At 71.8% G+C, this 56,262-nt stretch carries 53 protein-coding genes and 1 pseudogene (2 of these 54 only partly in view); 25 read left to right on the forward strand and 29 right to left on the reverse strand.

Annotated elements, in window-relative coordinates:
- The 5 genes in view from AB0B66_RS21655 to AB0B66_RS21675 are tightly spaced (each overlapping or abutting the next) and all read right to left on the reverse strand, a layout consistent with a single transcriptional unit that may run on beyond the window.
- On the reverse strand, positions 1–757 hold the 5' portion of the coding sequence (locus tag AB0B66_RS21655) for an STM4011 family radical SAM protein (protein WP_360532525.1). The gene continues 158 nt to the left of window position 1, outside the view; 757 of the gene's 915 nt are visible here — the first part of the coding sequence; it begins with the start codon at positions 755–757; its stop codon lies beyond the left edge, outside the window.
- Positions 754–2,103, reverse strand: coding sequence for an STM4012 family radical SAM protein (locus tag AB0B66_RS21660; RefSeq protein ID WP_360532528.1), 1,350 nt, complete (start codon positions 2,101–2,103; stop codon positions 754–756). Before AB0B66_RS21660 ends, AB0B66_RS21655 begins: the two co-directional genes overlap by 4 nt.
- Positions 2,100–2,915 carry an STM4013/SEN3800 family hydrolase gene (locus tag AB0B66_RS21665; protein ID WP_360532531.1) on the reverse strand — a complete coding sequence of 272 codons (816 nt, stop codon included), beginning with the start codon at positions 2,913–2,915 and terminating at the stop codon, positions 2,100–2,102. Before AB0B66_RS21665 ends, AB0B66_RS21660 begins: the two co-directional genes overlap by 4 nt.
- Positions 2,912–3,988, reverse strand: coding sequence for an STM4014 family protein (locus AB0B66_RS21670; RefSeq protein ID WP_360532534.1), 1,077 nt, complete (start codon positions 3,986–3,988; stop codon positions 2,912–2,914). The genes AB0B66_RS21665 and AB0B66_RS21670 overlap by 4 nt, the downstream gene beginning before the upstream one ends.
- Complete coding sequence (locus AB0B66_RS21675) at positions 3,988–4,911, reverse strand: STM4015 family protein (RefSeq protein ID WP_360532537.1); 924 nt, start codon at positions 4,909–4,911, stop codon at positions 3,988–3,990. The genes AB0B66_RS21670 and AB0B66_RS21675 overlap by 1 nt, the downstream gene beginning before the upstream one ends.
- A 299-nt stretch (positions 4,912–5,210) precedes the next feature.
- Between AB0B66_RS21675 and AB0B66_RS21680 the strand changes: the two genes are divergently transcribed.
- A complete protein-coding gene (locus tag AB0B66_RS21680) occupies positions 5,211–6,611 on the forward strand; it encodes a glycosyl hydrolase family 18 protein (RefSeq protein WP_360532540.1) in 1,401 nt (466 codons plus the stop codon).
- Positions 6,612–6,734: 123 nt separating this feature from the next.
- On the opposite strand, the gene AB0B66_RS21685 is transcribed toward AB0B66_RS21680, so the two are convergent.
- The 5 genes from AB0B66_RS21685 to AB0B66_RS21705 all read right to left on the reverse strand — a co-directional run bounded on the left by AB0B66_RS21685 (position 6,735) and on the right by AB0B66_RS21705 (position 11,697).
- Positions 6,735–7,580 (reverse strand): NAD(P)-dependent oxidoreductase, encoded by an 846-nt coding sequence (locus AB0B66_RS21685; RefSeq protein WP_360532543.1) that lies wholly within the window; start codon positions 7,578–7,580, stop codon positions 6,735–6,737.
- Between the two features lie 66 nt (positions 7,581–7,646).
- Positions 7,647–8,624, reverse strand: a complete 978-nt coding sequence (locus AB0B66_RS21690; RefSeq protein WP_360532546.1) for a PQQ-binding-like beta-propeller repeat protein — start codon at positions 8,622–8,624, stop codon at positions 7,647–7,649.
- A 100-nt stretch (positions 8,625–8,724) separates the two neighbouring features.
- Positions 8,725–10,122, reverse strand: a complete 1,398-nt coding sequence (locus tag AB0B66_RS21695) for an alkaline phosphatase PhoX (RefSeq protein ID WP_360532549.1) — start codon at positions 10,120–10,122, stop codon at positions 8,725–8,727.
- A 135-nt stretch (positions 10,123–10,257) separates the two neighbouring features.
- Positions 10,258–10,608, reverse strand: coding sequence for a DUF6401 family natural product biosynthesis protein (locus AB0B66_RS21700; protein ID WP_360532552.1), 351 nt, complete (start codon positions 10,606–10,608; stop codon positions 10,258–10,260).
- Positions 10,609–10,773: 165 nt separating this feature from the next.
- Entirely contained in the window at positions 10,774–11,697 is a 924-nt protein-coding gene (locus AB0B66_RS21705) for a hypothetical protein (RefSeq protein ID WP_360532555.1), read from the reverse strand.
- Positions 11,698–11,965: 268 nt separating this feature from the next.
- On the opposite strand from AB0B66_RS21705, the gene AB0B66_RS21710 reads away from it, so the two are divergent.
- Entirely contained in the window at positions 11,966–13,003 is a 1,038-nt protein-coding gene (locus AB0B66_RS21710; protein ID WP_360532558.1) for an arabinan endo-1,5-alpha-L-arabinosidase, read from the forward strand.
- 58 nt (positions 13,004–13,061) lie between these two features.
- Entirely contained in the window at positions 13,062–13,394 is a 333-nt protein-coding gene (locus AB0B66_RS21715; protein ID WP_360532561.1) for a YkvA family protein, read from the forward strand.
- Positions 13,395–13,406: 12 nt separating this feature from the next.
- On the opposite strand, the gene AB0B66_RS21720 is transcribed toward AB0B66_RS21715, so the two are convergent.
- Complete coding sequence (locus AB0B66_RS21720) at positions 13,407–13,835, reverse strand: ATP-binding protein (protein ID WP_360532564.1); 429 nt, start codon at positions 13,833–13,835, stop codon at positions 13,407–13,409.
- A 372-nt stretch (positions 13,836–14,207) separates the two neighbouring features.
- Between AB0B66_RS21720 and AB0B66_RS21725 the strand changes: the two genes are divergently transcribed.
- Genes AB0B66_RS21725 through AB0B66_RS21755 form a run of 7 tightly spaced genes read left to right on the forward strand, consistent with a single transcriptional unit; the run spans position 14,208 to position 20,103 of the window.
- Positions 14,208–15,065, forward strand: coding sequence for an STAS domain-containing protein (locus AB0B66_RS21725; RefSeq protein WP_360532567.1), 858 nt, complete (start codon positions 14,208–14,210; stop codon positions 15,063–15,065).
- A complete protein-coding gene (locus AB0B66_RS21730; protein ID WP_360532570.1) occupies positions 15,065–15,475 on the forward strand; it encodes an STAS domain-containing protein in 411 nt (136 codons plus the stop codon). Before AB0B66_RS21725 ends, AB0B66_RS21730 begins: the two co-directional genes overlap by 1 nt.
- Positions 15,472–15,888 carry an ATP-binding protein gene (locus AB0B66_RS21735; protein WP_360532573.1) on the forward strand — a complete coding sequence of 139 codons (417 nt, stop codon included), beginning with the start codon at positions 15,472–15,474 and terminating at the stop codon, positions 15,886–15,888. The genes AB0B66_RS21730 and AB0B66_RS21735 overlap by 4 nt, the downstream gene beginning before the upstream one ends.
- Positions 15,876–16,889 carry an ATP-binding SpoIIE family protein phosphatase gene (locus AB0B66_RS21740; RefSeq protein ID WP_360532576.1) on the forward strand — a complete coding sequence of 338 codons (1,014 nt, stop codon included), beginning with the start codon at positions 15,876–15,878 and terminating at the stop codon, positions 16,887–16,889. Before AB0B66_RS21735 ends, AB0B66_RS21740 begins: the two co-directional genes overlap by 13 nt.
- On the forward strand, positions 16,886–18,214 hold the full coding sequence (locus AB0B66_RS21745) for a sensor histidine kinase (RefSeq protein WP_360532579.1): 1,329 nt from the start codon (positions 16,886–16,888) through the stop codon (positions 18,212–18,214). The genes AB0B66_RS21740 and AB0B66_RS21745 overlap by 4 nt, the downstream gene beginning before the upstream one ends.
- Positions 18,211–19,755 (forward strand): fused response regulator/phosphatase, encoded by a 1,545-nt coding sequence (locus AB0B66_RS21750; protein WP_360532582.1) that lies wholly within the window; start codon positions 18,211–18,213, stop codon positions 19,753–19,755. Before AB0B66_RS21745 ends, AB0B66_RS21750 begins: the two co-directional genes overlap by 4 nt.
- A gap of 12 nt (positions 19,756–19,767) precedes the next feature.
- Positions 19,768–20,103, forward strand: a complete 336-nt coding sequence (locus AB0B66_RS21755) for an STAS domain-containing protein (RefSeq protein WP_360532585.1) — start codon at positions 19,768–19,770, stop codon at positions 20,101–20,103.
- A 7-nt stretch (positions 20,104–20,110) separates the two neighbouring features.
- On the opposite strand, the gene AB0B66_RS21760 is transcribed toward AB0B66_RS21755, so the two are convergent.
- Complete coding sequence (locus AB0B66_RS21760) at positions 20,111–21,277, reverse strand: hypothetical protein (protein ID WP_360532588.1); 1,167 nt, start codon at positions 21,275–21,277, stop codon at positions 20,111–20,113.
- Between the two features lie 123 nt (positions 21,278–21,400).
- Here AB0B66_RS21760 and AB0B66_RS21765 point away from each other — a divergent pair, with 123 nt between their 5' ends.
- The 5 genes and pseudogenes from AB0B66_RS21765 to AB0B66_RS21785 all read left to right on the forward strand — a co-directional run bounded on the left by AB0B66_RS21765 (position 21,401) and on the right by AB0B66_RS21785 (position 24,955).
- Positions 21,401–21,925 (forward strand): GNAT family N-acetyltransferase, encoded by a 525-nt coding sequence (locus tag AB0B66_RS21765; protein WP_360532591.1) that lies wholly within the window; start codon positions 21,401–21,403, stop codon positions 21,923–21,925.
- A 13-nt stretch (positions 21,926–21,938) separates the two neighbouring features.
- Positions 21,939–22,067, forward strand: a pseudogene (locus AB0B66_RS21770) (RICIN domain-containing protein); the annotation flags it as partial.
- Between the two features lie 200 nt (positions 22,068–22,267).
- Entirely contained in the window at positions 22,268–23,578 is a 1,311-nt protein-coding gene (gene hisD, locus AB0B66_RS21775) for a histidinol dehydrogenase (protein ID WP_360532594.1), read from the forward strand.
- Positions 23,575–24,351: an SDR family NAD(P)-dependent oxidoreductase gene (locus AB0B66_RS21780; protein ID WP_360532597.1), complete on the forward strand. Its 777-nt coding sequence runs from the start codon at positions 23,575–23,577 to the stop codon at positions 24,349–24,351. The genes hisD and AB0B66_RS21780 overlap by 4 nt, the downstream gene beginning before the upstream one ends.
- Before the next feature lie 94 nt (positions 24,352–24,445).
- Positions 24,446–24,955 carry a hypothetical protein gene (locus AB0B66_RS21785; RefSeq protein WP_360532600.1) on the forward strand — a complete coding sequence of 170 codons (510 nt, stop codon included), beginning with the start codon at positions 24,446–24,448 and terminating at the stop codon, positions 24,953–24,955.
- A 10-nt stretch (positions 24,956–24,965) separates the two neighbouring features.
- Here the strand turns inward: AB0B66_RS21785 and AB0B66_RS21790 are convergent, their stop codons facing one another.
- Positions 24,966–25,688, reverse strand: a complete 723-nt coding sequence (locus AB0B66_RS21790) for a TetR/AcrR family transcriptional regulator (protein WP_360532603.1) — start codon at positions 25,686–25,688, stop codon at positions 24,966–24,968.
- Between the two features lie 103 nt (positions 25,689–25,791).
- Here AB0B66_RS21790 and AB0B66_RS21795 point away from each other — a divergent pair, with 103 nt between their 5' ends.
- The 3 genes from AB0B66_RS21795 (at position 25,792) to AB0B66_RS21805 (ending at position 28,000) form a co-directional block, all read left to right on the forward strand.
- The gene (locus AB0B66_RS21795; RefSeq protein WP_360532606.1) at positions 25,792–27,267 is read left to right on the forward strand and encodes an MFS transporter; all 1,476 of its coding nucleotides are present in this window, start codon (positions 25,792–25,794) and stop codon (positions 27,265–27,267) included.
- Positions 27,268–27,401: 134 nt separating this feature from the next.
- Positions 27,402–27,767, forward strand: a complete 366-nt coding sequence (locus AB0B66_RS21800) for a hypothetical protein (RefSeq protein ID WP_360532609.1) — start codon at positions 27,402–27,404, stop codon at positions 27,765–27,767.
- A gap of 56 nt (positions 27,768–27,823) precedes the next feature.
- On the forward strand, positions 27,824–28,000 hold the full coding sequence (locus AB0B66_RS21805) for a hypothetical protein (protein ID WP_360532612.1): 177 nt from the start codon (positions 27,824–27,826) through the stop codon (positions 27,998–28,000).
- A 58-nt stretch (positions 28,001–28,058) separates the two neighbouring features.
- Here AB0B66_RS21805 and AB0B66_RS21810 read toward each other — a convergent pair whose 3' ends face one another.
- Entirely contained in the window at positions 28,059–29,147 is a 1,089-nt protein-coding gene (locus tag AB0B66_RS21810; RefSeq protein WP_360532615.1) for a hypothetical protein, read from the reverse strand.
- Positions 29,148–29,326: 179 nt separating this feature from the next.
- Between AB0B66_RS21810 and AB0B66_RS21815 the strand changes: the two genes are divergently transcribed.
- Positions 29,327–31,342: a cellulose binding domain-containing protein gene (locus AB0B66_RS21815; protein ID WP_360532618.1), complete on the forward strand. Its 2,016-nt coding sequence runs from the start codon at positions 29,327–29,329 to the stop codon at positions 31,340–31,342.
- Between the two features lie 109 nt (positions 31,343–31,451).
- Positions 31,452–32,009 (forward strand): YdeI/OmpD-associated family protein, encoded by a 558-nt coding sequence (locus AB0B66_RS21820; RefSeq protein ID WP_360532621.1) that lies wholly within the window; start codon positions 31,452–31,454, stop codon positions 32,007–32,009.
- 11 nt (positions 32,010–32,020) lie between these two features.
- On the opposite strand, the gene AB0B66_RS21825 is transcribed toward AB0B66_RS21820, so the two are convergent.
- The gene (locus AB0B66_RS21825; RefSeq protein WP_360532624.1) at positions 32,021–33,088 is read right to left on the reverse strand and encodes a DUF2855 family protein; all 1,068 of its coding nucleotides are present in this window, start codon (positions 33,086–33,088) and stop codon (positions 32,021–32,023) included.
- 104 nt (positions 33,089–33,192) lie between these two features.
- Here AB0B66_RS21825 and AB0B66_RS21830 point away from each other — a divergent pair, with 104 nt between their 5' ends.
- A complete protein-coding gene (locus AB0B66_RS21830) occupies positions 33,193–33,702 on the forward strand; it encodes a GNAT family N-acetyltransferase (RefSeq protein ID WP_360532627.1) in 510 nt (169 codons plus the stop codon).
- 6 nt (positions 33,703–33,708) lie between these two features.
- Here AB0B66_RS21830 and AB0B66_RS21835 read toward each other — a convergent pair whose 3' ends face one another.
- Positions 33,709–34,737 (reverse strand): LacI family DNA-binding transcriptional regulator, encoded by a 1,029-nt coding sequence (locus tag AB0B66_RS21835; RefSeq protein ID WP_360532630.1) that lies wholly within the window; start codon positions 34,735–34,737, stop codon positions 33,709–33,711.
- A gap of 273 nt (positions 34,738–35,010) precedes the next feature.
- Here AB0B66_RS21835 and AB0B66_RS21840 point away from each other — a divergent pair, with 273 nt between their 5' ends.
- A complete protein-coding gene (locus AB0B66_RS21840; RefSeq protein WP_360532633.1) occupies positions 35,011–37,755 on the forward strand; it encodes a beta-L-arabinofuranosidase domain-containing protein in 2,745 nt (914 codons plus the stop codon).
- 212 nt (positions 37,756–37,967) lie between these two features.
- Here the strand turns inward: AB0B66_RS21840 and AB0B66_RS21845 are convergent, their stop codons facing one another.
- From AB0B66_RS21845 to AB0B66_RS21885, 9 genes are all read right to left on the reverse strand, one after another.
- A complete protein-coding gene (locus AB0B66_RS21845; protein ID WP_360532636.1) occupies positions 37,968–38,984 on the reverse strand; it encodes a LacI family DNA-binding transcriptional regulator in 1,017 nt (338 codons plus the stop codon).
- Between the two features lie 124 nt (positions 38,985–39,108).
- Positions 39,109–40,611 (reverse strand): L-arabinose isomerase, encoded by a 1,503-nt coding sequence (gene araA, locus AB0B66_RS21850; protein ID WP_360532639.1) that lies wholly within the window; start codon positions 40,609–40,611, stop codon positions 39,109–39,111.
- A 29-nt stretch (positions 40,612–40,640) separates the two neighbouring features.
- Positions 40,641–41,630, reverse strand: coding sequence for a galactofuranose ABC transporter, permease protein YjfF (yjfF, locus tag AB0B66_RS21855; RefSeq protein ID WP_360532642.1), 990 nt, complete (start codon positions 41,628–41,630; stop codon positions 40,641–40,643).
- Positions 41,627–42,697, reverse strand: a complete 1,071-nt coding sequence (locus AB0B66_RS21860; protein WP_360532645.1) for an ABC transporter permease — start codon at positions 42,695–42,697, stop codon at positions 41,627–41,629. The genes yjfF and AB0B66_RS21860 overlap by 4 nt, the downstream gene beginning before the upstream one ends.
- Positions 42,698–42,764: 67 nt before the next feature.
- Positions 42,765–44,306 carry a sugar ABC transporter ATP-binding protein gene (locus AB0B66_RS21865; protein WP_360532648.1) on the reverse strand — a complete coding sequence of 514 codons (1,542 nt, stop codon included), beginning with the start codon at positions 44,304–44,306 and terminating at the stop codon, positions 42,765–42,767.
- Between the two features lie 171 nt (positions 44,307–44,477).
- The gene (locus AB0B66_RS21870) at positions 44,478–45,479 is read right to left on the reverse strand and encodes an ABC transporter substrate-binding protein (protein WP_360532651.1); all 1,002 of its coding nucleotides are present in this window, start codon (positions 45,477–45,479) and stop codon (positions 44,478–44,480) included.
- A gap of 130 nt (positions 45,480–45,609) precedes the next feature.
- Positions 45,610–46,287, reverse strand: coding sequence for an L-ribulose-5-phosphate 4-epimerase (locus tag AB0B66_RS21875; protein ID WP_360532654.1), 678 nt, complete (start codon positions 46,285–46,287; stop codon positions 45,610–45,612).
- On the reverse strand, positions 46,284–47,951 hold the full coding sequence (gene araB / locus AB0B66_RS21880; protein ID WP_360532657.1) for a ribulokinase: 1,668 nt from the start codon (positions 47,949–47,951) through the stop codon (positions 46,284–46,286). The genes AB0B66_RS21875 and araB overlap by 4 nt, the downstream gene beginning before the upstream one ends.
- A gap of 420 nt (positions 47,952–48,371) precedes the next feature.
- Positions 48,372–49,655 carry an Ig-like domain-containing protein gene (locus tag AB0B66_RS21885; RefSeq protein WP_360532660.1) on the reverse strand — a complete coding sequence of 428 codons (1,284 nt, stop codon included), beginning with the start codon at positions 49,653–49,655 and terminating at the stop codon, positions 48,372–48,374.
- A gap of 320 nt (positions 49,656–49,975) precedes the next feature.
- On the opposite strand from AB0B66_RS21885, the gene AB0B66_RS21890 reads away from it, so the two are divergent.
- Entirely contained in the window at positions 49,976–50,536 is a 561-nt protein-coding gene (locus tag AB0B66_RS21890; RefSeq protein ID WP_360532662.1) for an RICIN domain-containing protein, read from the forward strand.
- A 28-nt stretch (positions 50,537–50,564) separates the two neighbouring features.
- On the opposite strand, the gene AB0B66_RS21895 is transcribed toward AB0B66_RS21890, so the two are convergent.
- The 3 genes from AB0B66_RS21895 to AB0B66_RS21905 form a co-directional block, all read right to left on the reverse strand.
- On the reverse strand, positions 50,565–52,901 hold the full coding sequence (locus AB0B66_RS21895) for a tetratricopeptide repeat protein (RefSeq protein ID WP_360532665.1): 2,337 nt from the start codon (positions 52,899–52,901) through the stop codon (positions 50,565–50,567).
- Positions 52,902–53,028: 127 nt separating this feature from the next.
- Entirely contained in the window at positions 53,029–53,844 is an 816-nt protein-coding gene (locus tag AB0B66_RS21900) for an NAD(P)H-binding protein (RefSeq protein WP_360532668.1), read from the reverse strand.
- Positions 53,845–53,938: 94 nt separating this feature from the next.
- Entirely contained in the window at positions 53,939–54,835 is an 897-nt protein-coding gene (locus AB0B66_RS21905) for an RNA polymerase sigma-70 factor (protein ID WP_360532671.1), read from the reverse strand.
- Positions 54,836–55,018: 183 nt separating this feature from the next.
- On the opposite strand from AB0B66_RS21905, the gene AB0B66_RS21910 reads away from it, so the two are divergent.
- The gene (locus AB0B66_RS21910) at positions 55,019–55,405 is read left to right on the forward strand and encodes a DoxX family protein (protein ID WP_360532674.1); all 387 of its coding nucleotides are present in this window, start codon (positions 55,019–55,021) and stop codon (positions 55,403–55,405) included.
- A gap of 42 nt (positions 55,406–55,447) precedes the next feature.
- On the opposite strand, the gene AB0B66_RS21915 is transcribed toward AB0B66_RS21910, so the two are convergent.
- Positions 55,448–55,819 (reverse strand): hypothetical protein, encoded by a 372-nt coding sequence (locus tag AB0B66_RS21915; RefSeq protein ID WP_360532677.1) that lies wholly within the window; start codon positions 55,817–55,819, stop codon positions 55,448–55,450.
- A 105-nt stretch (positions 55,820–55,924) separates the two neighbouring features.
- Here AB0B66_RS21915 and AB0B66_RS21920 point away from each other — a divergent pair, with 105 nt between their 5' ends.
- Positions 55,925–56,262, forward strand: the 5' portion of a protein-coding gene (locus tag AB0B66_RS21920; RefSeq protein WP_360532680.1) for a hypothetical protein. 628 nt of this gene lie beyond the right edge of the window; the window shows 338 of its 966 coding nt (coding positions 1–338); its start codon is at positions 55,925–55,927; its stop codon lies beyond the right edge, outside the window.

The following is a 56,262-nucleotide window of genomic DNA, read 5'->3' on the forward strand; positions in this document are numbered from 1 at the left end:
CGCAGGTGGCCTTACCGCAGGCGCGGGGGCGCAGCGCGGCGCGGTAGCTGCCGTCGTAGAGGTTGCCCAGCGGCTCGGGCAGGAAGTGGCAGCGCCGCACGGTGCCGTCGCCGAGCACCGACAGCGACGTCTCGCCCGCGCCGCACTCGTGCCCGGCCGAGGCGTGCGGGCGCACGCTGTATCCGAACAGCGGGTCGATCGCCGTCCACGCCGCCTCGGCGTCCGGGGCGTAGGCGTGCCCGTCCGCCGCGTTGATCCACAGGTAGGTCGACTCCGGCAGCTCGGCCCGCATCGCGACCGCCTCCGCGTGGTGTTCCGGCAGGCCCACCATGCCGACGGAGTGCCGGATCCCGTGCCCGCGCAGCGTCGCGCACGCGGCCAGGAACCGCTCCCGGCGCACCTGCCCCGGGTGGTAGGTCGCCCACAGCGCGAGCCGCGCCGGATCGGCCTCGGCGACCCAGCCCAGCCGCCCGGCCAGGTTCGTCTGGATGGCGACCTTCTCGACGTGCGGCAGGTGCGACAACCGCACCAGCGCGTCGCGGTACCAGGACCGGGTCAGCCCCTCACCCCACGGCGTGAACAGCACCGACAGCGTGTCCCCGCCGGGATTGGCGGCGACCCAGTCGGCGAAGCGGGTCAGCGCGGCCCGGTCCTCGGCCAGCTGCGCGCGACTGTCGCGCCGCTTCGCGAACGGGCAGTACGGGCAGTCGAAGTTGCAGCTCGCGAGCGGCCCCCGGTAGAGCAGCAGCAGGTTCACCGCAGCACCGCCCGTGCCATCGCCGCCCGCACCGGCCCCGACACCAGCCACGGCCCGATCGCGTCGCCGTGCGCCAGGCCCTCGTCGGTCAGCACCAGGCGGTCTCCGTCGCCGATCGCCCAGCCGCGTTCGACCAGCTCCGCCAGATGAGGAAAGTCATCATCCGCCTTGGACCCGAACCGGTGCGCGTAGCCCGCGAGGTCGACGCCCTCGGCGCGCAGCAGCGACTTCACCAGCCAGCGCAGCCGCTGCTCGCCGCCGTCGAGCGCGAACCCGAACTCGGCGTGAGCGAAGTCCCCGGCGGGCCGGGACAGGTAGTCGTCGATGATGGCGCGCACCTCGCGCACGCTGACCGCGTAGTCGAACGAGTAGTGCAGGTCGGCGGTGTAGGAACGCGCGCCGCAGCCGATGCCGACCATGCCGTCGTCCTGGCAGCAGTAGTCCGCCCCGTCGGGGTCGGGCACGTCGGCGCGGCGGAACTGGCGCATGGAAAGCTGCCGGTAGCCCGCCTCCCGCAGCAGGTCACGACCGCGCCGGTAGAGGTCGAGGCGCTGGCTGTCCCAGTGCGCATCGCGTTCCGGCACGGCGGGGCCGGTCGGCAGCGGCCCGCCGCTCCGGCGGCCCAGGCCGGTCAGCGGGCGTACGTACAGCGGGTAGAGGTAGATCTCCTCGGGGTGCCAGGCCAGGGCCTTGCGTAGCGAGTAGGTCCAGGTGTCGCGGGTCTGGCCGGGGATGCCGTAGATGAGGTCGACGTTGAGCAGCGGGAACGCCGCGTCCCGCAGTGCGGTCAGGGCGAGGTCGACGTCGGCCCGGCGCTGCGGTCGCCCGGCGGCGTGCGCCTCGGCGTCGAGGAAGCTCTGCACGCCCATGCTGACCCGGTGTGTGCCGTGCGCGGCCAGCACCGCCAGCCGGTCGGGTGTCGCCGTCGCGGGCGAGGTCTCCACGGACAGCTGTGCCGCGGCCGGGTCGAGGCCGAGCACACCGTTGGTGATCGCGAACAGTTCGGCCAGCTCGTCGGCGGTCAGATGGGTCGGGGTGCCGCCGCCGATCGCGGCACGGGCATACCGGGCCGGGCCGAGCGCCGCCGCGACCTGCTCGGCCTGCACCCGCAGCTGCCGCAGGTACGCGCCGACCTGCTCGGCGGGCGGCGACGCGCGGGTGAACAGGTTGCAGAAGCCGCACCGCATCTCGCAGAAGGGGATGTGCAGGTACAGGAACAGGTTGTCGCGGTCCTGGCCGGCCCACACATCGCGCAGGTGCGGACGGGGACGCAGCGGTCGGTATGCCGTCTTGTGCGGGTACGCGTACAGGTAACCCTGGTAGGGCGAGCCGTCGAGCACCGTCACCACTCCCCCGGCACCAGCGTGAACTCGGCGTACGGCACCGTCCACACCACGTCGTGCCCGACCCGGTGCCCCTGGTGGCCGTCCTCGCCGTACGCGGTCCCGTGGTCGGCGCACAGGACCACGAAGCAGGGCCGCCCGCGCGAGGTGAGCAGCGCGAACAGGCGCGGCAGCGCGGTGTCGACATACCGCAGGGCGGCCGCGTGGCTGTCCCGCCCATCCTCGGCCGCCCCGGCCAGGTAGTGCCGGTTGGGCTGGTGCAGCGCGGAGATGTTGAGGAAGGTGAACAGCGGCCGGTCCGCGGGCACGGCCGCGCTGCTCACGGCGAGCTGGTCGAGCTGGTGGAGCAGCGAGTCCGGTTCGGTCACCCCGAACTCGGGCCGCCAGTGGTCCTCGGCGAACAGCCCCGGCAGCACGCTGCCCAGCGGCGACCGCCGGTTGAAGAAGCCCACTCCGCCCAGGCACAGCGTGTGGTATCCGGCCTGGCCCAGCCCGGTGACCAGATCCGGGGCGTCGAACACCCAGGTGCCGTCGGCGGTGGTCTCGCTGCCGGGGAACCGGGCCGCGAACAGCCGCCCGTGCCGTCCCGGCGTCACCGGCGTCGGCAGGAAGCCCGCGAAGAACGCGTGGTGCGCCGCGTACGTGAAGCTCGCCGGGGTGTGCCGCGCCTCCCAGCGCCCGCCGGGCAGTGCCCGGAGAACGTTCGGGGTGCGCCCGGCCGCGGCCTCCTCCGCAGCAACGTCGTACCGCAACGTGTCGAGCGTGACCAGCGCGATGTCATGCGTCCCCACCAGGGACGCCAGGTTCACGCTCACGCCGCCGCGCCGGCTCGCTCGCCCGCCAGCAGCGCGGCGACCTCGGCGTCGTAGGTGTCGCGGCCGTCGACCAGGAGGCCGGGGAGCAGGTCGCCGAACGCGTTGACCTCGGCGACCGCGTGCGAGCGCCAACCGGCCGCGAACATCAGGTCGACGCCGGTGTGCAGGCTGCCGGGGAAACAGGCGGCGACGGCACGGCAGGTGGCCAGGCCTTCGGCGTAGTGCCTGCCGGCGGCGGCCCGCAGCGCGCAGAGGTCGCCGCGTACGCCGCCGAGGTGCAGGTTCGTCATCGGGGAGCGGCTGCCGCGGACCACGACGTGCGACGGCTCGCCGCCGACGGTGACCACGCGCAGGTCGACGACGCGGCCGTCGAGCCCGGCCTTGGGCAGCCAGCGCTGCACCTGCAGGCCGTCGGGGGCGAGCCGGTCCACGATCGCGGCGACGTCGCGCTCGTCGCGGTAGTGGCGCACCCGCAGCGAGTTGAACAGCCGCCCGCCGGACAGCTCGACCGAGGTCGTGGCCAGGATCCGGCCGCCGCTGCCGAGCTGCAGCGCGATGACGCCGGAGGCCGACGAGCCGTGGCACGGCTTGACGAACACCCGCCGCCAGCCGTTCTCGTCCAGCCAGGACCGCAGCTGCGCCCAGCCGGACGGCGACCCGGGCAGGGCCGGTGGCACCGGGATGCCGGCCGCGAGCAGCCGGGCGTGGCAGGCCGCCTTGTCGAACATGGTCAGGATCTCGGCGGGGTCGGACAGCAGGCGGGCGTCGGACTCGCGGGCGGCGTCGGCGATGCGGGCCAGGCCGCGGGCGAGTCCGGCGTACCAGGCGCGGCCGCCCACGATCTCGCCGTGCGCGGCCGGGCTCGCGGCCCCCCGCAGCAGCCGGTCCACCTCGGCGTCCTCGCCCGGCGACTCGATGCGCACGGCGGTGCCGGGGGCCAGCCGCAGCGGGGCTCCGCTGAGCACGTCGTGCCAGGCGAGCAGGTCGGGTTCGGGCAGCCCGGCCCGCACGGCGGCCGCGGCGAACAGGCCGACGCGGCGGTGCCCGGGGTTGCCGACGATGGTGAGGCGCACTACTCGGACACCGCGATGTAGCGGTCGTCGCGGCCGGCGTCGCTGCCTTCGGACACGTCCAGGGTGACCCCGGCCTCGCCGAGTTCGGCGGTCAGGCGTTCGAGCACCGCCGCGCCGATGAAGTGGTGGTGCAGGTCGAGTTTGTCCAGGTGGGTGAGCGGCTGCCCGGCCAGCAGGGCGGCCGCGCCGGTGTCGCTGAGCATGCCCAGCGACAGGTCCAGCTTGCGCAGGCGGGCGACGACCGGTGCCCCGGCCAGCGCCACCGCGACCAGGTCGGCGATCTCGGCGTCGCGCAGGGCGAGCGAGGTCAGCGCGGGCAGCCGGGAGCCGGCCAGGATCGGGGCCAGGTCGCCGACGTCGGCGTCGCCGCCGTAGTTGTCGGTGCCGAGCCACAGCTCCAGGTGGGTCAGCGCGGGCAGGTCGCACTCGGCGACGGCGCGCACCACGTCGGCGCCCAGGCCGCCGGACTCGATGGTGAACTCGCGCAGCCCGGTGTGCCGCACGGGCTTGAGGCCCAGGCCGGTCGCCCCGCGCACGGTCAGCACCTCGAGTTTCGGCAGCGCCTCCAGCAGCGGCGTGATGTCGGCCTGCTGGATCCAGGAGATCTCGCACTCGTCGAACGTGATCTCGCCGAGGAACAGCGACCGCAGCCGGGTGAACCGCGGCAGCGTCGCGGCGAGCAGGCCGATCGGCGGGGCGGTGTCGTACGCGCCGCCCCAGTTGCCGATGACCAGCGCGGTGACCTGGTTGGCCCAGTCCTCCGCGGCGAGGGCTTCGAGCCGCTCCAGGAACTGCCCGGTGTTGTCGTAGTCCGGGTCCTCCAGCCGCCACGCGCTGCCGGCCCGGGAAGCCTTGCCCAGGTCGGCGGGGTATTCCGCGACGGGCAGTCCGGCGAACGTCGTGATGTGGGAGCCGATCGTCATGCGCTGCCTCCGCCGGGCCGCATCAGGTCTGGGACGACGGACACTAACACCCGCCGCCGACGCTTCCGCCGAGCGTGGCACACCATTCATTGCATTAGATAGTTAAGTTTACTAAACTCCAGGCGTTCCACTCGGAGCGAGCCGCTTCCTCGTCCGAACCCGCACCAGATCGGGCCGTCGCGTGCCCCCGGCCGTCGCCTGCCATCAGGCCGCGCCGGGGAGGGGTGCACCTGCCTGTCCGGTCAGTCGATGTGCCGTGACGCGACGCAGCCACGGCACCGGACACCGAAGGGATCCCCATGTCCGACACCCCCAAGACCTGGCGGGGCCGCTGGGCCGCCGCCGCTGCCGCCCTGGCCGTCGCGGCCGCCGGCGTCGCCGTCGCGCTGGCCCCGGCCACGACGGCCCAGGCGGTCGTGCTGCCCAACGGCTTCAAGAGCGTGGGCTACATGCCCTCGTGGGCCGGCAACGTCAACACCGTGCAGTACGGCAAGCTGACGCACATCAACTACGCGTTCATCCTGCCCAACTCCAACGGCAGCCTGCAGGGCCTGGACAACCCGTCCAAGCTGTCCTCGCTGGTCTCGCTGGGCCACGCGAACAACGTCAAGGTCTCCATCGCGGTCGGCGGCTGGAACGACGGCAACGACCAGGCCTTCGAGGACCTGGCCGCCAACGCCACGGCGCGCACCGCGTTCGTCAACAACCTGGTGAACCTCGTCAACCAGTACAACCTCGACGGCGTCGACATCGACTGGGAGTACCCGGACACCACCGCCGAGAGCAACAACTTCACCGCGCTGATGAACCAGCTCAGCACCGCGATGCACTCGCGCGGCAAGCTGCTCACCGCCGCCGTGGTGTCCGAGGGCAGCACCGCCAACTTCGTGCAGCCCGCGGTCTTCAGCGCGGTCGACTGGCTGAACATCATGGCGTACGACGGCGGCAGCCCGCACGCCAACTACAACTGGTCGATCAACGCGGTCAACTCGTGGAAGTCCCGCGGCCTGCCCGCGAGCAAGGCCGTGCTGGGTGTGCCGTTCTACAGCCGCCCGACGTACTACACGTACAGCCAGCTCGTGGCGATGGACCCGGCCAACGCCAACCGCGACTGCACCACGGTGAGCGGCGTGCAGCAGTGCTACAACGGCCTGCCCACCATCCGCAGCAAGACCACGTGGGCCAAGGCCAACGCCGGCGGCATCATGAACTGGGAGCTGTCTCAGGACACCACCGGCTCGACGTCACTGGTCAGCGCCATCTACGAGGTCGCCATCGGCGGCACCACCCCGCCGTCGTCGCCGCCCCCGGGCGGCCGCACCGGCCGCATCGTCGGTCAGGCCTCCGGCAAGTGCGTCGACGTCGCCGCCGCCAGCACCGCCAACGGCGCCGCCATCCAGCTCTACACCTGCAACGGCACCAACGCCCAGACCTGGACCATCGGCACCGACGGCACCGTCCGCGCCCTCGGCAAGTGCATGGACATCACCAGCGGCTCCACCGCCAACGGCGCCCTCATCCAGCTCTGGGACTGCAACGGCTCGGGAGCCCAGGTCTGGCAACCCCAGTCCAACGGCAACCTCCGCAACCCCCAGTCCGCCAAGTGCCTCGACGCCAAGGACCTAGGCACCGCCGACGGCACCCGCCTCCAAATCTGGACCTGCGCCACCTCCGGCAACCAAATCTGGACCCTCCCCTGACGCGTTGATCATGAACTTATGGCCGTGTTCGACGGCGTGTCTCTGCCATAACTTCATGATCATCTGAAAAGGGATGGGGCCCGCACCGAACGTGGTGCGGGCCCTACCCCTGGGGTGAGGGGATCAGCGCCAGCCGTGGATCGGGTCGTAGCCGAGGATGCGGCGGGCCTTGTCGATGGAGAGCAGGGTCTCGTTGCCGGAGACCGGGCGCTGCCAGGGCAGGTCGGGGAAGACCTCGGCGGCCAGGTCCACGGTCTCGCGGTGCATCACGGTGTCGGCGTTGGCGATGATGAACACCTCCAGGCCCGGCTGGGTGTACTCCAAGGCTCGGCGCACCGCCTGCGCGCCGTCGCGGCAGTCGATGTACGACCACAGGTTCCACATCCGCGCCCGCGGATCGTCCTGCCACGACGCGAAGTTCGCGTAGTCACCGGGCTCCATCACGTTCGAGAAGCGCAGCCCGATCATCTTCAGTTCCGGGTCCCACCGGCAGAACTGCGCCGCCATCTGCTCGTCGAGGTGCTTGGCCAGCGAGTACGCCGTCTCCGGCCGCCCCGCGTACTCCTCGTCCACCGGCAGGTACGGCGGCGGGGTGTCGAACGGCAGCCCGAGCACCGTCTCACTGGACGCCCACACCACGTTGCGCACGCCGGCCGCCCGCGCCGCCGCGAACACGTTGTAGCTGACCGTGATGTTGTTGGCGAACGTCGCCGCGTTACCGGTCACCCCCGGCCCGGGGATGGCCGCCAGGTGCACCACCGCGTCCACCTTCGCGTACCGGCTGTCGATCGCGCTGAACGCCTCCACCGCCTGGCCGTAGTCGGTGAAATCGATCCGGGTGTACGGGCACAGCTGCTCGCGCGGCGGAGCCACGTCGAGGTTCACCACCTCGTACCCGTTGTCGAGCAGGTCGCGCACCACCGCCCGGCCCAGCTTGCCGCTGCCGCCCGTCACTGCCACCAATGCCATCGTCCACACCTCTCCCGAAGATCCGCTGACAACGTATCCCGACCCGCCCAGCGGCGTCCCCCGGTGTCACGGACGCAGGTCCACCGCCAGCACCTCGCTCTTGCCGAGCACCAGCACCCGGTCCCGGTCGACCCCGTGCAGCCCGCCGATCCGCTTGTCGACCGTGGCCCAGCCGACGACCCCGCCGTCGTGGCCGACCAGGATCAGCCGACCCAGGTGGCCCGCGAGAACGTAGCCCGATTCGACGGCAGCCACGCCGACGCACCGGCCATAGTGCGGCACGCGGGCCCACGGCTGCGCCACGCCCGGCTCCAGCGCGACCACGTGATCGCCGGTGTCGCACCACAGCAGGCCACCGGCCACGGCCACGGCTCGGACACCAGCGGGCACTCCGGGTTGGCGCAGCACTTCGCCCGTGACCGGGCACAGCACCCACAGCACGCCTGACGTGCCCCGCACCAGCACTCTGCCGACGTCGAGCCGGATGAGGACCGGGCCTATGTCCACCTCCAGGACCGGCTCAGGCAGCCGCCAGGTCTGCTGATCGCGCCCGGTCCGCGAGTCGACGGCCCGGATCAGGCCGGTACCCCGTTCGGCCAGCAGAACGCGGTCACCGAGAGCGAGCGGTTCCTCGACCGCCGCCGGGCCGCCACCGCGCCACAACAGCGCCCCGCTGTCCAGGTCATACCCGGCCAGCGGGGTGTACCCGCGCCAGCCGCCGACCACCGCGACTCCCCCGGCCACCACGAGATGCCCGGTGTGCGTGGGCAGTTCGGCGTGCCACCGCAGCTCCCCCGCGATCGGTTCGTGGCACGACAGCCGCTGTCCCCAGTGCGAGACGGCGAGGCAGTGTCCGCCGGTCACCGTCAGCCCCTGAGGCCACTTGCCGAGCGGCACGTCCCACCGCACCCCGCCGTCGCGCACGTCGAGCCCGACGAGCCGGGAGGCGCGCTCGTTCACCACCAGCCGCCCGCTGCCCACCGCGGAGCGGGTCAGGTAGGCGCGCTGGTGCACGCTGTGCCGCCATACCGTCTCGAAGATCACCCGAGCAGGCAACCAGAGTGGGTCCGGCCCGGCAACCAGGAAAGTGAGCGCCCGCCCCGGCGGCACATCCGGAGCGGGCGCGGCACTGGATACGGGAAGGTCAGTGACCGTGCCCGTGGCCCTTGCCCCACGGGCCGGTGATCGCGACGACCAGCCCGTCGGCCTGGATGCCGGCGAACAGGATGCGGCCGTCCTGGCTGAACGTCGGGCCGGTGAACTCGCTGTCGCTGATCTCGTTGCGGGCCAGCGGGTAGGTGACGCCCTTGTCGCTGACGCCGACCAGGTGCGACAGGCCCTCGCCGTCCTCGGCGAGGATGATGCCGCCGTACGGCGAGACGGTGATGTTGTCCGGGCCGTCGTAGTGGCCCTCCGCCTTCGGGTCCGGGTTCACCCCGAAGACGGTCTTGAGCTCGATCGTCTCGCGCTTCGGGTCGTAGAACCAGACCTGGCCGTCGTGCTCGTGCACGCTGCCGTCGGTGATCCGGGCGTAGCTGGAGACGAAGTACACGCCGCCGTCGCCGTACCACTGGCCTTCGAGCTTGCGGGCGCGGGTGACCTGGTCGTTGGTGAACTGCTTGCGCACCGAGACCGTGGCGGCCAGCCGGTCGGGCACGTCCACCCAGCTCACCTTGTACTTCGTGCCGGGCTCGGTGGCCGCGGACAGGTCGGTGATGTGCAGCCCGTCGAGGGTGGCCTTCAGCGCCTGCAGGCGGCCGGCGGTGTCGCCGCCCTCGCTGAGGGCGAGCTTGCGCAGCGCGCCGTCGCGGCCCTTGAAGCCCTTCGGCGGCACCCAGCGGAAGTAGAGCCCGTTCGGGCCGCTGGCGTCCTCGGTCAGGTAGATCTCGTCGGTCTTCGGGTCGACGGCGACGGCCTCGTGCGAGTACCGGCCGAGGAACTTCAGCGGCACCGGGTCGAGGTTGGCCTCGGCGTCGAACGGGTCAACCTCGAACACCCAGCCGTGGTCCTGCTGGAACTGCCCGCCCTTGCGCTGCTCGGTCTCCTCGCAGGTCAGCCAGGTGCCCCAGGGGGTGATGCCGCCGGCGCAGTTGTTGTGCGTGCCGGCCAGGCTGACGTACTGGCGGACCCGGTTGCCGTGGTGGTCGACCTCGATGTTGGTGGTGCCGCCGCCCGCGCCCGGGTCGAAGGTGAAGCCGGGCCGGGCCGGCACCCGGAACGGCTCGTCGCCGCCGATCTCGTGGTTGTTGACCAGGGTGAAGCCGCGGCGGGTGCCGAAGCAGGCGGTGCCGTCGGGGTCGCTCGGGGTGGGCTCGCCGGTCGCCAGGAGGGTCTTGCCGGCCTCGGCGACGATCCGGTAGGAGAAGCCCTTCGGCAGGGAGAGGATGCCGGCCGGGTCGGGGATCAGCGGGCCGTAGCCGGCGACGGTCGGGTGGGCGTACGCGGGTCCGGCGATCGCCTGCACGCTGCCGGCGAACGCGATGCCGAGGCCGCCGAGGGTGGCGGTGCGCAGCAGGTTGCGGCGGGAGAGAGGGGTGTGCACGGATAGCTGCCTTTCGATGGGCCTTCATGTCTACCCGTGACATGCAAGCCCTCGACCGGGAACAGCCCGCGCGCACCGCGCCAAGATCAGGAGAACAGCAGGCAAACAATGCCTACGCGACCGCCTTTTACCTGCTCAGCCTGCGGTTACGTCCCTGCCCAGCACCGCCGCGGCGATCTCGCACACCGCCACCAGCCGCCAGGTGATCTGGTCGGCGCGCCGCCAGTCGAGGCTGGTGACGTCGGGCAGGTTCCAGCCCAGCGCGGTCGCCTTGTCGGTGAGCCCGTCGGCGTAGCAGGCCAGCTCCAGCAGGGGCGGCCGGCGCTCGGGGTCGAGCGCGTCGCCGACGCTCGCCGTCGCCTGGTCGAGGATGGCGAGCACGCCCGGGTCGGCCGCGGCGGCGGCGCGGCCGGCGTCGCCGACGACGCGGGCGTAACGCGCCAGCACCTGGCGGGCTTGCTCGGGGCTGGTGGGACCACTGTCCATGCCGCGAGATTAGGGCAGCATCGGGGTCTTGAATGCGGCCTGACGTCCGTTATGACCGAACAGAGGACAACGCTGCCCGACCGGCTCCACCCGCCGGAGGGACAGCCAGGTCGACACCCGCCGATGGGCGCGACCGTGATGGCCGCGCCCGTCGGCGGTCGGCGGTCAGCCCCGCCGGGGCGTCGGACGCTGCGGGGAGTTCGGCAGCGGCTGCGTCTGGTCGCTGTCGAAGCCCGGCACCAGCGGCTCCGGGTACTCGTCCGGCTCGGCCGGGGCCTGGTACAGGTTCGGGTCGGCCGGGCTCTGCGCGGCCGGGCTCGGGGCGGGCGAGCCGGCCCGCTGCGACGGGTACACCGTGCCGGCGGACCGGTCGGCGAGCACCTGGGTCGCGTCGGCCTGCCCGGCGGCGTAGGCGCGGGCGTGCTCGGCGACCCGGGTCGACTCCTGCCCGGCCCGGTCGAGCCAGGTGTCCCAGCGCGCCTGCATCGGGCGGACCAGGCCGCCGCCGACGCCCACGATCAGGATGCCGGCGACGGTCGCCAGCACCGCGATCAAGATCGGCATGGTCACCGTGGTGGCGACGCCGATCTGGTTGAGCGCCGCGATCACGCCCAGGCCGATGATGAACGCCCACGCGGTCGTGGCCAGGAAGCGGCCGTACGACAGCCCGCCCAGCGCGCCCGTCACCAGGTCCCGGACCCAGGAGGCGATGGCCGCGGCCACCACCACGATGACGATCGCGACGAACGCCTTGGGCAGCCACGACACCACGGCGTTGATCAGGTCGGAGACCGGGTTCGGCCCCCAGATCCCGAACGCGAGCTGCAGCGTGAACAGCAGCACCGCGTAGTACGCCAGCCGCGCGACCAGGTCGGACGGGTCGACGCCGCCGCGGGCCAGCGCCGCGGTCACCCCGCCGCGGGCCGCGAGCTGGTCGAACCGGACCCGTTCGAGGCCCTTGTCGGCGAGCAAACGGATGCCTCGCGCGACGAGCCAGCCGACGAGCAGGATCGCGGCGAAGGCCAGCGCCTTGGGCAGGAACAGCGCGACCGAGCGCAGCGCGTCGGTCAGCACCTCTCCGAAGTCCATGGGCTTCTTCCTTTCCAGCGGAGACGAGGGGTGTCAGCCGGCCCATGCCCCGCCGACGGCACGGGGAAACGGCGAACCGGGCACGGGTGGCCCGATCGGGTGATCCGGGATCGATCGACATCAACGGATACCGGGGTTAGCATCCTTGCGGGAGCGACCGCACGTCCCCGTCACCGCCGGCAGGGCAGGCCGGTGGCAGCGCCGCGTGCCGAACCCCGATCGTCGCGTACGCGGACCGTCCCGTCCCGTTTCGCGATCGGAGTCAGCCATGCCCCACCCGCCCTCCCGGCTCGCCGCCCTCGGCCTGGCCGTAGCCGTGCTCGCCACCACCGCCGCCGTCCAGGCCGCCGCCCGCGCCGTCGCCGTGCCCGCCGCGGCGCTGCCCGCCGCCGCGCCGACCGTCCCGCCGCCGTCCTACCCGAACCCGGGCCGGGTCACCGGCTCCACCGGCGCCCACGACCCGGCCGTGGTACGCACCCCCAACGGCACTTACCTGCTCGCCACCACCGGCGACCACCTGCCGCTCAAGACCTCGACCGACCGCGTCAACTGGCGCGACGCCGGCGTCGTGTGGCCCGGCGGCGCACCCTGGACGACCGCGTACACCGGGGGCGGCGCGAACCTGTGGGCCCCCGACCTGTCCTACCGCGACGGCCGCTTCCTGCTCTACTACTCGGCCTCCACGTTCGGCTCGCGGCGCTCCGCGATCTTCCTGGCCACCAGCCCCACCGGCGCGGCCGGCAGCTGGACCCACCAGGGGCTGGTCATCGAGAGCAGCGGCGCGGTGAACTACAACGCCATCGACCCGAATCTGTTCGTCGACGCCGCTGGGCAGTGGTGGCTCGCCTTCGGCTCGTTCTGGACGGGCGTCAAGTCCGTGCGGCTCGACCCGGCCACGGGCAGGCGGTCCACCACCGACACCGCGGTGCGTGCGCTGGCCCAGCGGCAGACCGCGTCCGGCGCGGTCGAAGCGCCGTTCGTGTACCGCCACGGCGGCTTCTACTACCTGTTCACGTCGTTCGACCTGTGCTGCCGCGGCGCGGCCAGCACCTACCGCGTCATGGTCGGCCGGTCCGCGTCGCCCGCCGGGCCGTTCACCGACCGCAACGGCACCGCCCTGACCTCCGGCGGCGGCACACAGGTCCTGGCCGGACACGGTTCGATCCACGGGCCGGGCCACCCGGCCGTGCTCGCCGACAACGGCCAGGACGTGCTGTTCTACCACTACTACACGGACAGCGGCGCGGCACGGCTCGGCATCAACCTGCTGGGCTGGGACAGCGCGGGCTGGCCGTTCGTCTACTGACCGAACCCGTGAGCCCGGCGGCTGGATTAAGCACCCGGCGGCAGGGTAGAACTCGTGCGTGTCTCGGGATACCTGGATCATCATCGGCATCGCCGTCGCGATCGTCGGCATCATCACGCTGATCGGCGCGATCAAACTGGGCAGGCGCCTGTTCGTCACCAAGCGGATGCTCGGTGAGCTGGGCACGGGCGGCAAGGTCGCCTTCTGGGGCGCCCTGATCTACACGATCCTGCCCGTCGACCTGCTCCCCGACCCGATCTACCTCGACGACATGGGGGTGCTCGCGCTGGCCCTCATGTACCTCACCAACCTGCTGCGCAAGCGCAACGGCGGCAAGCTGCTGCCGGGACCGCGTACCAAACCGTCCAGCAAGCACGACACCCCGCGATAGGGGGTCACACCTTCACGGTGTGGCGGCCGGGTTCCTGAACACCAGCCGCCACACCGTATGACCGGGCCGGGTGTAGTAGGAGAACTCGTCGCAGACCTCGCCCGTGATGTACAGCCCCCAGCCGCCGGCAGCCGTAGGCCGCGCGGCCGGCTGCTCCGGGGCGGTCCGGCGGAACGTGCCGCCGTCGGTCAGCTCGATGACGACCGTGCCGCCGTCGGCCCACACCCGCACCACGCCGCCGCCGGCGGTGTGGCGCAACGTGTTGGTGACCAGTTCGCTCACCGCGAGCTTCAGCCCGGGCACCCGCCCGGCGGCCAGCCCGGACGCGTGGGCGTGCGCACCGGCGAACTCGCGGACCGCCGCGAGGTCGTCGGCGGTGGTGAACGAGATCGCGGCCGCCCCCGACGGCGGCTGGGCGAACGGTCTGACTACCTGGCGCAAGACTCCTCCGCGGCCCGGGATGATGAGCGATGTGCGTGCCCGTGCGGGCGGCCTTCCCTCCGAACGCGGTCCTGGGACGCTGACGCAAAGAGTGCCACAGCCTGACCTGGCGTGGCATTCCCGCGCTTGTCTCCTCGGTGGCGGCCCCCACCGACCACCTGGCCACTGACTGCCCCGCCGGGCGGCGGCCGAAACCACGGATCGAGATCGGCTCCGGCCCACGACCTATCGGTGAACTCGTATGGTTGGGCCGAGCCCGTTCGGGTACATGGCCGTGGCACACGGTCACCGGTGGCCGCGTGCCACGGCTTCGCGGAGCGACTTGGCTCACCCCGCGCGGCCGACCTGACTGGTGAACGGTGAAGGATGACCATGGCGCTGAAAGCAGAGCAGAGCGAGCGACTCGGCAAGTTGCTCTCGGAGCGGTCGGAGCAGATCTCCCGGCGCTGGGCGGAGGTCGCGGCGGCGCCGCTGAAGGGCCGCCTGACGGTCTCCGAGTCGGGCCGCCAGACGACCGAACTGCAGACGCAACTGCGCAAGTCGCTCAGCGAAGGCGCGAACGACCTCGACAGCGCGAAGGCCGCGGAACTGCGGGCGGTGCTCACCGAGCTGTCGCGCAACCGCGCACGCCAAGGGTTCACCGCCACCGAGACCGCCACCAGCGTCTTCGCCCTCAAGACCGCGCTCTACGAGATCGGCGAGATCGAGAAGAGCGGCGAGACCGCCCTGCGTGACTACGTGGCCTGGTCGGCGCTGATCGACGAGCTGGGCCTGTTCACCTTCGAGGCCTTCTCCCGAGCCCGCGAGCACATCATCACCGAGCAGAGCGAGCAGCTGCTGGAGTTGTCCACGCCGGTCGTGAAACTCTGGGAGGGCGTGGTCGCCGTCCCGCTGGTCGGCACTCTGGACTCCGCGCGCGCCCAGGTCGTCATGGAGCGGCTGCTGCAGGCGCTGGTCGACACCGGCTCGCCGTACGCGATCATCGACATCACCGGCGTGCCCGCGGTGGACACCCAGGTCGCGCAGCACATCCTCAAGACGGTCATGGCGGCCAGACTGATGGGCGCGGAGTGCGTCATCTCCGGCATCCGCCCGCAGATCGCGCAGACCATCGTGGCGCTGGGCATCGAGTTCGGCGACATCGCCACCAAGGCCACTCTCGCCGACGCGCTCCGCCACGCCGTCCGGCGCGGCGGCGCCGAGCTGCGAGCCGCCAAGCGGGAGGCGTGATGGAGCGGGTGCCGATCCTCAAAATCGGCTCGGTGCTGCTGGTCTCCATCCAGGTCGACATGCAGGACCAGATGGCCCTGCAGCTGCAGGAGGACCTCGGCCAGCGCATCGTCGACACCGGCTGCAAGGGCGTCATCATCGACATCACCGGCCTGGACATCGTCGACTCGTTCGTCGGGCGCACCCTGTCGACGATCGCGTCGATCTCCCGGGTGCTCGACGCCGAGACGATCGTCGTCGGCATGCGCCCGGCCGTCGCGATCACGCTGGTCGAGCTCGGCCTGTCGCTGGACGGCATCCGCACCGCGCTCAACGTGGAGCGGGGCCTGGAACTGCTGGCCGCCAACGCCGAGCCGGACCTGATCGACGACCTGGACCTCCTCGACGAGCCCGAGACGACCTCGCCGTGACGGGCGGTGCAGGCGCCGAACTCCAGGTGCAGGCCATCGGCAACGACGAGGACGTCGTCCGGGTGCGCCAGCTGGTCCGCACCGCGGCGGTCGCTGCGAAGCTGTCGCTGGTCGACCAGACGAAAGTCGTCACCGCGGCCAGCGAGCTGGCGCGCAACACCCTCGTGTACGGCGGAGGCGGCAAGGCCGAGGTCTGTACCGTCGACAACGGCAAGCGACGCGGAGTGCGGGTCGTGTTCAGCGACTCCGGCCCGGGTATCGCCGACATCGACCTCGCGCTGACCGACGGCTACACCAGCGGCGGCGGCCTCGGCCTGGGTCTGAGCGGTGCGCGCCGGCTCGTCGACGAGTTCGAGCTGGAGACCGCGGTCGGCGCGGGGACCACCGTGGCGGTGGTCAAGTGGGCGCGCTGAGCTCGCTGACCCCGACCTCATCCTGGTTCCGGCTGGACGACGCGAGCGCCGTGGGCGCGGTCCGGCGCTTCGCCGTCGAGCTCGCCGGCTCCGTGGACCTCGGCGAGCGCAAGTCCGCCGACATCGCGATCATCGCCACCGAGCTCGCCTCCAATCTGGTCAAGCACGCCGAGGACGGGACGCTGCTGGTGCGCCCGGTCCGGCACGACGACACCGTCGGCGTCGAGATCGTCAGCATCGACTCGGCGCCTGGCATGGCCGACCTGGCCGCCATGTACGAGGACGGCCGCTCCACGACCGGCACCCTCGGCATCGGCCTGGGCGCCGTGTCCCGGCTCGCGGACCGGATGGAGGGCTACTCCGCGCCGGGACGGGGCTCGGTCCTCACCGCCCAGCTCTGGCGCGAGGCGGTCCCGCCGCCCGCCTGGGCCGACGGGCTGACCCGGCCGCTGACCGGCGAGACCGTCAGCGGCGACTGCCACGCCGTGCGGACCATCGGCGACCGGCGGCAGGTGATGGTGTGCGACGGGCTCGGCCACGGCCCGCTCGCCGCCGCCGCCGCGCAGACCGCCTTCAACCTGTTCCACACCGCGCCCGACGGTCCGCCCGCGACCGTCGTCGAACGCCTGCACCGGGGCATGTCCCACACGCGCGGGGCCGCCCTGACCGTCGCGGAGATCGACCCGGACGCCGGACTCGTGCGCACCTGCGGCATGGGCAACGTCGCGGCGACCGTCCTCACCGCAGGCACCCGGCGCGGCATGGTGTCGATGCCCGGCATCGCGGGCCACGGCAAGGCCGTCATCCGGGAGTTCGAGCACCCGTTCGGGCCGGACTCGCTGCTGGTCATGCACTCCGACGGGGTCAGCGACAAGTGGCGCCTGGACGCCGACCCGGGGCTCGTCGTCCGATCGCCGCTGCTGATCGCCGCCACGGTGCTGCGCGACGCGGGCGTGCGCCGCGACGACGCCTGTGTGCTGGCGGCCAGGATCCGATCATGACCGACACCCTCCTGCTCCAGTTGGTGCTACGCCGCGAGCAGGATGTGTTCGCCGTCAGGCAGCGCGGGCGCGAGGCCGCGGCGGCGCTGGGGCTCGAACACCAGGACCAGATCCGGCTGGCCACCGCGCTCAGCGACGTCGGCCGCCAGCTGCTGTCCGGGGGCACCGGTGTGGAGGTCGCCTTCCGGATCCACGGCCGGCCCGAGCACCTGCGCGTCGACCTCACGGTCCCCGGCCGGGTGGACCGGCAGGCGCTGCGACCGGTCGGCCGCCTGGTCGATGTTTTGGAAGTCGCCGAAGGTGGGCAGGAGACAGTAGTCATGCTGTCACGCCGCCTGCCCGACCCGGGCCAGCTCACCGCCGAACAGGTCGAGCAGGCCCGGCGTAAGCTCGCCGCCTCCGCCGTCGCCAGCCCGCTCGACGAGCTGGCCTCCCAGAACGAGCATCTGCTGGCGGCGCTGGAGGAGGCCCGCGAGCAGCGGGACCGGCTCAAGGCGCTCAACGACGAGCTGGAAGAGACCAACCGCGGCGTGATGGCGCTCTACCTCCAGCTCAGCTCGGAGCTGGAGGAGACCAACCGCGGCGTGGTGGCGCTGTACGCCGAGCTGGACGAGAAGTCCGGGCAGCTGCGTGCCGCCAGCGAGGCCAAGACGCGCTTCCTGGCCAACGTCAGCCACGAGCTGCGCGCCCCGGTCACGGCGGTCATCGGGCTGATCCGGATGCTGTCCGATCCGGAATCCGACCCGTTGACCGCTGCGCAGGCGGAGCAGATGTCGCTGATGCGGGGCTCGGCCTCGGACCTGCTGTCGCTGGTTAACGACCTGCTCGACCTGGCCAAGGCCGAGTCCGGGCACCTGGAACCGGTGTGGGGTCCCGTCGACCTCAGCCGGCTGTTCAAGCAGCTGCGCGGCACCGTCAAGGCGGTCCTGACCAGTCCCGATGTCGCACTGGAGGTGGAGGCGCCCGGCGACGGCGCGTGGATCGAGTCCGACGAGGCGCTGCTGTCGCAGGTGCTGCGCAACCTGCTGCACAACGCGGTGAAGTTCACCGAGCACGGCTCGGTGACCATGCGGGCCGCCTCCGCCGGCGGCCACTGGACCATCACCGTCGCCGACACCGGCATCGGCATCCCCGCCGCCCAGCACGAGCGCATCTTCGAGGAGTTCGTGCAGCTGCCCGGTCGGCACAAGATGCACGGCACGGGACTCGGGCTGCCGTACGCCCGCCGGCTCACCGGCATCCTCGGCGGTGAGATGCACCTGGACAGCGAACCCGGCAAGGGAAGCACCTTCACCGTCACCCTTCCGGTCGCGAGGACCTCATGAGCAACCCGGCCGAGACCACCATCCTGGTGGTCGACGACCGCGCCCCCAAGCGCTACCTGCTGAAGAACTGGCTCACCCGGGCCGGCTTCGCGGTCACCGAGGCCGTCGACGGCCAGGATGCCCTCGACAAGCTCCAGCAGCGTCCCTTCGACATGGTCGTGCTCGACGTCAAACTGCCCGACATGAGCGGGCTCGACGTCTGCCGGCGGATCAAAGCGGACCCGGCCACCACCAGCACACCTGTCGTGCACGTCTCCGCGCACGCGGTCGACGCCGCCGACCGGACCCTGGGACTGGTCGGCGGCGCCGACGCCTACCTCGTCGAACCGATCGACCCGCACGAACTGGTCGCCACGGTGCAGGCCGTGCTGCGCTACTACCGGGCACGCCGCAAGGCCGAACAGCTCGCCGACGGCCTGGCCGGGCTCGCCGAGACGACGCTCGCCGTCACCATGGCCCGTGACTTTCCCGAACTGCTCAGCCGTGCCGCGGCCGGGGCCGTAGGGCTGTTCGGCACGGCCGCGGCGGTCGCCACCGAGACCGACGCGGGCTGGACCCTGGCACTGGCCACCGTGTCCGGCGACGTCACCGTCGCCGGTTGGGAACCTCCCGGCGAGGACGTGCCGGTCGGCTCGCACCGGCTCACCGGTGACGCCACACGGTGGCAGCTGCCCGCCGGCTGGCCCGACCCCGGCGAGGTCACCGTCACCACCGCCCGGTTCCGCGCCGCCCGGCCGTCGCTCTACCTGTTCACCGGCGTGTGCGCCGACGAGGACCAGACCCAGTTGCTGACCCAGCTGACCCAGGCGCTGGGCGCGGCGGCCGAGGCCCAGCGGGCACAGGACCAGGACCACCGGATCGCGGTCACCCTGCAGCGCAGCCTGCTCCCCCGCCGCCTGCCCGCCGTGCCCGGCATCAGCCTCGCCGTGCGCTACGAGCCGGCCAGCCCGCAGGCCGAGATCGGCGGGGACTTCTACGAGCTGTCGACGCTCGGAGACGAGCTGCTCATCGCCATCGGCGACGTCGTCGGGCACTCCCTGCACGCCGCGACGGTGATGGCCGAGATCCGCCACGCCCTGCGCGCGTACGCCGTCGAGGGCCACTACCCCGGCCGCATCGTCGCCCTGATCGACGAGCTGATGGTCCGGCTGCTGCCCGGTGAGATGGCGACCCTGTGCCTGCTGTTGCTCGATCCCCGGACCGGCCGGGCCCGGCTGGCCAACGCCGGTCACCTGCCGCCGCTGCTCATCGCCGACGGCCGGGTCACCGAGGTCTGGCACCGCGCCCCGCTGCTGGGCATCAACCATGCCCGACCCGACGACCTGGAGTTCGTCCTCCCCGAGGGCGGCACGCTGCTGCTGTACACCGACGGCCTCATCGAGCGACGGGACATCACGATCCGGGACGGCATCGCCGACCTCAGCCGGCTGGCCGCGCCCGTGGACGCCGATCTCGACCGCTACTGCGACCGGCTGCTCCGGCAGCTGACCAACCCTCCGCACGCCGACGACGTCGCCGTTGTCGCCGTCCGGCGTCTGTGATTGGCTGCCCCCATGGATCGTGCAAGCAACACGCCGCAGGCCACACACGAGGTGGAGGCCCTGCCGGACCGGGTCCGGATGGTGCTGGCCGGCGAGTTCGACCTGGCGAACGAGCAGGCCCTGACGAGCTGGCTCGTCGACACGATCGAGGCGAACCCCGGACGCCCGCTGGAGGTCGACATGCACGACGTCGGCTTCATCGACTCCAGCGGCATCAGGGTGCTGCTGCACGCCCACGCCACGGCGCAGCGGCACGGCGGGTCCTTCCGGATCACCCGCGCGTCCGGCACGGTCCGTGACGTGCTGGAGATCGTCGCCGTCTACGAGCACCTGACCGGCGGCGATTGACCCGGCCTCAGGCCGCGTACGCGGTCAGCGCCGGGTGGCTGTCGGGCAGCCCGTACCAGCGCAGCAGTTCGGTGACCTCGTCGGGCTCGGCGACCAGCGCGTCCGGGTGGCGGACCAGGTGGTCGACAAGCCAGCGCTGGGCGGCGGTGAGGTCGGCGTACCGCAGCGGACTGCTCCGCCCGTCGTCCCCGAACGCCAGGTAGAAGGCCTCGCCGAGGCGTTGCACCCACGGCCCGTGTGCTCGCCGGGTCGCCTCCGACCGGACCAGTGCCGCCCGCGCCTGCGCCGCTCCCGGATCGCCGAGGTGTTCCAGCAGCCGCACCGACCACTCGGCCCGCGCCAGCCCCCACGGCGCGAGCACCGGCTCGTCCGGGCCGAGCCCGCCGCCCGCCCGCGCGCGCAACTCCGCCCGCGGCTCCTCGGGCACGGTCGCGCCCGCAGTGAGCGTCCACGCGACCGCGGCGGCCCAGCGGACCTCCGAGTCCTCGTCGTGCACCAGGCTCGCGATCACCGCCGACTCGGCCACCGGACCGCGCGCGGCCAGCCCGGCCGCGAGCAGCGCGGTCACCCGCAGATCACGGCGCCAACCGCGCTGCCCGGCCACGGCCAGCAGCGGCGCCACGGTGTCGCCCGCCGCTTCCGGAAACCAGGCCAGCAGATAGGCCGCCGCCTCGATGACGTCGCCGTCGCTGTCGTCCAGCAATCGCAGGATGCGGGGCAGCTCGGCCCGGACCGCGTCGTACACCCGCAGTTCGTCGACCTCTCCCGGGGCCGCCGGCGGGTCACCGGCCGCGTGGCCGCTCCACTCGCTGTAGAGCAGGTGCCAGGACTCGTCGACCGCGTCCGGCGAGGGCCGCAGCCGCTCGATCGGGAAACCCGTCAGCAGGTATGAGTGGTCGGAACCGATCGCCATCGCGGTGAGCAGGTCGACGATCGCGGCCCGGTCGAAGGTGAGCGGGTCGGCGGCCAGGTCGGCCAGGAACGGCACCGTGTAGACGTCGGCCTGGTAGCGCCTGCCCTCGTGCAGCAGGCTGCTCCACAGTTCGTCTCGGGCGTCGCCGCGTGCCTCCGGGTCCTCGGCGCGCAGCGCGGTGAGGAAGGCGGGGATCTCCTCGGCCGTGCCGAAGGCGTGCGTCAGCCCGCCCCAGCCGACGGTGTCGAGCTTTTCCAGCATCCTTCGATGATGCCCACTATCCCCGACATGAATCGGCCAATTTGTGCGACCGAAGGCCTCGACGTAGGCGGCGATCATCCCTCCGGGACCGGGCGGCGGCCGCAAGTTTGCGATCATGGAAGCATGACCGTCAGCACCAGGCTCGTGACCATCGACGACGCGACCGCCGTAAGCGCGCTCTACCAGGCGAACATGGAGTTCCTCCTGCCGTTCGAACCGGTGCGGCCCGAGGGCTGGTTCGGCCCCGAGGGCCAGCGCGAGGTGCTCGCGAGCGCGCTCGACCGCCACGCGCGCGGCGAATGCGTGCCGCACGTGATCCTGCTCGACGGCCGCGTCGTCGGACGGATCACGCTCAACGACATCGTCCGGGGCCCGTTCCTGAACAGCCACCTCGGTTATTGGGTGAGCCAGGACGTCAACGGCCGGGGTGTCGCCTCGGCGGCGGTGGCGCGTTTGATCGAGGTGGCGTTCCAGGAGCAGGGCCTGCACCGCATCCAGGCGGGCACCCTGCGGCACAACCTCGCCTCGCAGAAGGTGCTGGAGCGCAACGGTTTCGTCCGCTTCGGCCTGGCCGAGAAGTACATCCAGATCGCCGGCTTGTGGCAGGACCACATCCTGTTCCAGCGGCTGGCCCACGACCGGCCCTGAACATCCAGCCGTTTCGATCGTCAACCCGAACTCCGGCAAGTGCCTGGACGCGGTCGAGCTCGGCACCGCCAACGGGACCCGGCTGCAGATCTGGGACTGCGGCAACCCGCTCGGCGGCAACCAGCAGTGGCGCCTGAGCTGACCGCCTGGCAGTGAGACCCCCGCCCTCCCGGGATGCCGAAACCGGGAGGGCGGGCCCCCGTTCGCGCCCTGGTGGAAACAGCGTTTCCATAATGCGCCATCGCGGGTGGCGGGACAAGCGGGACAACGGTCGATTGACGCCCTCACGCGGCCGCCACAGACTCGCCTTGCCATGCCGACCGTCCGTGCGGGAGCGCCACCATGCCGGTCCACCTCAAACACGCCGTGAAGTCGCCGGCCAGCACGGTCGACCCCGAGGTCGCCACGACCGTCGCCGCCGTCATCGCCGACGTGCGCGCCCGCGGCGACGACGCGGTACGCGAATACTCCCGCCGCTTCGACGGCTGGGAACCCGAGCGGTTTCGGCTCGACACCGAGCAGCTCGACGCGATCGTGCGCACGGTGCCCGACCACGTCCTCGACGACATCCGCACCGTGCAGGGCAACGTACGCGCGTTCGCCGAACACCAGCGCGCGTCGCTGCGCGACTTCGAGGTCGAGACCTCCCCCGGCGTGCTGCTCGGCCAGCGCAGCATCCCGGTGTCCGCGGCCGGGGCGTACATTCCCGGCGGCCGGTATCCGCTGGTCGCGTCGGCGCACATGACGATCGTGACCGCGAAGGTCGCCGGTGTGGACCGGGTCGCCGCGTGCACGCCGCCGATCCGCGGGCAGGTGCCGGCGGCCACCGTCGCCGCGATGCACCTGGCCGGCGCGGACGAGATCTACCTGCTCGGCGGGGTGCAGGCGGTGGCCGCGCTGGCGCTGGGCACAGACGCCATCGGCCGCGTGGACCTGCTCGCCGGACCCGGCAACGCGTACGTCGCCGAGGCCAAGCGGCAGCTGTTCGGCGAGGTCGGCATCGACCTGCTGGCCGGGCCGACCGAGATCCTGATCGTCGCCGACGACGCCGCCGACTCGTTCGTCGTCGCGGTGGACCTGCTCAGCCAGGCCGAACACGGCCCCGACTCGCCCGCGGTGCTCATCACGACCTCGGACGCGCTCGCCCGCGAGGTGATCGGGCACGTCGAGCGCATCCTGGTGGACATGCCGACGCGTGACTTCGCGGGTCCGGCCTGGCGCGACCACGGGCAGGTGATCGTCGTCGGCGACCTCGCCGAGGCGTACGCGCTGGCCGACGACTTCGCCAGCGAGCACGTGCAGGTCCTGACCCGGCGGCCCCGCGAGGCGCTGGACCGGATGCGCCACTACGGCGCGCTGTTCCTCGGCGAGGGCACCTGCGTCTCGTACGGCGACAAGGTCATCGGCACCAACCACACACTGCCCACCCGGGGCGGCGCCCGCTACACCGGCGGGCTGTGGGTCGGCCGCTACCTCAAGACGGTGACCTATCAGGAGGTCGTCGATCCGGCCGCGAGCGCCGAACTCGGCCGCCTGTGCGGCCGGGCCAGCCGCGTCGAGCTGTTCGAGGGCCACGCGCGCTCCGGCGACGTGCGTGCCGCGAAGTACGCCGGCGACCCGCTGCCGTGGTCACCCGCACAGGCCGCCGCGTGAGCGCCGACCGCGTCGCCGGGCGCACGGCGCTGGTGACCGGGGCGGGCAACGGACTCGGCCGGGCGATCGCGCACGCGTTGTCGGCCGCCGGGGCGCGGGTCGTGCTGACCGGGCGCACCCGGGCCACTCTCGACGCCGTCGCGGCGGAGCTGGCCGGGACCGCCGCCGGGGTGCGGGTCGCGGTCTGCGACACGTCGTCGCCGGACTCCGTCGCGGCGCTGCGTGCCGCACTGTCCGACGAGGACGTGTCCATCCTGGTCAACAACGCCGGTGTCGCCGGTCCGGTGGACGCGCTCGTCGACGTCGAGCCGGCCGACTGGGACGAGGTCTTCGCCGTCAACGTGCGCGGGGTCTACCTGATGTGCCGGGCGTTCCTGCCCGCGATGACCGCCGCCGGGCGGGGCGACGTCATCAACGTCGCTTCGGTGAGCGGCAAACGGCCGCTGGCGCGGCGCACGCCGTACACGGCGTCGAAGATGGCGGTGCTGGGGCTCACGGTGACCCTGGCGCACGAGGTCGGCACGCTCGGCGTCGCCGTCAACAGCCTGTCCCCGGGGCCGGTCGCGGGCCCGCGCATGACCCGCAACTTCCGCCTCGAAGCACAGCGCACCGGCGTCACCGAAGCCGAGGCCGAGCAGGCGTTCGTCTCGCGGGCCGCGCTGCAGCGCATGGTCACCGAGGAGGAGGTCGGCGCGGCGGCCGTCGCCATGCTGCGCATGCCGGGCCTGACCGGCGCGGACATCGACCTGTCGGCAGGCATGATCGCGCGCTGAGCCCCGCCGCCGCTCGCCGGGGGTCGCCGGGTGCCGATACAGTCCCATCGCCGCCGGACGAGCGCTCGTCGTCGCGCGGTGAAAGGAGCCGTCGATGACCGACCCGACGACCGAGGGATACACCGTCACCAGCGCCGAGATCAACGGCATGGTGCGCAACCTCTGCGCGTACGCGCTGAGCGAGCCCGACCCGCTGCAGCGTTATGCCGACCTCACCCACCAGCAGGTCCTGTTCGAGGGCATCGTCGCGGCGCTCCAGCGCGAACGCGGCCGCGCCCTGGCCGACCTCGCCGTCTCCGGAGTGCCGCTCGACGAGGTCGCCAAAAAGACCAACCTGGCGACCGTGCCGAAGGTGCGCAAGCTGATCAGCCTGGCCGGCGAGACCGAACGGGTCCGGGCCGCCGCGGCCGCGGCCAAGCCGGCCAAGTCCAAGCAGCCGAAGAGCACTCCCGCGCCCGATCCGGTCGCGCCACCGGCACCGCCGGTCGCCGTGGAGGGCAAGCGCATCATGACGGCGGAGGAATGGGCGGCCCTGGGCCTGGCCACCGAGGGACCGGCCACCCGCGCCCGGCCCAAGAAGCGCCGACGGGCCGCCGCGGCGTGATCCCGCCGGTTCAGTCCGCCCTGGGCAGGTAACGGTCCAGCCCGCTGATCAGCAGCTCCAGCCCGAACGCGAACCGCACCTCCCCGTCGCCCTGTACGAGCACGTCGGCGTGCTCGTACAGGAACGGGAAGCGAGCCGGGGGCAGGGTGCGGTAATAGTCGTGGACCTGGCCGAAGAAGTCGGCGACGAACTCCTCGACCGGCTTGCCGCTGGCCCGCTGCCGGGCCTGGTAGAGCGAGCCCTCGTACGCGTCGGCGCTGATGTACAACGCGATCCGGTCCACCGCCCAGGCCGCCTGCTGGGGCGGCACGCCGCCGCTGATCAGCACGCCGAGCATGGCCTCGGCGACCCGCACCGAGTTCGGGCCGGTCGGCACGTTGGCGAGGCTGACCCGGGCGATGTCGCTGTGCGCGCCGAGCACCCGGTAGGACTCGCGGGCGATCTCGCGGATCTGCTCGCGCCAGCGCGCCGGGTCCGGCTCGGGCAACCGGATCTCGCCCAGCACCCGGTCGTACGCCAGCTCCAGCAGCTCCTCCTTGTTCGCCACGTGGGCGTACAGCGAGGCGGCTCCGGTGTTCAGCTCCTCGGCCACCCGCCGCATGCTCACCGCGTCCAGGCCCTCCCGGTCGAGCAGGCTGAGCGCCGCGTCCACGATCGCGTCCCGGCTGAGCGGCTTGCGGGCGGGCGCGCTGCGGCGCGAGGCACGCCAGGGCGGGGCCGGGATCTCGGACATGGCGCACATCGTACTTGACGCGAACGCCGTTCGCTCTGTAGAACGGTGTTCGTTAAGCGAACACCGTTCGAAACGCCGTTCGATATCGCCTGGAGGCGACCTCATGACCACCGTCCTCGACGACACCGCCCCTCCCGATACCCGGCCCGCGGCGTACCGCTGGCGCTGGGCTGCCCTGTTCGTCATCCTCGCCGCCGAGGTGATGGACCTGCTCGACGCGCTGGTGACCACCATCGCGGGCCCCTCGATCCAGGCCGAACTGGGCGGCTCCGAGAGCCTGATCCAGTGGCTCGGCGCCGGCTACACCCTGGCCATGGCGGTGGGCCTGATCACCGGCGGCCGCCTCGGCGACCTCTACGGCCGCAAGCGCATGTTCATGATCGGCGCGGCGGGCTTCGTCGCCGCGTCGGCGCTGTGCGCGGTGGCCACCACCCCCGAGCTGCTGATCGGGGCCCGCGTGCTGCAGGGCCTGCTCGGCGCGGTGCTGCTCCCGCAGGGGCTCGGCCTGATCAAGGAGATGTTCCCGCCCAAGGAGGTCGGCGCCGCCTTCGGCGCGTTCGGGCCGGTCATGGGCCTGTCCGCGGTCGGCGGCCCGATCCTGGCGGGCTGGCTGGTCGACGCCGACCTGCTCGGCACCGGCTGGCGCATGATCTTCCTGATCAACCTGCCGCTCGGCCTGCTCGCCCTGCTCGGCGCGGCCAAGTTCCTGCCGGAGTCCCGCTCCGAGCACGCGTCCCGGCTCGACCTGACCGGTGTCGCGCTCGTCAGCGCGGGAGCGCTGCTGCTGCTGTACCCCCTCGTGCAGGGCCGCGAGCTCGGCTGGCCCGCCTGGACCTTCGCCATGATGGCCGCCAGCCTACCGGTCTTCGCCCTGTTCGGCCGCCAGCAGATCGCCCGCCGCCGCGGTGGCGGCGACCCGCTGGTCGAGCCGTCCCTGTTCCGCCGCCGCGCCTTCACCGGCGGACTGGTCGCCGGGTTGGCCTTCTTCTCCGGCATGATCGGCTTCGGACTGGCCTTCAGCCTCTACGTCCAGCTCGGCCTCGGCTACAGCCCACTCAAGGCCGGCCTCGCCTCGGTGCCGCAGTCGCTGGGCATCATGGTCGGCTTCGGCATCGCCGGCGGCGCTGGCCTGACCCGCAAGCTCGGCCGCCGCCTGCTGCACCTGGGCCTGGGCGTGATGGCCGCCGCCACCGCCGGCTTCGTGATCACCCTCGACCAGGCCGGGGTCGGCCTGACCCCGTGGCAGCTCGCACCCGCGCTCGGTGTCTTCGGCCTGGGCATGGGCCTGGTCATGGCCCCGTTCTTCGACATCATCCTGGCGGGGGTGCAGCCGCACGAGACCGGCTCCGCGTCGGGCACCCTCACCGCGGTGCAGCAGCTCGGCAGCGCGGTCGGCATCGCCCTGCTCGGCACGCTGTTCTTCAACCACATCAAACTCGGCCCGCTCGGCCCCGACCCGGCCTCCTTCGCCGACGCGATGCGCCTGGTCCTCTGGGTCGTCGCCGCACTGCTCGCCGTGACCTTCCTCGCCGCCTTCCTGCTGCCCCGCCAGGCCCGCGACGACGCCTCGGCCCACTGACCCCCCCACCTGGGCCGCAACTCTTGAAGAGTTGCGGCCTCAGGCGGCTCAGGAAGGCGCGACTCTTCAACAGTTGCGACCGCAGGTTGAGAGATGCGACCGCAGGCGGGGGCGATCTGGCCCACGATGGAGGCATGACCGATGAGCCCGACACGACCGTCGACGAGCCGGTCGCACCCCGCCCCGTGCGGCGCGAGTCCTCTGGCAGGTTCGCATTGGCGCTGTTCGGGGCGTTCCTGGCTGGGTCCTGCCTGACCGGGTGCGTCGGCGCGGCCCTGGTCGCGGCCGCTCACCACGTACGGCATGAGCGGATGGAGGACCGCTGGCACCATGACCGCGACCGGTGGCACGAGCGCCCCGAGTGGTGGGACCGGGACCGCCAGTTCCCGCCGCCACCCGCTCCGGTCCCGCCGGTAGTGCCGACCAGGCCGCCCGCCGCGCCACCCGCCACCCCGGCTCCGCCGCCCGCCGCGCCGACGCCGACCCCGTCCCGGACCTGAACCGGAGCTAGATCGGGTAGTGCGCTACCTGGCATCGATATGAGACAGTGCCGGGCATGCAGAACATCACCTCCAAGGCGCTCATCGCGCTGTCGATCGTGTACGGCGCCACCATCGCGATTCTCGCGATCTCCGGCGCGGACTTCGTGGGCAAGTTCGCCGCCATCGGCGGTATCACCATCGGCGTGCTCTGGGCACTGCGCGCAGTGCTGGGTTCCAAGACGAACGGATAGCCGGTGACGGCCCTCCGGTGGCAGGAGAGGAGGCCCGCCACCGGACGACCGCCCGGGTTCAGACCCGGGAGCTGTAGCTGATGAAGTACTCCGGGGTCACCGGAGCGCCGGCGGCGGTCCAGCAGATGACGTTGCGGACGATCACGACGGTGCCGGAGATCAGCCAGACGTTCTGCAGGTTGCAGTAGCTCGCTCCGCTGCGGTAACCGGTGACCTGCACATGCCCCTCCCGGAAACCGACCTTGTGGAACTCGTCGTACTGCAGGCCGGGACCTGCCGGGGTCGAGACGACGACCGAGCCCACGGAACTGTAGGTGGACGGGCCGGGGAATCCGTTGCTCCACAGGTAGGCGAAGTACTTCGGCGGGTTGAACGCCCCGTAGACCGAGCGCTCACGGTGGTACGTCAGGTCGAACCAGCTGTCGGCGGGCGCGCCGGTGTGGTCGTAGCAGCGCACGACGACGTCCAGCCCGGCCCCGCCGGGGATCCAGTTGTCGACCTTGCAGCGGCGCGGGCTGTTCGGGTGCTGCGCGGTCACCTGAAGGTTGCCGTCCTGCAGCCCGGTGCTGACGCCGGGCAGCCAGACCTTGTAGACGCCGGTGCCGATGCCGCCGTGGGTGACCGTGTTGACCCCGCCGACCGGGTTGTACGACGTGTTGGTGCCGCCGGTGGACTTGCCCTGCACGTAGGCGTACGTGCCGGGGCCGACGAGCGGGCCGGAGCTGGTCGAGTACATGACCGTGAACGCCGACCAGTCAGGGCTGATCACCGCCCCGGTGTACTTGTAGCACTGCACCTCGACGATCTGGTCGGCCCCGGAGGCGTAGTAGTTCCAGACCTGGCACCAGCGCGGATCACCGGCGACGGCGGTGACATGGGCGACGCCGTTGGCCGAGGCGATGCTCGGGAACTTCACCCGGTAGCGGCCGACGACCAGCGGACTGACCGTGCTGTTGGGGATGTTGTCGCTCTTCCACTGCCGGGTCGGGTCCATCAGGTAGGCGGCCGGCGGGACCGGGTTGTCCATGAACGCGAACGCCCAGCGGTCGGGCGTGGCCGCGTGCGCGGCCGGGGCCTGCGCGACGGCGGTGACACCGATCGCCGCGACGGCGGTGAGCAGCGCCACGAGGGTGCGACGGAGTTTCACGGGATACCTCCGACGAGGTGGGATAGGGTGCCGTCAATCTAAGGCTTGTATCGCCCCCGTTCGATGCAACGACGTTGATCTGCCAGCACAGTCGTCCGGGCCACACGGTTGACATCGATCGATGGCCGTACGACTCTTGGGAGCGCTTCCAATCACCACTCCCGAAAGGAGGTCCGACGATGAGAAAGAGCCGCATCGCCCTGCTGGCGTGCACGCTGGCAGCGGTCACCCTCACCGTCCCGACCCCGGCGAGCGCCGAGCCCGCCGTGACCGTGACCGTCAACGCCCGCGCCGGGCTGGAATCCGCCGGCGACGCCGCCATCGGCGTCAACCACGCCGTCTGGGACTCGCAACTGGGCACCGACGCCGTCGCCGACCTGATGAAGAACGCCGGCGTGCAGACCATGCGCTACCCCGGCGGGTCCTACTCCGACATCTACCACTGGCAGACCCACACGGCGCCCGGCGGCTACGTCGCTCCCGACACCGACTTCGACACCTTCATGGGAGGTGTGCGGCGGGCCGGCGCGCAGGCCATGGTGATCGCCAACTACGGCACCGGCACGCCGGAGGAGGCCGCCGGCTGGGTGCGCTACGCCAACATCGAGAAGAACTACGGCGTGAAGTACTGGGAGATCGGCAACGAGCTGTACGGCAACGGCCACTACGGCGCGAGCTGGGAGGCCGACGACCACGCCGACAAGAGCCCGGCCGGCTACGCCACTGTCGCCAAGCAGTACGCCGAGGCGATGAAGGCCGTCGACCCCACCATCAAGATCGGCATCGTGCTCACCACACCCGGCAACTGGCCCGACGGCATCGTCGGCTCCGGCGACGCCGGGACCTGGAACCAGGTCGTGCTCTCCATCGCGGGCCCGTCGGTCGACTTCGCGATCCTGCACTGGTATCCGGGCGGCTCCTCGTCGACCGAGGCGCTGTCCAAGACAGCGCAGGTGACCGACGCGGTCTGGCTGGCCCGGCGGCAGATCGACCGGTACGCGGGCAAGAACCTCGGCATCGCGCTCACCGAGATCAACACCGGGTACGGCCAGAACACCCAGCCGGGTGCGCTGTTCGCCGCCGACGCCTACGCGAGCCTGATCGCCGCCGGCGTGTTCAACATCGACTGGTGGAACGTGCACAACGGCATCGGCACCGTGTCCACGGTGGGCGGGCACACCGACTACGGCGACTTCGGCCTGCTCTCCAGCGGCACCTGCACCGCCGACGGCAGCGTCTGCGAGCCCGCGCTGAACACCCCGTTCGCGCCGTACTTCGGGCTGGCCATGACGTCACGCTTCGTCAAGGCGGGTGACCAGCTGATCCGCGCGGGCGCGTCCGACCCGGCGGTCCGCGCGCACGCCGCCCGCCGTGCCAACGGCGACCTCGCGGTGCTGCTCGTCAACACCGACGAGGCCGCGAGCAAGCAGGTCAGCCTGAACTACGCCGGATACTCCCCCGCCGCGAGCGCCCAGGTCCACACCTTCGGCAACGGCGATACCGCCATCACGACCGGCACCGGCAGCGCCACCTCGGTGACGCTCGCGCCGAACTCGCTGACGACGCTCGTCCTGCGCCCGGCGGCGGCAAGTGCCCGCCCGGCGACGCCCGGTCGCCCGGTGGCGTCCGCCGTCACGGCCACGAGCACCACGCTCACCTGGCCGGCCGGGGCCGCCGGGCTCAAGTACGAGATCCACCGGCAGCTCGGCACGATCAGCGAGCAGTGGGGCGAGACCACGGGAACCACGTTCACCGTGCACAACCTGACGCCGGGCACCCGCTACACGGCCAACATCATCGCGCGCGACGGCTCCGGCCGGGTCTCCTGGGCGTCGCCGCCGGTGACGTTCCAGACCGGCACGCCCACGGCCGCATCCTGCGCGGTCACCCTGACCGACGCGAGCAACTGGGGCAACGGTTACGTCGGCAGCGTCGACATCACGAACACCGGCGCCAACCCGGTGGACACCTGGACCCTGGCGTTCAGCTGGCCGACCGCCTGGCAGCAGCTCGGCAGCGGCTGGAACGGCACCTGGACGCAGACCGGTTCCGCGGTCACCGTGTCCAACGCCGACTTCAACAAGGTCATCGCACCGGGGGCCACGGTGAACGTCGGCTACGTCGGCAACTACCAGGGACCCAACGTCCTGCCCCCGCTGTTCAAGCTCAACGGCAACCTCTGCACGACCCGCTGATCCGGCGTCCGGCCGGTCCGCGCAGGACCGGCCGGACGCACACCGGCACCGGGCCCACCCCACCGCCGATCTCGGTCACCTGTCGGCCGTCGGGCATAGAGTCGGTGGCGTGGAGATCCTGAGCTTCGAACACCCGGATCAGTGGGAGGCCTGGCTGGCCGAGCACCACGGCAGCCCCGACGGCGCGTGGCTGAAGGTCCGCAAGAAGAACTCGCGGCAGCCCGCGATCAGCGTGACCGAGGCGGCCGACGTGGCCCACTGCTACGGCTGGATCGACAGCGTCCGCAAGTCCCTCGACGCCGACCATTTCCTGCAGCGCTACTCCCGCCGCCGGCCCAGGGGCTCGTGGTCGCGGGTCAACGTGGAACGCGTGGAGGCGCTTTTGGCGCAGGGCCGGCTGCGCGCGCCGGGCCTGGCCGAAGTCGAGGCGGCCAGGGCCGACGGGCGCTGGGACGCCGCCTACGTCAAGCAGAGCGAGGCGACCGTGCCCGCGGATCTCACCGCGGCGCTGGCCGCGAACACGGCCGCCGCCGACTTCTTCACGCGGCTCGGCAAGACCGAGCAATACCTCGTGATGCTGCCGCTGCTCAAGGCCGTGAACCCCGAGACCCGCGCGGCGCGTCTCGGCAAGGCGGTCGCCGACCTCGCCGCCGGCAAGCGACCGTAGCCGCCACGCCGTCAGCAGGCGATGACGTGGCCGACGCGCGGCGGGGTCGTGCCCGCGAGCATGCCGAGCCAGGCCTCGCGGAGCCCGTCCGGGCCGTGGCTGACGGTGATGTCGACCCATTGCTCGGCGACCGCGGCGAAGCGGCGCCAGGACTCGGCGAGCCGCCGGTCCAGCTCCGGGCGGCCCCAGTCGAGGGTGCGTTTGCGGATCTGGTCCGGGGCGAAGAACACGGCGGTCGCGTCGGTCGCCCGCTCCTGGTGGGTCAGGCCCACCGCGACGTCGTGCACGAGGCGGTCGCCGAGGTGGGCGCGCAGCGCCGCGCGGGTGGCCGGGTTCGCCGAGAGGTCGAGGTACGCGGTCGGCGTCGCCGGGTCGAGTGCGCCGATCCCGTCGTACGGCAGCACGTCGTCGTAGCAGCCCAGCTCGCGGGTGAAGGCCACGTTGCCGGGTGAGGTGAGGCCGACCAGGCGCGGCCCCTTGCCGCGCAGCTCGAACGCGGCCGCGTACGCCGTCTTGCTCGACGCGGACGACAGAACCAGCGTCGCGGCCCCGTAGAAGTCGTTGTCCTGCAACCGGTCGGCGAGCATCGCCGAGGTCACGAACAGGGGGCGGAACAGGATCAGCAGGTCTTCCCGGTCCGCGTCGTAGGACGGGTCGCCGGTGGTCGCGGCGTAGGCGTTGTACGGCGACGGCAGCTGCGCGCGGTGTGGACTGGCGTCGCGGAACCCGCGCTCGTCGACCCGGCCGGGCCGGACGACCAGGTGCCCGGCGGGCGGCAGGTATCCGTACAGCCGCTGCCCGACCGGGACCCCTTCGGCCCGGGAGTCGACCACCTCGCTGAACCCCCACAGCGGGCCCAGGCCCCACCGCTCGTCGAGTCCGGCGGTGGCGGCCGGGAAGAAGTCCCAGTAGCGGTAGGCGTCACCGAGCACGGCGTAGGTCACGTTGTTCGCGGTCATGCCGACCCGGTCCACGCGCAGCAGGGCCTCGCCGTCGGCGAGTTCGGGCACCGGGTGCCGCACCAGTTCGGTGTGGGACAGGTCGTCACGTGCGATGGCGAGGGTCCACGAATCCGTCACGGCGTCACCGTAACGGATCGGCCGATGTTTCAGCACCCCCAGTGCATGAATATGGCGAACACAACTCGCGCGCCCGTCCACCGGTCGATCCGTACCCTGTGGTGGTGATCCGTTCTGCCACTGTCGAGGATGCGGCCGCCATCGGCCGGATCAAGGTCCGCTCATGGAGATCGGCGTACGCGGAGTTCATGGCCGCGCCGCTGCTCGGCGCGCTTGATCCCGTCCAGGAAGCCGCGGACTGGGCCGCGTACGTGACGACCATGCCGGGTGGGCACAGGTTGTGGGTGGCCGAAGGCGACGGCGCCGTCGTCGGCTTCTGCCGCACGGGGCCGGCCGACCACGATCCGGATCTCGGCACGGACGCCGGTGAGGTGTACGGGCTGTATGTCGATCCCGGCCACGTCGGCACGGGATTCGGCCGGCAGCTGTTCAGCCATGCCGTCGAGGAGCTGCGAGCCCGGGGCCGGCGACCCGTGTGCGTGTACGCCTACCGGCCCAATGCGCACGCGGTGCGTTTCTACCAGCGCGCCGGTTTCTCCCTCGACGGCACCACCCGCCTGGACGACGCCGACCCGATCGGCGTCGCCGAGGTGCGGCTGGTCGACCGGCGCTGAGCGCCGTCAGTTCACCGGCGGCGGGCCGCTGCTGGCCCGCACGACCAGCGACGGAGGCACCCGCGGGTGGCGCGCGACCCCCAACGGCCGGTCGACACCGAGCAGTTCCAGCAGCGCCGCCAGGCAGCGACGGCCGACCTCGTCGAAGTCCTGCCGCACGGTGGTCAGCGGCGGCGACAGGTACGCCGCCTCGGGGATGTCGTCGAAGCCGACGACGCTGACGTCCTCCGGCACCCGCACGCCGCGCTCGTGCAGCGCCCGCAGCATGCCCAGCGCCTGCTGATCGTTGGCGCAGAAGACCGCGGTCACGTCGCCGCGATCGGCCAGCTGCCGACCCGCCTCGTAGCCCGAACGCGGGCTCCAGTCACCGGCGAGCACCGGCGGAACGCGGCGGCCCGCCGCTTCCAGGGCCGCCCGCCAGCCGTCGATCCGGTCGCGGGCCTCCAGCCAGTCCTTGGGGCCGGACAGGTGCCACACCGTCTCGTGTCCCAGGTCCAGCAGGTGCTCGACGGCCAGCCGGGCGCCCGCGACCTGGTCCACGGAGACGGTCGGCAGGTCGCCGGCCATGTCCGACTCGACCACGACCGCCGGCACGCCGCTGGGCAGGCTGCCCGCAGCCGCTGCCGCGGTCAGCAGCGGCGCGATGATCACGACGCCGGCCACGGACTGCTCGGCCAGCCGGTTCACCGCGTCGACGACGCCGCCGCGGTCGAGCCGCTCCAGGGCCACGATGCTGATCCCGTATCCGGTATGCCGCGCCGCCCGCTCGATGCCGAGCAGGGTCGCGGCGGGGCCGTAGAGGATGGTGTCGAAACTGACCACCCCGATGACCCGCGACCGCCGACCCGCCAGCCCTCGCGCCAGCGCGTTCGGGCGGTAGTTGAGCTGTTTCACGGCACGCAGCACCCGCTCGCGGGTCTCGTCGCGCACGCTCGGGTGATCGTTCAGCACCCGGGACACGGTCTGGTGCGACACGCCCGCGAGGCGCGCGACATCCTTGATCACCGCTGCCCGGGCGGCCGGCTGCTGACTCATCGTGACCCCCTGTCGGCGCATCGTACCCCACGCACGATCTTCGCCTTCATCCTCGAACCCCGCGCCCACCAGCAACCCGACGGAAACATTTTCGGAACGTCTTGACGCCTCGATTGTTATCGGTCACATTCATGAGGCGGGATCGAGGGCGCGCGATATGACCGCTTCAACCTGCACCGCATGGCACCGTCCTGCCGTCCCGGCTTGCGTTGCAGGACACCCATGTGATCGGTCACGCCGCCGAGGTCCCTTCCTCCACGTCAAGGAGCTCCTATGTGGTCACCGTCCCTGTCCCGCCGCCGCCTGCTGCAGGCCGCCGGCGTCGCCACCGCGGCCGCGGCCGCGCCCGCCCTCACCGCCACCGAAGCCGCCGCGGCGGCGATACCCCCTGCCCGCGCCGACCTCGGCGTCTCGGCCCACCCCTTCGATCTCTCCGAGGTACGGCTCACCACCGGCCGCTGGCTCGACAACCAGAACCGCACGCTCAGTTACCTCCGGGACGTCAGCGTCGACCGGCTGCTCTACGTGTTCCGTGCCAACCACCGGCTGTCGACCAACGGGGCCGCGGCCACCGGCGGTTGGGAGGCCCCCACCTTCCCGTTCCGCAGCCACAGCCAGGGCCACTTCCTCACCGCGTGGGCGCAGGCCTGGGCCGTGCTCGGCGACACCACGTGCCGTGACAAGGCCACCCAGATGGTCGCCGCCCTGGCCGCCTGCCAGGCCAACAACTCGGCCGCCGGGTTCACCGCCGGATACCTGTCGGGCTTTCCCGAGTCCGACTTCACCGCCCTCGAAGCGGGCAACCTCACCAACGGCAACGTGCCGTACTACGCCCTGCACAAGACCCTGGCCGGCCTGCTGGACGTGTGGCGCCTGATCGGCAGCACCCAGGCCCGCGACGTGCTGCTGAGCTTCGCCGGCTGGGTCGACTGGCGCACCGGCCGGCTGAGCACCTCGCAGATGCAGTCCGTGCTGGGCAGGGAGTTCGGCGGTATGAACGCCGTGCTGGCCGACCTCTACCAGCAGACCGGCGACTCCCGCTGGCTCACCGTCGCGCAGCGCTTCGACCACGCCGCCGTCTTCAACCCCCTGGCCGCCAACCAGGATTCGCTGAACGGCCTGCACGCCAACACCCAGGTGCCCAAGTGGATCGGCGCGGCCCGCGAGTACAAGGCGACCGGCACCACCCGCTACCGCGACATCGCCACCAACGCCTGGAACATCACCGTCAACGCGCACACCTACGCCATCGGCGGCAACAGCCAGGCCGAGCACTTCCGCGCCCCCAACGCCATCGCCGCGTACCTGAACACCGACACGGCCGAGGCCTGCAACACGTACAACATGCTCAAGCTGACCCGGGAGCTGTGGCTGCTGAACCCGGACAACGCCGCGTACTTCGACTTCTACGAGCGCGCGCTGCTCAACCACCTCATCGGCCAGCAGAATCCGGCCGACAGCCACGGGCACTTCACGTACTTCACCCCGCTGAACCCGGGCGGCCGCCGCGGTGTGGGCCCGGCCTGGGGCGGCGGCACCTGGAGCACCGACTACGGCACGTTCTGGTGCTGCCAGGGCACCGGCATCGAGACCAACACGAAGCTGGCCGACTCGATCTACTTCTACAACGGCACCACGCTGACCGTGAACCTGTACACGCCGTCGGTGCTGACCTGGGCCTCCCGTGGCATCACGATCACCCAGACCACCACGTACCCGGTCAGCGACACCACCACACTCACGGTGACCGGCAGTGTCAGCGGATCGTGGTCGATGCGGCTGCGCATTCCGTCCTGGACCACCGGGGCCACCGTCAGCGTCAACGGCACGGTCCAGAGCATCACCGCGACACCGGGCACGTACGCCACCCTGACCCGGTCCTGGACCTCCGGCGAGGTCGTGACCGTCAAGCTGCCCATGCGGGTGGTCATGCGGGCGGCCAACGACGTCGCCAACGTCTCCGCGGTCACCTACGGCCCGGTCGTGCTCGCCGGCAACTACGGCAACACCAGCCTGTCCGCGCTGCCCAGCCTGACCACCAGCACGGTGACCCGCACCAGCACCAGCTCGCTGGCGTTCACCGCCACCGCCAACGGGGCCACGGTCAACCTCGCGCCCTTCCACGACGCCCACGGCTACAACTACACCGTCTACTGGAACGCCGCAGGGCAAGGCGGCGGCACCGGCGGTGCGGTGTTCCGGCTGGCCAACGCGGCCAGCGGGCTGGTCCTCGGGGTGCAGAACATGTCCACGGCCGACGGCGGGCTCGCCGTGCAGTGGGCCGACAACGGCACCGCCGACCACAACTGGGAACTCATCGTCGACGGGTCGGCGCTGCGGCTGCGCAACGCCAACAGCGGCAAGGTCCTCGGCGTGGAGAACATGTCCACCGCCGACAACGCCCGCGTCATGCAGTGGGCCGACAACGGCACCGCCGACCACCGCTGGACGGTCGTCGACAACGGCGACGGCTCCCACAAGCTGCGCAACGTGCACACCGGCAAGCTGCTGGCGATCCTCAGCGGGTCCGCCGCCCAGGGCGCGCAGGCGGTGCAGGACCCCGACAACGGCACCGCCGACAACCTCTGGCGCTTCGTACCCGAGGGCGCGCGGCGTATCCAGAACGTCGCCTCCGGCCTGGTGCTGGGCGTGCAGAACATGTCCACCGCCGACGGCGGCCTGGTGCTCCAGTGGGGCGACACCGGCACCGCCGACCACCTGTGGACCGCGCTCGTCGACACCGGCGGCTACCTGCGCCTACGCAACGGCAACAGCGCCAAGGTGCTCGGCGTGGAGAACATGTCCACCGCGACCGGAGCCCGGATCATGCAGTGGGCCGACAACGGCACCGCCGACCACCGCTGGCGCCTGCGCCACGCCTCGAACGGCACCTTCCGCATCCAGTGCGCCAACGGCGGCAAGGTTCTCGCCGTCACCGGCAGCTCAACGTCCCAGGGCGCCCAGATCGTCACCGCCGACGACTCCACCGCCACCGACCGCCTCTGGCGCTTCCTCTGACCCCGTCCACCCCCACCCACCGACCCGTCTTTTCATAAACGTTGGCCTATCTCATCGAAAATTCGTGGCTCGAATTCGATGAGATAGGCCAACGTCGATGCAGGTCGGCTGGTGTGGGTGTGCGGCGGGGCGCGGCACGGCCGGGCCGGGGCGGGGCGGGGCGGGGCGGGTGAGTGTTGTCGCGATCGGGCTGGTGGGCGGGGAAGGCCAGGTCAGGCCGGTGGGCCGCTGCTGGCGCGGACCATGAGGGTGGGGGCGACGCGGGGGTGCGGGGGCGCGTCGGGGGTGTCGTGGGCGTCGAGGAGGTCCAGCAGGGCGGCCAGGCAGCGGCGGCCGACCTCGTCGAAGTCCTGGCGCACCGTGGTCAGCGGCGGGGACAGGTACTCGGCCTCGGGGATGTCGTCGAAGCCGACGACGCTGACGTCCTCCGGCACGCGGATGCCGCGTTCATGCAGGGCCCGCAGCATGCCCAGGGCCTGCTGGTCGTTGGCGCAGAACACGGCGGTGACGTCGGAGCCGATCCGGTGCCCGGCCTCGTAGCCCGAGCGCGGGCTCCAGTCGCCGACGATCGCCGCCGGGACGCGGCGGCCCGCGGCCTCCAGGGCCTGCCGCCAGCCGTCGACGCGGTCGCGGGCCTCCAGCCAGTCCTTCGGCCCGGTCAGGTGCCACACCGTCTCGTGGCCGAGTTCGAGTAGGTGCTCCACGGCCAGCCGGGCCCCGGCGACCTGGTCGACGGAGATGGTCGGCAGGTCCCCGGCGGTGTCGGATTCGACGACCACGGCGGGTACCCCGGTCGGCAGGCTGTGCGCCGCCGCGGCCGCCGTCAGCAGCGGCGCGATGATCACGACTCCGGCCACGGACTGCTCGGTGAGCCGGTTGACCGCCTCGGTCACGCCCGCGCGGTCGAGTTTCTCCAGGGCCACGATGCTGATGCCGTATCCGGCGTGCCGGGCCGCCCGCTCGACACCGAGCAGCGTCGCGGCGGGGCCGTACAGGATGGTGTCGAAGCTGACCACGCCGATGACCCGGGAACGCCGCCCGGCCAGGCCCCGGGCCAGCGCGTTGGGCCGGTAGTTGAGCTGCCGGACGGCCACCAGCACCCGTTCGCGGGTCTCGTCGCGCACGCTCGGGTGGTTGTTGAGCACCCGGGACACGGTCTGGTGCGAGACCCCGGCGAGGCGGGCGACGTCGTTCATCACCGCCGCGCGGGCGGCCGGCTGCTGGCTCATGGCTGCTGCTCCCCTGACGGCACATCGTATCGCATGTTGATCAACTTTCGTCGCGGACGGCCGACAGGTCGACGGATGCGCGCACCCTCGCCGGGTGGGCGCATCCGTCGTCTGCGGGGTGGGCTCAGAATCCTCGGGCCAGCCGGTAGTAGGCCTGGTTCCAGCGGATCTCGTCGGCGAAGCGGCGGGTGGTGGTGTCCGCGTCGATCACGACGAGTTCGGTGCGCGCCATCTCGGCCAGGTCGTGCAGTTCCTCGACGCCGACGGCTTGGGAGAGCACGGTGTGGTGCGGGGCCCCGGCGGTGATCCACGCCTCGGCGGAGCCGGCCAGCGACGGACGGGGACGCCAGACCGCGCGGGCGACCGGCAGCTTCGGCAGCGGCTGCGGCGGGGCCACGACGTCGATCTCGTTGGCGACCAGCCGGAACCGCTCGCCCATGTCGGCCAGACCCATCACCACGGCGGGGCCGGGCTGGGCGTCGAACACCAGCCGGACCGGGTCCTCCCGGCCGCCGATGCTCAGCGGGTGGATCTCCACGTTCGGGGTGTCGGCCGCGATGGTCGGGCAGACCTCCAGCATGTGCGCGCCGAGCACCAGTTCGTTGCCCGGGGTGAGGTCGTAGGTGTAGTCCTCCATGAACGAGGTGCCACCGGCGGTGCCGACCGACATCGCCTTCAGCGTGCGGACCAGCACAGACGTCTTCCAGTCGCCCTCGCCGCCGAAGCCGTAGCCGTCGGCCATCAGCCGCTGCACCGCGATGCCGGGCAGCTGCCGCAGGCCGCCGAGGTCCTCGAAGTTGGTGGTGAACGCGCGGAACCCGCCCGCCTCCAGGAAGTTGCGCAGGCCGGCCTCGATGCGGGCGGCGTAGCGCAGCGAGTCGTGGCGCTCACCGCCCGGACGCAGCTCGGCGGCGACGCGGAAGGTGTCGTCGTACACCTTGACCAGCTCGTCGATCTGGGAGTCGGCGACCGCCGCGACGGCGTCGACCAGGTCGTTGACGCCGTAGGTGTTGACCGAGACGCCGAAGCGCAGTTCGGCCTCGACCTTGTCGCCCTCGGTCACGGCCACGTCGCGCATGTTGTCGCCGAAACGGGCCAGGCGCAGCGAGCGCATCGCCGACCAGCCGATCGCCGCGCGGGTCCACGCGCCGACCCGGGCGACCACCCGCGGGTCGGACACGTGGCCGGCGACGGTCTTGCGGGCGACCCCGAGCCGGGTCTGGATGTACCCGAACTCGCGGTCGCCGTGCGCGGCCTGGTTGAGATTCATGAAGTCCATGTCGATCTCGTCCCAGGGCAGCAGGACGTTCGCCTGGGTGTGCAGGTGCAGCAGCGGCGTGGTCAACGCATCCAGCCCGGAGATCCACATCTTCGCCGGGGAGAAGGTGTGCATCCAGGCGATGACCCCGACGGCGCCCTGTGCGGCGGCCTCCCGGCACACCTGCAGGATCTCGCCGCTGGAGGTCAGGACGGGCTTCCAGACCACCCGCGCCGGGATGCCCGGCGACTCGTCGAGGATACGGGCGATCTCCCGGGACTGGCCGGCGACCTGGCGCAGGGTCTCTTCGCCGTACATGCCCTGGCTGCCGGTGAGGAACCAGACCTCGGGCTGGGGATGCGTTGTCATGTGCGTGCCTTCCGCGATACGGGTCGGGGTTACTTCTTGCGGATGCCGATGAGGCGTTGGAGCAGGATGAACGCGAACAGCAACCCACCGATCACGATCTTGGTCCACCACGAGTTGAGGCTGCCGTCGAAGGTGATGAGGGTCTTGATCACGCCGAGGACGAGCACCCCGAGCACGGTCCCGAAGACGTACCCGGACCCGCCGGTGAGCACCGTGCCGCCGATGACGACCGCGGCGATGACGTCGAGCTCCATGCCGACGGCGATCAGCGGGGCGCCGGACAGCGTGTAGAACGACAGCAGGATGCCGCCGATCGCCGAGCACAGGCCGCTGATGACGTACACCGCGATCTTCGTCCGGCCGACGGGCAGGCCCATCAGCAGCGCCGACTGCTGGTTGCCGCCCAGGGCGTAGACGTTGCGGCCCAGCCGGGTGTACGCCAGCACGAAAGCGCCCACGAGCACGACCACGAACGCGACCAGCACGCTGATCGACACGAAGTTGCCCTTCGGGTCACCGATGCGCTCCTGGGCCATGGCGGTCCAGAACGGATCCGTGATCGGGATCGACTCTTTGCTGATGAAGGTGCACATGCCCCGGGCGAAGAACATGCCGGCCAGGGTCACGATGAACGGCTGGATGTCGAAGAAGTGGATGACGCAGCCCATCAGCAAGCCCAGCGTCGGCCCGACGAGCAGCGCGATCACCAGTACCGCCGCGGGATGCATGCCACCTCGCAGCAGCGACGCCGACATCATCGCCGTCATCGCGACCACGGAGCCGACGGACAGGTCGATGCCGCCGGTGAGGATCACGAACGTCATGCCGACCGCGACGACCAGCAGGAAGCCGTTGTCGATGAAGACGTTGAAGACGACCTGGATGTTGGAGAAGGCGCGGTACTGCGAGACGCCGACGCCGTACATGACCAGCAGCAGGGTGAGCGTGGCCAGCACCGGCACGTACCGCTGCGGGATACGCCACCAGTCGCGGGTGGGGGTGAGCGAGCTCGTGGTCATGCCGGCACCTGCTCCTTGCTCTGGTCGGCCGCCGTCGGCGCGGCGGGCGCGGCGGGTCGCCGGCGCGCGAACCTGGCCCGGAACGCGGGGGCCTGGACGAGGCAGACGATGATCACGACCACGGCCTTGAACAGCAGCGACGTCTGCGGCGAGATGTTCATCGCGTACACGGTGGTGGTCAGGGTCTGGATGAGCAGCGCGCCGAGGATGGTGCCGCTGAGCGAGAACCGCCCCCCGGCCAGCGACGTGCCGCCGATCACGACGGCGAGGATCGCGTCGAGTTCGATCCACAGGCCGGCCGCGTTGCCGTCGGCGCTGGACACGTTCGCGGTGACCATGAACCCGGCGATGCCGGCGCACACCGCGCTGATGACGTACACCAGGAACGTGATGCGGGCCGAGCGGATGCCGGCCAGCCGGCTGGCCTCGGCGTTGCCGCCGACCGCCTCGATGATCATGCCGAGCGCGGTGCGGCGGGTCACCGCGGCGACCAGCAGCGCGACGCCCGCCGCGATGAAGATGGCCAGCGGCAGGGTGAGCAGGTAGCCGACGCCGACGGACTTGTACGGCTCGGAGTTGATGGTGATGATCTGGCCCTCGGTGATCAGCTGGGCCAGGCCGCGCCCGGCCACCATCAGGATCAGCGTGGCGATGATCGGCTGGATGCCGATGATCGAGACGAGCGCCCCGTTCCACGCGCCGAGCAGCAGCGACAGCCCGATGCCCAGCGCCAGCGCGACCAGCACGCCGCTCAGGGCGTTCTGGTCCGGCTGCTGACTGATGTGCAGGCAGGCGATCGCGCCGCTGATCGCGCACATCGAGCCGACCGACAGGTCGATGCCGCCGGTGGCGATGACCAGGGTCATGCCGAGCCCGACCAGGATCAGCGGAGCGGCCAGCCGCAGGATGTCGACGAGGCTGCCGTAGAGGTGCCCGTCCTTCATCTCGACCGGCAGGAAGCCGGGCCGGTAGATCGTATTGGCCACCAGCAGCGCCACCAGCGCGACCGCGGGCCAGAACAGCGAGTGGGCGGTGACGGCGTCCCACCGTGCCTTCGAATTGCTCATGCCCTCTCCTCGCTTCGCTCGTCGACGGCATATGCCCTGAGCCTGCTGATTCGCTCGCTGCGCTCGCTCATGCTTCCGGCCCTTCGTGGTGCGTGCCGCTGGCGATGGTCTGCATGACGCGGTCGGCGTCCACCGTGTGATCGTTGGCCAGCTCGGTGACCAGCTGCCGGTCCCGCATGACCACGATCTTGTGGCTGAGCCGCAGCACCTCCTCCAGCTCGGCGGAGATGAACAGCACCGCCATGCCCCCGTCGGACAGCTGCACCACCAGCTTCTGGATCTCGGCCTTCGCACCGACGTCGATGCCCCGGGTGGGCTCGTCGAGGATCAGCAGCCGCGGCTCGGTGATCAGCCACCGGGCCAGCAGCACCTTCTGCTGGTTGCCGCCGGACAGGTTGCGCACCGGGATCTCGGGATCAGCGGGGCGGATGCTCAGCGCCTTGACGTACTTGTCGACCAGCTCGTCCTGGCGGCGGCGCGGCACGGGGCGCAGCCAGCCTCGCGCGGCCTGCATCGCGAGGATGATGTTCTCGCGCACGCTCAGCTCGCCGACCAGGCCCTCGGTGCGCCGGTTCTCGGAGCAGAACGCGATGTCGTGGCCGATCGCGGCGATCGGGTTGCGCAGCGACGCCGGTTTGCCGTCGACGGCGGTCCGGCCGTGGTCGGCCCGGTCCGCGCCGAACAGCAGGCGGGCCACCTCGGTGCGGCCGGAGCCGAGCAGCCCGGCGAGGCCGACGACCTCGCCGGCGTGGATGGTCAGGCTGAACGGCGCCACCGATCCCTTGCGGCCCAGCTCCTCGGCCTGCAGGAACGGCGTGCTCGCCTCCAACGCGGCGAGGTCGCGTTTGGACTGCTCGTCCAGGCTCTCCAGCACGTCGAGTTCCTTGCCGATCATCTTCTCGACCAGGGCGAGCTGCGGCAGCTCGGCGGTCGGATACTCCCCCACCAGGCGGCCGTTGCGCAGCACCGTGATCCGGTCGGCGATGCCGTAGACCTGGTCGAGGAAGTGCGTCACGAAGATGATCGCGATGCCCTCGTCGCGTAGCTGGCGCATGATGCGGAACAGCTGCTCCACCTCGGTCGCGTCGAGGCTGGAGGTGGGCTCGTCGAGGATGAGCACCCGGGCCTGGATGTCGATGGCGCGGGCGATGGCGACCATCTGCTGCACGGCCAGCGAGTACGTGCCGAGCAGCTGGGTCACGTCGATGTGCAGGTCGAGCCGGGCCAGCAGGTCGCGGGCCCGGCGACGCATCTCGCCCCAGCGGATCGCGCCGAGGGTGCGTGGCTCGCGGCCGATGAAGATGTTCTCCGCCACCGACAGGTTGGCGCAGAGGTTGACCTCCTGGTAGACGGTGCTCACCCCGGCGGCCGCGGCCTGCATCGGGCCGGTGAACGACACCTGCTGCCCGGCCAGCTCGATGTCGCCCGCGTCGTGGGCGTACACACCGGTCAGCACCTTGATCAGGGTGGACTTTCCGGCGCCGTTCTCGCCCATGAGGGCGTGCACCTCGCCGGGGAACAGCCGGAAGTCGACGCCGTCGAGCGCGCGCACCCCCGGGAAGGACTTGCTGATGGCGGTCATCGTCAGGACCGGTTGCCTACCCGACATCCCATCCGACCTTTCGCTGAGTACTGGGTAAGGGGTCGCCGCGGCCGGCCGCCGAGGGCCGGCACCGCGGCGAGGACGTCGGCCGGAAGCGGTGTGCCCCGCCGATCCGGCTCCGTCTGCGGTGATGGAGGACGGGGCCGCCGCACGGCGTGCGGCGGCCCCGGGTGCGGATCAGTACTTGCGGTTCGGCAGTGCCGCCTTGGCCTGCTCCGGCGTGAAGGTGCCTTCCTCGGTCTCGATGCGCTGGGGAACGGTCTCCCCGGCCTTGACCTTCTTGACCAGGTCCATCAGCTGGGGCCCGAGCAGCGGGCTGCACTCGGCGATGAAGTTGAACTTGCCGTCGGCCAGGGCCTGCATGCCGTCCTTGACCGCGTCGATCGTGATGATCTTGATGTCCTTGCCCGGCACCTTGCCCGCGGCGGTGATCGCCTCGAGCGCACCCAGGCCCATGTCGTCGTTGTGCGCGAACAGCACGTCGATCTTCGGGTTGGCCTTCAGGAACTGCTCCATGACGGCCTTGCCGCCGGCCCGGGTGAACTCACCGGTCTGCGACGCGATGATCTTCAGGTTCGGGTTGGCGGCGATGGCGTCGCCGAAGCCCTTCTTGCGGTCGTTGGCCGGGGCCGAACCCGTGGTGCCCTGCAGCTCCACGATGTTGACCGGGCCGGTCGCCGCCTTCATCTCGTTGACCAGCCACTCACCGGACAGGCGGCCCTCCTTGACGAAGTCCGAGCCGATGAACGTCTTGTACAGCGACTTGTCCGCCGAGTCCACCGAGCGGTCGGTCAGGATGACCGGGATGCCGGCGTCCTTGGCCTCCTTGAGCACGGTGTCCCAACCCGACGACACCACCGGCGAGAAGGCGATGACGTCGACCTTCTGCTGGATGAAGTTGCGGATCGCGGTGATCTGGTTCTCCTGCTTGCCCTGCGCGTCGTCGAACTTCAGCTCGATGTTCGCCGCCGTCGCGGACTCCTTGATCGAGTTGGTGTTCGCGGTGCGCCAGCCGCTCTCGGCGCCGACCTGCGAGAAGCCGAGCGTCAGCTTGCCGTCGTCGGCCGGCTGCTCGCCGGTGTCGCTGTTGCCGCACGCGGCCAAACCGGTCGCGAGCAGAGTTGCGGTCAGCACCGCGACGGCGCGGCGTCGCGTGATGGCCTTGCCCATGGTGAGCATGCGATCTCCTTGGATGAGGATGGGCCTACCCCCGCGCGCCGTGTGGGACGCCGGCGCGCGGCCTTCGCTGTGGAGCTGGTGGTGCGGTGATGCTGCGGTGAGAGGATCGGGGTGGTGCCACCGCCGGTACCTAATCGGCGGACAACTGGCGGCCGGCCTGGCCGTACACGTTCTGGTAGCGGTCGTAGAGGGAGTCCACGTCGGCCTGCGCCATCGGCAGCGGCTGCCCGAGCACCCTGGCCAGGTGCGCGGTGCGCGCGACGTCCTCGCACATCACCGCGGCCTTGACCGCGGCGCGGGCGTCCTTGCCGATGGTGAACACCCCGTGGTTGCGCATCAGCACCGCGGGCGAGCGGTGCCCGGTCAGCGTCTCCACGATGCCCTTGCCGATGTCGTCGCCGCCGATCAGCGCGAACGGCCCGATCGGGATCTCCCCGCCGAACTCGTCGGCCTGCGCCGTCAGGTGGCATGCGATCGCCTCACCTCGCGCCGCCCAGGCGGTGGCGTACGTGCTGTGCGTATGCACCACACCACCCACCTCAGGCATGGCCCGGTAGACGTAGGCGTGCGCCGCGGTGTCGCTCGACGGCGACAGGTCGCCCTCGACGACCACCCCGTCCAGGTCACAGACGATCATGTTGTCCGCGCTGAGGTCGTCGTAGGACACCCCGCTCGGCTTGATGACCATCAGCTCCCGCCCCGGCACCCGCGCCGACACGTTCCCGGAGGTCCAGGCCACCAGCTGGTATCGGGTCAGCTCGGCGTGCAGCGACGCCACGGTCTGCCGCAGCTCGGCCATGACGCTCATGCCGCAACCCCCAGCGCTACGGTCGGCTCGTCGGCCGAGTGCTGGTGGGCGGCGTTGCGGATGGCGCGCAGGCGCAGCATGACGTCGTTCGCGCCGCGTCCGAAGTGGTCGTGCAGCAGCGCGTACTCGGCGTAGAGCGCGTCGTAGGCGCGGGCGCGGTCCGGGTCGGGCTGGTAGACGCCCCGCTCGACGCGGCCCATCGCGTCCGACGCCTCGTGCACGTCGGCGTACGCCCCGGCGGCGACCGCGGCGTGGATCGCCGAGCCCAGCGCCGGGCCCTGCGCCGAGCCGATGATGCTCAGCGGCCGGCCGGTCACGTCGGCGTAGATCTGCATCAGCAGCCGGTTCGTGGTCAGGCCGCCCGCGACGACCAGCTCGGTGACCGGCACCCCGGCCGCGGCGAACGCCTCGATGATCATGCGGGTGCCGTACGCGGTCGACTCCAGCAGCGCCCGGTAGACATCCGCCGGGCGGGTGGCCAGGGTCATGCCGACGATCAGGCCGCTCAGGTCGTGGTTGACCAGCAGCGAGCGGTTGCCGTTCCACCAGTCCAGCGCGATCAGCCCGTGCGCCCCGACCGGCTGCGCCGCGGCCAGTTCGGACAGCCGCTCGTGCGAGTCGAAACCCGCCGGGGCCGCGTGGTCGACGAACCAGCCGAAGATGTCACCGACGCCGCTCTGCCCGGCCTCGTAGCCCCAGGCGCCGGCGCTGATGCCGCCGTCGACGACGCCGCACATGCCCGACACCTCCGCCGGCACGGTGCCGTTGACGACGTGGCAGGTCGAGGTGCCCATGATGGCGACCAGCCGGCCCGGGTCGAGGGCCTGCGCGGCAGCGGCGGTGACGTGCGCGTCGACGTTGCCGACCGCGACCGCGATGCCCTCCGGCAGCCCCGTCCACGCGGCGGCCTGCGCGGTGAGCGAGCCGGCCCGGCCGCCCAGCGGCAGCAGCGGACCGTCCAGCTTGGCCACGAAGTCGGCGAAGCCCGGGTTGAGCGCGGCGAGGTAGTCCTTCGACGGGTACGCCCCGTCCTGGAAGATGCCCTTGTAACCGGCGGTGCAGACGTTGCGGGTCTCGACCCCGCACAGCTGCCAGATGATCCAGTCCGCGGCCTCGATCCAGCGCTGCGCCCGGTCGTAGATCTCCGGGTCCTCCTCGAGCAGCTGCAGGCCCTTGGCGTACTGCCACTCCGCCGAGATCTTGCCGCCGTAGCGGCCGATCCACGGCTCCCCGCGCTCGTGGGCCAGGGCGTTGACGCGGTCGGCGTGCGGCTGCGCGGCGTGGTGCTTCCACAGCTTCACCCACGCGTGCGGGCGGTGGCGCAGCTCCGGCAGCTCGCACAGCGGCGTGCCGTCGGCCAGCGCCGGCAGCACCGTGCACGCGGTGAAGTCGGTGCCGATGCCGATCACGTCGGCCGGGTCGACGCCCGCCGCGGCCAGCGCCGCCGGGACCGCGTTACGCAGCACGTCGCGGTAGTCGTCGGGGTCCTGCAGCGCCCAGTCCGGCGGCAGCGGCGCGCCGGACGCGGCGAGCACGCCGTCCATGACGCCGTGGCGGTACTCGTGCACCGCCGTGCCGACCTCGGCGCCGTCGCTGACGCGGACCACCAGGGCCCGGCCGGACAGCGTGCCGTAGTCGACACCGACGACGTACCGGTCGCTCATGTCTTCCTCCGCTCGGTTGCTGGCACACAGTGTTAGCGCTCACATCAAGAGGCGTCAAGACATGCCCCCGCAACAGATACGTAACGGCCGCTGACGCTGAGCGGCCCAAGAACTTGCGCAACTCGGGATGCAGACGACATGGCCGGGTCCAGCCGGTTTCCGGCTTCCCTTGACGGCAACCTATGTGTGCGTTAACACTATCGCTGCAATTCGAGTCCGGAACGCAGCCGGATCGAGTCCGCGGACTTGCCGCACGCCCGGTACGCGGCGGCAGCTCGACGGCGGGCGGGGGTGGCACTTCATGCGGTGAGAGCGGCACCCCCGCCCGCTCCATCCCGCGACCGTCCGGCATGGACGATCGCGGGCAGGCTCACGCCCGCAGGCCCCGGTCGGGACCTACGGGAGGAGGGAGAGCACCGGTCAGGCGGCCGGCGAAGGCGACGCGTCCGGTGAGGGCGACGCGTCCGGCGACGGCTCGTACGGGATCGCGCTGCCCTTGACGTACTCGTCCCAGGGCTTGTCGAAGTCGGTCCAGCCGTTGCCGTACTGCAGCTTGCGCGGCGTGCCCTTGGTGATGACCGGATCGCCGATCATCGTCTGCTCGAACAGCCACTTCGCGTCGGCGGTGGACATGTTGACGCAGCCGTGCGAGACGTTGCGCACGCCCTGGTCCTTCACCGACCACGGGGCCGCGTGGATGAACTCTCCACCCCAGGTCAGCCGCTGCGCGTAGACGATGTTCGTCCGGTAGCGGTTGTTCGGGTTGGGGTCGCTGGTCGTGTCGAACACGGTCTTGGCGAGCCGCTCGATGATCACCGTGGTGCCGCTCGACGACGGCATGCTCGCCCGGCCGAGGCTGACCTTGATGGTGCGTACGGTGACGCCGTCCTTGACGACCTTCATCACCTTCGGCTTGGCTTTGTCGTCGATCGTCATCACCAGCGAACGGCCGATGGAGCAGGTCAGCGTCGAGTTGCGCGCACCGAAGAAACCGTCGCCCAGGGGCAGCCCGCCCGCGCGCACGTCGACGAACACCTTCGTGCCCGCCTGCCAGAACTCCCGGGGCCGCCAGTGCAGCTCGTCGTCGGTGTACCAGGTCCAGATGCCCTCCTGCACGGGCGTGGTCTGCACCAGCAGCCGCCGCTGCAGCGCCGCCCGCTGCGCCTGGGGAATCTTGCGGCTGAGCCGGAAGATCAGCGGCATGCCGACGCCGACCACGGCGCCGTCGGGCAGGAAACTGACGACCCGGACGGTCTTGTCCGGCTGGGCCATCGTCGTGAACGTCGACGTGGCCGTGGCGGGCCGCCCGTCGTCACCGGTCGCGGTGACCGTGACGGTGTAAGCCGTCCCGTACGCCAGCGCCTTGGCGGGCAGCCAGCCCTTGCCGTCGGGGTGCATCTCGCCCGGCACGTCCGCCCCGGCCGCGTCCTTGAGCACGACCTGCGTCGAGACGGCGTCGGTCGCGGCGAACACGATCTCGGCGGAGGCGGGGACCTCGGTCGCCGCGGTGGCGGGTTCGGTGATGGCGACCTTGGCCTTCGGCGGCGGGGCGTCCGGGCTCTGGCCGCCGGACGGCGAGGTCCCGGACGGGCCCTTGCCGCCCGTGCAGGCGGCAAGGCCGATCGCGGCGCCCGTCAGGCCCAGGGCGGCCAGGGCGGACCGGCGCGTCAGCGGGCCCAGGTCGGTGCGGGGGAAGGAGGGCATGCGTTCCTCACCAGCTAGTACGGGGCGGACGCCGGCCCGCGGGTGGAGCGGGCAGGCGTCGACGATCCCGGCCAACTGTACGCGGCGGTACGCGAGGGAACCTCACGACGGCGGTGCCCGGGCGCGTCACGGCGGCTCCGGCGGTCCGCGGCGCGCGGCGCGCACCGTCCGGTCGTGTCCGGTGCCCACCGCCCGGACATGCCCCGGTGAGCTGCACCTTCATCGGGCGTCACGACCGTCCTGTCCGGACCCGCGGATCCCGCCACCGCGGCGGTGACACGGTCATTCCACGACATCCGAACGAACAGAAGGAGTCACGGATGAGCATCCGGCACAGGCTGGCCACCCTGGTCCTGGCCGCTGCCGTCGCGGCGGTCACCGGTCTGGCGGCCGCGGGGCCCGCGAACGCGGCGCCCACGACGCAGGACAACCAGACCATGGGGGTCGGGGTCTTCGAGCAGATCCGCAACGAGTACTCGTACAAGTGCCTGATCCCGAAGGGCAACTCCAGCAACCACAACGCCCCGATCGTGCAGCGCAGCTGCGAGAACCGGCCGCACCACCGCTGGGCGCTGTTCCCGACCAGCAACGGGTACTACTGGATCGTCAACCAGGGCAGCGGCCTGTGCCTCGACCTCGCGGCCAACAGCGAGGACGAGGTGCAGATCGGCACCCGGGTGCAGCAGTTCACCTGCAACGCGGCGTTCACCAGCGAGGAGTGGACGCCGATCTCGTACTTCGGCACCGGGCGCTACCTGTACCAGAACAAGGTCAAGGGCCTGTGCCTGGACGTACTGGGGCGCTCCACCGGCAACGACGTCCCGCTGCAGGTCATCGAGTGCAAGCTGTACGAGCCCGCGCAGCAGTTCTACTACCAGTGAGAACGGTCCCGCCCGGCGGGGCGTCGCCTCAGGCGGCGTCCAGCCGGGCGCGCACCGCGTGCGCGTTCTCGTGGCCGATCCGGTCGAGGATCTCCCACGCCTCCTGCAGCGCCGCCCGCGCGGCGGCCTCGTCCCCGGCAGCGAGCCGGGTCTCGGCGAGATTCTGCAGGGTGGCCGCCGTGCCGAACCGGTCGCCGTCGGCCCGGAACATCTCCAGCGCCCGCTCGTAGCACGACGTGGCCGCCGCGAGGTCCCCAAGATGGTGGTGCGCGTGGCCGAGGCTGTCCAGGGTGTCCGCGACGCCCTGCGGGTCGGCGACCCGCTGCAGCCGCTCCAGCGCCCGCCGGCAGTAGACGACCGCCTGGCGGTGGTCGCCGAGCAGGCCGAGCTGCCAGCCCACCGCGTTGAGGGTGTACGCCTCCCCCGCCGTGTTGCCCGACGCGGTGAACAGCTCCAGCGCGCGCCGCGAGTGCTCCAGCGCCTCCCGGTGCCGGTGCGCCCGCTCCAGGGTCTGGCCGAGGTTCAGAAACGTCTGGGCCAGCCCGTCGGTGTCGCCGAGTTCGGTGAAGTCGTCCAGGGCCTGCTTGAGCTGCCCGTGGGACTCGTCGTGGCGGCCCAGCCGGGAGCAGACCCGGGCCAGGTCGCGGTGCGTGTGCGCCTGCCCGGCGAGATCGCCGTCCCGCTCGGCCGCGCTCAGCACCAGCTCCTCGATCTCGTGCCACTGCGCCCACCTCGCCCGCCGGTCCAGGTGACCGGACAGGCACCAGGCGAGCTGCCAGGCGTGCCGGCCGAACCCGGTGGCGCACGCCTGCCGGATCTCGGCCGCCAGCACCCCCAGCTCCGCGTCGAACCAGGCCTGGGCGGCCCTGCCGTCGGCCAGTGCCACGGCCGTGACGCCGTCGCCGCACGCTCCGAGGGTGATGTCGCTGAACGGCGGGTGCAGCAGGACCGCCGCGCGGTGCGCGGTGTGCAGGTAATGGTCGAGCAACCGCCGTGTGGCCGCGCGCCGGTCGGCGGCGCTGTCGGCGTCGTGCGCCAGCTCGCGGGCGTACGCCCGGACCAGGTCGTGCATCGCGTACCGGCCAGGCCGGTGCTCGGTGAGCAGGCCCGCATCGGCCAACCCGGCCAGCAACCGCCGTGCCGCGCCGACCGGCACGTCCACGAGGCTCGCCGCCGCCACGGGTGTGATGTCGCCACCCGCGGCCAGGCCCAGCAGCCGCAGCGCCCGCGCCGCCGGCGCGTCGAGGGTGCGGTACGACCAGGAGAAGACGGCGCGCACGTCGGTGGCCTCGTCGCCGGTCCGCAGCGCCTCCAGCTCCCCCGGCTCCTCGCGCAGCTCCCGGGCCAGCTCCGCCAGCGACAGCGCGGGCTGCAACGCCACCCGGCACGCCGCGACGCTGAGCGCCAGCGGCAGCCGGGCGCAGGCGCGCACGATCCCGTCGGCTGCTTCGCGCTCAGCGTGCAGCCGCTGCTCGCCGATGCGCGAGGCGAGCAGGTCGGTGGACTCCCCCGCGCTGAGCGGGTCCAGGTGCAGCACCTGCGCGGCCTGTGCCACGACCAGCCCCGCCAGGCGACTGCGGCTGGTCACCACGGCCCGGCAGCCCGGCCCGCTCGGCAGCAGCGACCGCACCTGCTCCGCGTCCCGGGCGTTGTCGAGCACGACCAGCACCCGCCGGTTCGCGAGCAGGCTGCGGTACAGCACGAGCTGGGCGTCGGGGCTGGTCGGCAGCCGGTCCGGCGGCACCCCGAGCGCTTCCAGGAAACCGCGCGTCGCCTCGGCAGCCGACATCACCGCCCCAGAGGGTTCGAATCCGCGCAGGTCGACGTAGAGCTGACCGTCCGGGAACCGGGCCGCGACCTGGTGCGCCCACTGCACGGCCAGGGACGTCTTGCCGATGCCCGGCGGCCCGGTGATGATCACCGGATCGGCTGCCGCGGTCAGCGCGGCCAGTTCGGCTTCGCGCCCCACGAAGGTCCGGGGTCGGGGCGGCAGTCCCCGCGGCGGGGCTTGCTCCGGCTCGGCCGCGTCCGGGCCGCCGGGCGCGGACACCTCGCTCAGCAGCTGCTCGACCGCAGTGTGCCGCCGCCGCCAGTAGTCCTCGACGCCGAACTTTCCGGACAGGTGCGCGGCCCGCCCGTGCTGCCCCGCGTACGCATGGCAGCGGGCCACCACCGCGCGGACGACCCGCCAGTCCGGCAGGCGCTCGACGCGCCCGTTGAGGATCGCCCCGAGCTGGCTCTTGCCCAGCCCCACCTCCGCCGCCAGCGTGCGCAGGCTCGGCCCGCCCGCCTGCTCGCGCAGGTGGCGCAGGTCGTCGCAGAGGCGACCGAGCAGTTCCTGGCCGGCACCGCCCGATACCGTCATCGCTCCCCCTGTATCGATGGCTGTCTCCAGCCTAGGAACCCCGCCGGGCCGCGCTTATCCGCGATCGGACGATGTCGCTCTGCCGACATCGCCCTCGTTGTTGCGGACAACGGCGGCTACGAGCCGTTCAGGCGAGCGCCGTCGCCACGGCCTGCCGCAGCGTCGCGGGTGGGCGGCCGAGCACGCGCGCCAGGTCCGGCGTCTGCCGCTCCAGCGCTCCCGACCCGGCCAGCCCCATCAGAAAGCCCATCGGCCCCGGGATCGGTTCGGCGGCCTCGTGATACTCGACCGTGCGGCCCGCGACGTCGCCGAGAGTCGCGGCCAGCTGCGGATACGTCCACACCGGACCGGTGAAGTCGTAGCCGTGGCCAAGATGCGCGTCGTCGGTGAGCACGTTCGCGGCGGCCTCGGCCAGGTCTGCCCGCGATGCCGTGTTGAGCCCACGTCCGCCGGTGCCGCTGACCAGCTGACCCGCCTCGACCGCCGCACGCAGGCCCGCGTTGATGAAGGCGTCGCTGTAGAACGGATGACGCAGCATCGTGTATGCGAGCCCGCTGCCGACGATCGCCTGCTCGGTGGCGTGGTGGGCGGCGTTCGGGCCGTCGCCGCCGCGGTCGGCGCCCAGGAAGCTGGTGTACGCGACGGCCCGCACGCCCGCTGTCACGGCCGCGTCGACCGCGGCCAGGTGCTGCCTGGTCCGCCGCTCCGGGGCCAGTTCGGGCGAGGAGATCAGCAGCAGCCGCCGCGCGCCCCGAAACGCGGTGACCAGGCTCGCGGGGTCGTCGTAGTCACCGTGTCGCACGTCGACCCCGCGTGCGGCGAGGTCCGCGCACCGGGCGGGGTCGCGCACCGCGGCGGCGACGGCGTCGGCGGGCAGCCGGCTCAGGAGCCGCTCGATGACCAGGCGGCCGAGCGCGCCGGAGGCCGCGGAGACGACGATCATGTGCTTTCCTCGCTCCACCCTGTCGTCCGACGATCGGACTCAGCCAACACCGGTGGAGACGAGGAGTGCCACCGATTTTCTCCGCCGGGCCGTGTCAGCGACTCAGCGCGGTCTCCTGCTCCACTCGCGACAGCTTCTCCGGGTTGCGCACGACGTAGAGCCCGGACACGGCACCGCCCTCGACCCGTGCGGCGACTACGCTGTCGACCTCCCCGTCGAGCCGCATGAGCAGCGCCGGACACCCGTTGATCTGCACCGGATCGAACGTCACCAGAGCGCCCACCTTCTTCCAGCCCGCGACCAGCAGGCGGGCGACCTTGTCGGCGCCCACGACGGGCCGGAGCACGGCCTGCCGAACTCCGCCGCCGTCGCTCAGGACCACCACGTCCGGGGCGAGCACGTCGAGCAGGCTCTGCATGTCGCCCGTCTCGACCGCGCGGTGGAAGGCGGTCAGGACGGCCCGGGTCTGCGCCGGGGAGACAGCGTCGCGCGGTCTGCGGGCGGCGACGTGCGCCCGTGCCCGGTGGGCGATCTGCCGGATCGTGGCGGGGCTCTTGCCGACGGCGTCGGCGATCTCGTCGTACCCCAGATCGAAGACCTCGCGCAGCACGAACACCGCCCGCTCGGTCGGCCCGAGCGTCTCCAGCACCAGCAGCATCGCCATCGAGACGCTGTCGGCGAGTTCGACGTCCTCGGCCACGTCCGGCGTGGTCAGCAGCGGTTCGGGCAGCCAGGGCCCGATGTAGGACTCCTTGCGCCGGCTGAGGGTGCGCAGGCGGCCGAGCGCCTGCCGGGTGGCGATCCTGACCAGGTACGCGCGCGGGTCGCGCACCTGCTCGAGCGCGACGCCCGCCCAGCGCAGCCACGTCTCCTGGAGGACGTCCTCCGCGTCGGCCGCCGAGCCGAGCATCTCGTACGCGACGGTGAAGAGCAGGTTGCGGTGGGCGACGAACACCTCGGTCGCCGGGTCCGGCCGGTCTGCCTCGCTCATCGGTGACTCCTTCCCGCGGTCCCACCACAAGACGCCGGACAGGGGCCCGGTGCGACAGATCCGGTCCGTGACGCGCGTCACCGACCGCTGCTGTCACAGCCGTCGCGGAACCGGCATCCCATGTTCGAACCCCAGCCCGCAGGGCCGAAGCCCTGTCGTCCCAGGACATCAAGGAGACACCCCATGAACCTCGCACTGTGGATCGTCGCAGGGCTGCTCGCCACCGCCTACCTGTTCGGCGGAGCCGGCAAGCTGATAATGCCGAAGGAGCGGATCGAGGCCTTCGGGCCCAGCTCGAAGTGGGTCGAGGACTTCAGCCCCGGTGCTGTCAAGGCGATCGGCGCGCTGGAGGTCCTGGCGGCGGTCGGCCTGATCCTGCCGGCCGTGCTCGACATCGCGCCGGTGCTGGTGCCGCTCGCCGCCCTCGGCCTGATGCTCGTCATGACCGGTGCCGCGATCACCCGCATCCGGCGTCGCGAGTACCGGTACATGCTGGTGGACCTGGTCTATCTCGCGCTCACCGGGTTCATCGCGTGGGGGCGCTTCGGGCCCGAGTCCTTCCTCGGCTGAACCGGCGGCCGGACGCCCAGGTCGCCCGGCCGCCGTCGCCGGTCAGCGGAACCCGTCGCGCAGGCGGCGGAAGAAGCCGCCCTCCATCGGCAGCGGCGCGGCCGGCGGCGGGGCCTCCCGGCGCTGGCGGGCGATCGGCTGGTCGTAGTCGGTGCGCGCGATGGCGTCGATGACCTGCTCCTCGGTGAAGTCCTCGGAACCGGGGATGTGCGGGACGAACCCGACGAGCATCCCGTCGCGCAGCACCTGCGCCTCCAGGCCCGCGGTGCCGTCGGTGTCCCACAGCGCCTCACGGCCGTCGGGCAGCGCGATGCGGACGCCGACCTTGCGGTGGCCGCCGCCGAGGGACAGGTGCGCGGGCACCCCGCGGTCACGCAGACGGTCCACCACTAGCCGGGCTCGGTTCTCGTCCATGCGCCCACGGTAACCAGCCACGCTGGGCAGATGCTGGGAACCACGCCGAGGCCTCGGGGCACGGCCGCGTGGACAGACCGCGCCGTGCTTTCTACGCTGGCGGGCATGACCGGTGGCGCTTCTGTGATCGACTGGCTGCTCGACGCGGATCCCGCGATCAGGTGGCAGGTGATGCGTGATCTGCTCGACGCCCCGCAGCCGCAGTGGGCGGCCGAGCGCGCGGCGGTCGAGACGACCGGCTGGGGCGCCAGGCTGCTCGCCCTGGCCGACGACGACGGGCAGTGGGCAGGTGGCGCGTTCGCTCCACGCGGGTTCGACTCGCGCGAGTGGCACGAGGTCGGGCAGCCGTGGACGGCCACCTCGTTCACGCTGCAGCAGCTGCGGGAGTTCGGCCTCGACCCCGGCTCGAAGTCGGCTGCCCGCACCGTCGCGCTGGTCGGCGC

Source organism: Catellatospora sp. NPDC049111, assembly GCF_040648615.1.
GTDB classification, from domain to species: domain Bacteria; phylum Actinomycetota; class Actinomycetes; order Mycobacteriales; family Micromonosporaceae; genus Catellatospora; species Catellatospora aurea.

Excerpts from the sequence above, each read along its gene's own strand:
- AB0B66_RS21795 (WP_360532606.1), top strand. The coding sequence starts at position 25,792 with ATGACCACCGTCCTCGACGACACCGCCCCTCCCGATACCCGGCCCGCG.
- AB0B66_RS21910 (WP_360532674.1), top strand. The coding sequence starts at position 55,019 with ATGAACCTCGCACTGTGGATCGTCGCAGGGCTGCTCGCCACCGCCTAC.
- araA (WP_360532639.1), bottom strand. The coding sequence starts at position 40,611 with ATGACAACGCATCCCCAGCCCGAGGTCTGGTTCCTCACCGGCAGCCAG.
- AB0B66_RS21685 (WP_360532543.1), bottom strand. The coding sequence starts at position 7,580 with ATGGCATTGGTGGCAGTGACGGGCGGCAGCGGCAAGCTGGGCCGGGCG.
- AB0B66_RS21785 (WP_360532600.1), top strand. The coding sequence starts at position 24,446 with ATGACCGACCCGACGACCGAGGGATACACCGTCACCAGCGCCGAGATC.
- AB0B66_RS21730 (WP_360532570.1), top strand. The coding sequence starts at position 15,065 with ATGGAGCGGGTGCCGATCCTCAAAATCGGCTCGGTGCTGCTGGTCTCC.
- AB0B66_RS21900 (WP_360532668.1), bottom strand. The coding sequence starts at position 53,844 with ATGATCGTCGTCTCCGCGGCCTCCGGCGCGCTCGGCCGCCTGGTCATC.
- AB0B66_RS21835 (WP_360532630.1), bottom strand. The coding sequence starts at position 34,737 with ATGAGTCAGCAGCCGGCCGCCCGGGCAGCGGTGATCAAGGATGTCGCG.
- AB0B66_RS21890 (WP_360532662.1), top strand. The coding sequence starts at position 49,976 with ATGAGCATCCGGCACAGGCTGGCCACCCTGGTCCTGGCCGCTGCCGTC.
- AB0B66_RS21765 (WP_360532591.1), top strand. The coding sequence starts at position 21,401 with ATGACCGTCAGCACCAGGCTCGTGACCATCGACGACGCGACCGCCGTA.
- AB0B66_RS21705 (WP_360532555.1), bottom strand. The coding sequence starts at position 11,697 with ATGGACTTCGGAGAGGTGCTGACCGACGCGCTGCGCTCGGTCGCGCTG.
- AB0B66_RS21845 (WP_360532636.1), bottom strand. The coding sequence starts at position 38,984 with ATGAGCCAGCAGCCGGCCGCCCGCGCGGCGGTGATGAACGACGTCGCC.
- AB0B66_RS21905 (WP_360532671.1), bottom strand. The coding sequence starts at position 54,835 with ATGAGCGAGGCAGACCGGCCGGACCCGGCGACCGAGGTGTTCGTCGCC.
- AB0B66_RS21750 (WP_360532582.1), top strand. The coding sequence starts at position 18,211 with ATGAGCAACCCGGCCGAGACCACCATCCTGGTGGTCGACGACCGCGCC.
- AB0B66_RS21710 (WP_360532558.1), top strand. The coding sequence starts at position 11,966 with ATGCCCCACCCGCCCTCCCGGCTCGCCGCCCTCGGCCTGGCCGTAGCC.
- AB0B66_RS21875 (WP_360532654.1), bottom strand. The coding sequence starts at position 46,287 with ATGAGCGTCATGGCCGAGCTGCGGCAGACCGTGGCGTCGCTGCACGCC.
- AB0B66_RS21885 (WP_360532660.1), bottom strand. The coding sequence starts at position 49,655 with ATGCCCTCCTTCCCCCGCACCGACCTGGGCCCGCTGACGCGCCGGTCC.
- AB0B66_RS21700 (WP_360532552.1), bottom strand. The coding sequence starts at position 10,608 with ATGGACAGTGGTCCCACCAGCCCCGAGCAAGCCCGCCAGGTGCTGGCG.
- hisD (WP_360532594.1), top strand. The coding sequence starts at position 22,268 with ATGCCGGTCCACCTCAAACACGCCGTGAAGTCGCCGGCCAGCACGGTC.
- AB0B66_RS21755 (WP_360532585.1), top strand. The coding sequence starts at position 19,768 with ATGGATCGTGCAAGCAACACGCCGCAGGCCACACACGAGGTGGAGGCC.
- AB0B66_RS21860 (WP_360532645.1), bottom strand. The coding sequence starts at position 42,697 with ATGAGCAATTCGAAGGCACGGTGGGACGCCGTCACCGCCCACTCGCTG.
- AB0B66_RS21915 (WP_360532677.1), bottom strand. The coding sequence starts at position 55,819 with ATGGACGAGAACCGAGCCCGGCTAGTGGTGGACCGTCTGCGTGACCGC.
- AB0B66_RS21760 (WP_360532588.1), bottom strand. The coding sequence starts at position 21,277 with ATGCTGGAAAAGCTCGACACCGTCGGCTGGGGCGGGCTGACGCACGCC.
- AB0B66_RS21805 (WP_360532612.1), top strand. The coding sequence starts at position 27,824 with ATGCAGAACATCACCTCCAAGGCGCTCATCGCGCTGTCGATCGTGTAC.
- araB (WP_360532657.1), bottom strand. The coding sequence starts at position 47,951 with ATGAGCGACCGGTACGTCGTCGGTGTCGACTACGGCACGCTGTCCGGC.
- AB0B66_RS21840 (WP_360532633.1), top strand. The coding sequence starts at position 35,011 with ATGTGGTCACCGTCCCTGTCCCGCCGCCGCCTGCTGCAGGCCGCCGGC.
- AB0B66_RS21815 (WP_360532618.1), top strand. The coding sequence starts at position 29,327 with ATGAGAAAGAGCCGCATCGCCCTGCTGGCGTGCACGCTGGCAGCGGTC.
- AB0B66_RS21870 (WP_360532651.1), bottom strand. The coding sequence starts at position 45,479 with ATGCTCACCATGGGCAAGGCCATCACGCGACGCCGCGCCGTCGCGGTG.
- AB0B66_RS21790 (WP_360532603.1), bottom strand. The coding sequence starts at position 25,688 with ATGTCCGAGATCCCGGCCCCGCCCTGGCGTGCCTCGCGCCGCAGCGCG.
- AB0B66_RS21800 (WP_360532609.1), top strand. The coding sequence starts at position 27,402 with ATGACCGATGAGCCCGACACGACCGTCGACGAGCCGGTCGCACCCCGC.
- AB0B66_RS21675 (WP_360532537.1), bottom strand. The coding sequence starts at position 4,911 with ATGACGATCGGCTCCCACATCACGACGTTCGCCGGACTGCCCGTCGCG.
- AB0B66_RS21865 (WP_360532648.1), bottom strand. The coding sequence starts at position 44,306 with ATGTCGGGTAGGCAACCGGTCCTGACGATGACCGCCATCAGCAAGTCC.
- AB0B66_RS21895 (WP_360532665.1), bottom strand. The coding sequence starts at position 52,901 with ATGACGGTATCGGGCGGTGCCGGCCAGGAACTGCTCGGTCGCCTCTGC.
- AB0B66_RS21725 (WP_360532567.1), top strand. The coding sequence starts at position 14,208 with ATGGCGCTGAAAGCAGAGCAGAGCGAGCGACTCGGCAAGTTGCTCTCG.
- yjfF (WP_360532642.1), bottom strand. The coding sequence starts at position 41,630 with ATGACCACGAGCTCGCTCACCCCCACCCGCGACTGGTGGCGTATCCCG.
- AB0B66_RS21680 (WP_360532540.1), top strand. The coding sequence starts at position 5,211 with ATGTCCGACACCCCCAAGACCTGGCGGGGCCGCTGGGCCGCCGCCGCT.
- AB0B66_RS21745 (WP_360532579.1), top strand. The coding sequence starts at position 16,886 with ATGACCGACACCCTCCTGCTCCAGTTGGTGCTACGCCGCGAGCAGGAT.